The sequence below is a fragment of the Cellulomonas sp. P2_B4 genome, from assembly GCF_056404795.1.
On the sequence record NZ_JBFUDI010000006.1, the window covers coordinates 337745 to 392037 of the forward strand.

Consider the following 54293-nt stretch of genomic DNA (forward strand, 5'->3'; position numbering starts at 1 on the left):
TTGGTGTGAGACCTACTCGACCATGGTCGTGTGGCGTCGGTCACGGCTTTTTCCCGGCATGTCGCGGCTGGCGGGATCTGGACGGCCGACGACGGTCTGCCACGTGTCGTGTGTCGGCGGTCGACGCCAAGATCGTGCTGTGACCACCGAGACGCGACCGGCCGAGGTCCAGACCGGCCGCATCGGGCTGCTCCTGGGTTCCGCGCTGTATGTCGCGGCGGTGCTCGGCACGGGGATCCTGCTGCTCCCGTCGCTCGCGGTGCGCGCCGCCGGACCCGGGTCGCTGCTCGCGGTCGCGGGTGTGCTGGCCGTGTCCGTGCCCCTGGCCGCGACGTTCGCCGCGCTCGCGACCCGGCATCCCGACTCCGGTGGCGTCGCCACCTACGTCCGGCTCGCGCTCGGACCGACCTCGGCGCGCGCGACCGGCTACTGGTTCTTCTTCGGCGTGTGCGTGGGTGCGCCGGTCGTCGCGCTCGTCGGGGCGCAGTACGTCGTCGCGATGCTCGGCGGGTCGCAGACGCAGGTGTACGTCGTCGGCGCCCTGCTCCTGCTCCCGCCGCTGGTCACCAACGCGGTCGGACTGCGGCTGAGCGGACCCGTGCAGCTCGTGCTGACCGGCCTGCTCGTCGTGCTCGTCGTCCTGGTCGTGCTCGTGTCGCTGCCGGCGTCCGACCCGGCGGAGCTGCGGCCCTTCCTCCCGCACGGCTGGTCCGGTGTCGGTGCGGCCGCGAGCCTGTTCGTCTGGGCGTTCGCCGGCTGGGAGGCCGTGACGCACCTGGCGGGGGAGTTCCGCGACCCGCGGCGGACCATCCCGCGCGCCACCGCGATCGCCCTGGTCGTCGTCGGCGTGGCCTACCTGTCGTTGCAGTACGTCGCCGTGACGGCGCTCGGCGACTCCGTGTCGGACGTGCCGCTGATGGACCTGGTCGACGTCGGGCTGCCCGGTGCCGGGCGCGTCGCGGTGGCCCTCGTCGCGGGCATCGTCACGCTCGGGGTGCTCGGTGCCTACTTCGGCGCGTTCGCCAAGCTGGGCGCGTCGCTGGGCAGGGACGGGGACCTGCCGCGCTGGGTGGCCGACGGCGCGCAGCCCGGCGGGGTGCCGCGTCGCGCCCTGCTCGTCGTCGCGGTGCTCTCGTTCGCGTACTTCACGCTGGTCGTGGCCACCGGTGGCGACCTCGAGCCCTTCGTGCTCGTGCACACGAGCTGCATGGTCGCGGTCTACGCGCTCGGGTCGGCCGCCGCTGTCCGGCTGCTCGAGCGGGGGAGCGCCGGCTGGTGGTGCGGGGTGGTCGCGCTCGTCCTGGCGCTCGTCCTGGCCGCGCTCGCCGGGTGGCACCTCGTGGTGCCGGTGGCCCTCGGGCTCGTCGCGGTCGGGGTCGGCCGGGTCCGGCGCTCACGCGCGGTCGACCCGGTCAGAACCCGATCGCCTCGCGCAGCAGGAGCACCGTCCCGCGCCCCGGGATCAGCTCCGCGTTGAGGACCAGCAGCCGGCTGACCGCGCTCGGCTGCCCGTAGACCGCCATGGCGCGCTCGTTCTCCAGCGGCAGCGCGTGCTCGTGCACGCGCCGCAGGGCGACCTCGAGGGTCGGCACCACCTTCTGCGCGCCGACCACCCAGATGGCGTGCGCGGCGCCGCCGGCATAGGCGGGCAGCTGGCTCCCGGTGCCCGACGCGGCCACGAGCGAGCCAGTCTCGGTGACCGCGGCGACGCTCCCCACGACCACGTCCGGGGTCGACATCAGCCGCCGGATGTCGTCGGCACGCGTGCGGCGGTCCATGGCCAGGATCAGCGGCTTGACCGCCAGGTAGCGGCCGCTCGCGTTGAGGTCGGCGTCGATGCCGGACAGCCGCAGAGTCTCGCTCGCGCCCGTGAACACGCTCGATCCGTCGGGGACGAGCTCGGCGATGCGGACCCGCGCTGCCGCGACGTCGTCGAGGATCTCGACCGCGAAGCCGTGCGCGGTCAGCGCCTCGGCGGCCCGCTTGAGGCTGTGGTCGGAGGCCGGTTCGGTGAAGGGGCCTGCTGCGGTGCTCGTGGTCATCGTGTCTCCCGTGGGTCGGTGTCGCGAGTACGACCACGGAGCCGCGCAGAATGTGAGGCCTGACGTTTCGGGGGGCTGTCCGGTCGGAGGAGGGTGAGAGTGGACGACGTCATGCGCGAGCGGCGCCAGCTGATCAACGTCTCGTACCGCCTGCTCGGCTCGCTGGCCGACGCCGAGGACGTGGTCCAGGAGGCGTACGCCCGCTGGTTCGCGATGACGCCGCAGGAGCAGGACGCGATCGAGTCGCCCGGCGCCTGGCTCACCACCGTCGCGAGCCGCCTCTGCCTCACCCTGCTCGGCTCGGCCCGCGTGCGGCGCGAGACCTATGTGGGCGAGTGGATCCCGGAGCCGCTTCCCGACGGCACCGTCGCCGACCCGGCCGACCGCGTGACCCTCGACGAGTCGATCAGCATGGCGTTCCTCGTCGTGCTCGAGTCGATGACCCCCGCGGAGCGCGTCGCGTTCATCCTGCACGACGTGTTCGGCTACCCGTTCGCGGAGGTCGCCGAGATCGTCGGCCGCACGCCCGCGGCCTCCCGGCAGCTGGCCTCGTCGGCACGCCGTCGCCTGCGCTCCGCTCCCGCGACCCCAGCACCCGTCCAGGCCGGGATCGTCCGCGAGTTCAAGCAGGCATGGGAGGCCCGCGACGTCGCCGCGCTGATCGGGCTGCTCGACCCGTCCGCGACCTTCGTCGCCGACGGCGGCGGCCTGGCGCCGACGGTGGTCGAGCCGATCGTCGGCGCTGAGAACATCGCGCGCGCGCAGGTGCTGATCGCCGGCGTGGCTCCGTCCGTGCGGCTCGTCGAGCGGGTGGTCAACGGCCAGCCCGGCCTGATCGCGCAGGTCGACGGGGTCACGGTCACGGTGTTCGCGTTCCGGGTCTCGGGGGAGCGCATCACCAACATCTGGGCGGTCCGGAACCCGGACAAGCTCCGCCCGTGGGCGTGAGCCGCGTCAGTCGCGGACCCGTACGGTGCCGGCGAGCTCGACGTCGAGGGCCGATCGTCCGATGTAGACCTCGACCTGGCCGGTGGGCGTGACCCACGTGTCGGCGTCGGCGTCCCAGTAGGAGAAGTCGCGTCGGTCCAGCTCGATCCTCACCTGCTCGCGCTTCCCGGCGCCCAGCTCGATCTTGGCGAAGCCCGCGAGCTTGCGCGGCGGGGAGTCGACGCCCGGGAGCGGACCCAGGTACACCTGGACCACCTCGGTCCCGTCGCGGTCTCCGACGTTCCGCAGCCGGAGCCGCACGTCGATCGTGTCCTGGCCCCCGGTCGTGCGCAGGACGTTCCCGACACGGAACCGGTCCATGGCGAACTGGGTGTACGACATCCCCTGCCCGAAGACGAACCGGGGGTCCACCCCGGCCGCGAGGTAGCCGCGGTAGCCGATGTCCAGACCTTCGGTGAGCTCGACGTTCTCGTCGTCGAGCCACGGGTTCTGGACGCCCTCCGGCAGGGCGTCCTCGCTGCGCGGGTAGGAGACGGGCAGGCGGCCGGACGGATCCTCGTCGCCGAACAGGATCGCGGCCAGTGCGTGGCCCTCCTCCTGCCCGCCGAAGTAGTTCTGGACGAGTGCCGGCACGGCGTCGACCCACGGCATGGTCACGCCGGTGCCGGTCGAGACCACCACGACGGTCTTCGGGTTGGCGGCCGCGACGGCTCGGATGAGCTGCTCGGCGTTCTGCGGCAGCTTCAGCGAGACCATGTCCCGCTCCTCGCTCTCGTACGTGCGCACGTAGACGACGGCGACGTCGCTGGCGGCTGCTGCCGCTGCCGCCTCGGTCATCGACGGCGGGAGGGCGTCGGCGGGCGCGGACCACTGCAGGAGGAACGTGCCGGGCTGCAGGCCGACCAGTGGGTGGTCCTGGGAGTACTCGACCCGCAGGCCGTACTCCTGCCCCGCCTGGAGCTGGAGCGGCTGCGAGCGGACGTCGCGACGACCATCGGCGCCCGTCATGTCGACGACGAGCTGGTCGTCGAGGTAGACGCGCGCGTCGCCCCACCCGGTAGCACCGAGGACGTAGGCGCCCGTGCTGGGCGCGACGAGGCTGCCCGTGTACCGGACCGACTGGTCGCCACCGCCCGCGGGGCCGGCTCCGGCGAGGATCGGCGTCGGCTGCACCTGCGACCCGTACAGGCTCGCGAAGGCGGGTGACCCGCCGATGAACCCGACGTCGTACGCGACCTGCCGCTCCGTGCGCGTCAGGCCGGGGGCGCCGGACCAGTCCGCGTTCGGGTAGTAGCGGGCGGTGAGCCCGTCGCCGATCCCGCGCTCGGGTCGCAGCACGGACGACGGCACGGCGGTCATGTCGGCCGTCTCGATCATGTTCGCCCCGTTCACCGGGTCATTGCCCTGGGCGTAACGCACCTGCGCGCCGAGGTCCCGTCCGCGCTCGCGCATGGCGTCGAGCAGCGACACCTCGTACGTCGCCTGGACGTACGCGGACCCGCCGAGCGTCGACGGGATCGTCGCGTCGGCGCCCACGACGGCGATCGAGTCGATCGCGTCGCCGTCGATCGGCAGCGCGTCCGCGTCGTTCTTCAGCAGGGTGATGGCGTCCTCCTGCACCTCGCGGGCCACGGCGCCGTGCTCCGCGACGGGGATCGCCGTCGGCGTGTAGTCGTTGTCGAAGATGCCGATGGCGAACATCGTGCGCAGGATCCGCAGCACCGCCCGATCGACCAGCTCGACCGGGACGCGACCCTCGTCGACGGCGGCGAGCAGCGCGTCGCCGTAGAACGCCCGCGTGCCCGTCTCCATGTCCGTCCCGGCGACGACCGACGCCTCCGTGGAGTGGATCGCCCCGAAGTCCGTGAGCACGAAGCCCTGGAAGCCGAGCTGGTCGCGAAGGATCTGGTTGAGCGTGAACTCGTTCTCGCAGGAGTACACACCATTGATCTTGTTGAACGAGCACATCACCGAGCCGAGGTCGGCCTGGGTGATGGCGGCCTCGTACGCGGCCGTGTGCACCTCGCGCAGCGTCCGCTCGTCGACGACCGCGTTCTGCAGCCCGCCGCGGAACGTCTCCTGCGTGTAGGCGGTGTAGTGCTTGAGGTCGGCGATCACGTTGCGGGCCTGCACCTCCTGCACGAAGGGCACCACCATCGCGGCGTTGAGCTGCGGATCCTCGCTCGCCGACTCGGCCTGCCGGCCCCAGAACGGGTTGCGGGTCGGGTCGGAGTTGGGGCCGAGCAGCACCTCGTGACCGGTCTGCCGGGCCTCGTCGGCCACGACCCCCGCATAGTCGCGGGCCCTCGCCGGGTCCCAGGTCGCCGCGAGCGCCAGGTTGGTCGGCATGGCGGTCGCCCTGTCGGCGGTCGCGGGGAGCAGCCACCCGCGGGACGCGATGCCGGCGGTGGCGTCGGCCATGCTCAGCTCCGGGATGCCCAGACGTTCGATGGGCGCGCTGTAGAACGCCGCCGGACCGGCGCCCTGGTCGCCCGTCATGAGCTCGACCTTCTCCTCCAGCGTCATCGCCTGCAGCAGCAGCACGGCGCGCTGGTCGGGTGACAAGGCGGTGTTCATCCACGGGTCGCCGGGCGCCGCCGCGGCTGGCAGGCCCGTCTGGAGGGTGATGACCAGGGCGGTCGCGCTCGCTGCGGCGATCGCCAGTCGTGCCCTGCGCGCTCCCCGCGAGATCAGCTCCGGCGTCATGACAGGCCCTCCACGTCGAGGACGGTCCGCATTCCGGGGAAGGTCCCGGTCACGGTCTGGTCACTGCCGATGAGACCCCCGTCGCGGCGCGGGCGTCGACCCCCGAGAGGGGCCCAACCTTGGTCCCCCCTCGGGGGCGGCTCGCCTGGCGGGTACCGGTCGCCGGGGCCAGCATCGGGGGATGCGCAACGAAGCGCTGCGCCAGTTCCTCATGGTGCGTCGGGCACGCATCACCCCGGAGCGCGCCGGACTCTCCGCGCCCGGGGGCGCCCGCCGTGTCGCGGGCCTTCGGCGGGACGAGGTGGCGAGCCTCGCCGGGATCAGCACGGGGTACTACCGACGGCTGGAGCGAGGGGTCGTCGCGGGGGTCTCCGAGTCGGTCCTCGCGAACCTCGCCCAGGCGCTGCGGCTCGACGACGTCGAGCGCGACCATCTGGCCGACCTGCTGCGCTCCCCGCCGTCCACGAACCGGGCGGACTCTCGTGCGCCACGGACCAAGTCTGTGCGTCCCTTCGTGCAGCAGTGGCTCGATGCCACGGACCTGCCGTGCTGCGTCGTCGACGACAGGCTCGACGTGCTCGCCGCCAACGACCTCGGGCGCGCTCTCTACCTGCCCCTCTACGAGAGCCCGGCGCGACCCGTGAACCACGCGCGCTACATCTTCTGCGACCCGGGTGCGTGGACCTTCTGGAGCAACTGGGACGCCATGGCCGACCTCACGGCGTCCCTATTGCGCGGGAGCTCAGGGCGCGCGCCGTCGGACCTCGGGCTCTGTGCGCTCGTCGACGAGCTCACCGCGCGGAGCCCGGACTTCCGCCGTCGGTGGGCGGCGTACGACGTGGCAGCAGACACGTCGGGCGTGCGCGAGATCAACCATCCGACGGTCGGGCGCCTCACCCTCGAGGCACACTCCGTCCCGCTGCCCGAGGACCCCGGTCAGCGGATGGTCGTCCACGCGGCGGCTCCGCGGTCGCCATCCCAGCGGCGCTTGGCGCAGCTCGTAGCGGACCACGGGCTCGTTTCGAACGACGGGAGCGGCAGCCTGGTGCCGGAGCCCAGGCGTCGAGAGCTGACCGGTCGCCTCTCCGAGTGACGGGCACCCGGCCGCTCACCGTGCCGGTACGCGACGAACCGGGTAGAACCGATCCCCATGACCATCGTCGGACTGCACAACTCGCACGAGCAGGTCCATCCCGCTGCGCTCCTGGCGACCACCCAGCGCGCGGAGCAGGCGGGCTTCGACGCCGCTATGTGCTCCGACCACTGGGCGCCCTGGTCGGTCCGGCAGGGGCACTCCGGCTTCGCATGGACCTGGCTGGGGGCCGCGATGGCGACGACGCGGCTGCCGTTCGGCGTGGTGAACGCCCCCGGCCAGAGGTACCACCCGGCGATCATCGCGCAGGCGGTCGCGACCCTCGGGGCCATGTTCCCCGGACGTTTCTGGGTGGCGCTGGGCTCGGGGGAGAACGTCAACGAGCACATCACCGGCGGCCGGTGGCCGGCCAAGGCCGAGCGGGACGCGCGTCTGCGGGAGTGCGTCGACGTCATCCGCGCCCTGCTCGACGGCGAGGAGGTCACGCACACCGGCCTGGTCACCGTGGACCGCGCGAAGCTCTGGACGGTTCCCCACGAGACGCCGCTGCTCATCGGCCCCGCGGTCACGCCCGCGACCGCACGGGCCCACGCCGGCTGGGCTGACGGTCTGGTCACGGTGAACCAGAGCCCCGAGATCCTCGAGCGGGTGGTGCACGAGTACCGGGACGCGGGCGGTCGAGGCGAGATCGCGCTGCAGGTGCACGTCTCCTGGGCGCCCGACGAGCGCACGGCGTTCGAGGTGGCGCGTGAGCAGTGGCGCAACCAGGTGTTCGGACCGCCGGTCGCCTGGGACCTCGACACCCCGGAGGCGTTCGACTCAGCGGGCGAGCACGTCAGCGACGAGGCCGTGCGTCGCAGCGTGCTGGTCGACCACGACCCGGCGCGCCTCGCCGACCGCCTGAGCGAGCTGGTCGCGATCGGCTTCGACGCGGTCTACCTCCACCAGGTGGCGACGGACCCGCGTCCGAGCGACGACAAGCACGACGATGCCGCGCCGACGAGCACGCCGCGCAGCGCGGCCCTCGACGCGTTCGTCGACATGGCGGCCGAGCACCTCCTGCCCCAGCTGAAGCAGGTGGCTGCGTGAGCCGGAACGGTGTCGTCGCGGCCGTGCGGAGGCGCCCCCGGCAGGACTCGAACCTGCAACCTACGGATTAGAAGGCCGTTGCTCTATCCATTGAGCTACGGGGGCCGGGCGTGCGTGCACGCCTGGCACAGCCTAATCGGCGACGTGCAGGTCGCAGGCGCGGGGACGTCGGGCGGACGAACCGCCCGGATTCGGAACCGCGTGGCGTTTTGCCAGGTCAGATCGCACCGGGACAATGGTCGCGTGAGCGCGCAGCCCGGCACGGCTCCAGTGCAGCCCGCGCAGTACGCGCAGCCACTGGTCGGCTCCGCGCGCCATGTCGCGGACGACCCGCGCGACATCCTCGCCCGCCCGCTCGCGCAGACGTCCCTGCTCGACGCCGTCAAGGACCTTCGACGGGACGTCGAGAAGACCGGGTTCCCTCTGGAGATCGAGGGCATCGAGGTCGCCCGCGCGTCCCGGGACCGACTCGTCGACCAGCTCGGGGAGCACCTCGTGCCCCGGCTCACGGAGCTGTCGGCGCCTGCGGTCGTCGTCGTGTCGGGGTCGACGGGTGCGGGCAAGTCGACGCTCGTGAACTCCCTGGTCGGAGCCGAGGTCAGCACGGCCGGCGTGCTGCGACCGACCACCCGGCGCCCGGTCCTCGTGCACCACCCCCTCGACACCGAGCTGCTCTCGCACCACCCCGTGCTGGAGTCCGTGAGCGTCGTCGCCGACGAGCACATGGTCCGGGGGATCGCGCTGCTGGACGCTCCCGACCTCGACTCGGTGCTGGAGTCGAACCGCGAGTCGGCGCACCGGCTGCTCGAGGCCGCGGACCTGTGGCTGTTCGTCACGACGGCCGCCCGCTACGGCGACGCGCTGCCGTGGCGCGTGCTGCAGGGCGCGGTGGAGCGAGGCGCCTCGATCGCGATGGTGCTCAACCGGGTGCCCCCGGCGTCGCTGCCGACGGTCCGCGGCGACCTGCTCGGGCGCCTGCGGGAGAACGGGCTGCAGGGGTCGCCGCTGTTCGTGGTGCCGGACCTGGGACCGCACGAGGGTCTGCTGCCGGCGTCGTCCGTGTCGCCGATCCAGCGCTGGCTCGCGATGCTGGCCGGCCCGGACAAGGCGCGCACCGTCATCGGACGCACGCTGCGCGGCTCGCTCGCGGCGCTGCGGCCGTGGGTCGACGAGCTCGCGGACGCCGTGCAGGCCCAGGCCGACGCGGCCGCGGCGATCGGCTCGGTGCTCGACGACGTGCTCGCGCGGTCCGTCGCCCAGTCGGCCGAGTCGATCCGCGCAGGTGCCGTCGCGGACGGCGCCGTCCGCGCCCGGTGGTCGGCACTGACGTCGGCGGGCGCGCCGCTGGACAAGATCGTGAGCGGCAAGGGTCGTGTGCGCGGCTCGGCGCGCGACGGTCGCGCCCGGTCCGCACGGATCGCGCCGCTCGTCGAGGACCTCGAGAACTCGGCGACCGCGACGCTGTCCGCGGCGGGCGGGCAGGCCGAGCACGCCCTGCGTGCGGCGCTCGTGGCACCCGACGGTCCCGACGGTGGGCGGTCGGTCGACGCGTCCTGGGCGGCGGTGGGCAACCGGCGCTCCGCTGCGGACCAGGCCGCTCGCGCCTGGATCGCGCAGGGCGTCCGGGTGGTGCGTGCCGCCCTCGCGGTCGAGCCCGCCGTCGACGCGTCGCGGGCCGCACGTCGTCGGCGCAAGGCGGAACGAGCGCTCGGCGACGACGGGCTCGCCGCGATCGCGCTCACCGCCGCGGCCGGCGTGCAGGACGCGCGCGACCTGCTGGTGTCCCTGATCGACGAGGCCGGCGACCGGGCCGTCGACGAGCTGCGCACCGACCTCGTGGACCGGGCGGCCGCGCACGCCGCCCTCGAACGCGCCGCCGTCGGTGAGGTGCTCGCCGACCCGGACCTCGCCGACGACGCCGCCTCCCGGCTGCGGCTGAGGCTCGCCGTGCTCAAGGGACTGACGTGACGACCGACGAGACCGCCCTGCTCACCGCGCGCGTCGAGGCCCTCGACCGCGCCCTGGCCGTCGCCGACGGTCGCGTCTCGCCCAAGGCCTCGGCCCGGGTCTCGACGACGATCGACGGCGTGCGCGAACGGCTCGCGCTCGGCGTCGACCACACCGTCGTCGCGCTCGTCGGCGGCACCGGTTCCGGCAAGTCGAGCCTCTTCAACGCGATCAGCGGCCTGCAGTTCGCGGACGTCGGGGTGCGCCGGCCCACCACGTCGGAGATCACCGCGTGCGTCTGGGGCAACGGCGCGGACGCCCTGCTCGACTGGCTGGGCGTCGTGCCCGAGCGTCGGATCGCGCGCGAGAGCCTCCTCGACGGGGAGTCGGAGGCGTCCCTGCGGGGGCTCGTGCTCCTCGACCTGCCCGACCACGACTCGATCGCTCCCGAGCACCGCGAGGTCGTCGACCGGCTGATCCCGCAGGCGGACCTGCTCGCGTGGGTCGTCGACCCGCAGAAGTACGCCGACGACGCGCTGCACAGCGGCTACCTGCGTCAGCTCGTCGGCCACGAGTCGTCGATGGTCGTCGTGCTCAACCAGGTCGACACCGTCTCGCCCGACGTCCGGCCGTCCCTCGTCGCCGACCTCGAACGCCTGCTCGTCGACGACGGCCTGACGGGTGTCCCGGTGACGTCGGCCTCGGCGACGACCGGCGAGGGCGTCAGGGGCCTGCGGGAGGCGCTCGCGGGTGTCGTGGCCTCGCAGTCGCTCGCCGCGAGGCACGCGGGGGCCGAGCTGAACGATGCCGTCACCACCCTCCAGACGCAGGTCGCGACCCGGGAGCCCGCCACGCTGTCCCTCGGCGAGACGGTCGACACGCTCGCCCGCTCGGTGGGCCTGTCGTCGGTGGCGAGCTCGGTCGCGACCGCGGTCCGCGGTGGGACCGCCCCGGCCGAGGGCTTCGGGGCGGTGCAGGAGGATGCCGTCGCCCTGGCCCGCGGGATGTGGCTCGAGACGGTCACGAACGGGCTGCCCAAGCGGTGGGCGCAGGACATCGGCTCACGGGTCGCCTCGACGGCCGAGCTGCGGCTCGCGGTCGCGGACGCGATCTCCGAGCTGAGCGTCACCGCGCGCCGGTCGGGGCTGGCGCTCGGGCTCGGGGTGCTGGCGATCGTGCTCGCGGGTGCGGCGCTCGTGCTCGGGTCGGTGGCGGTCGGCTCGGCGATGGGTGACGGCGACGCCAACACCTGGGCGCCGGTGGCCGCCGTCGTCGCCCTCGTCGGAGCCGTCGTCGCCCTCTTCGCCGGCCGGGCCGCACGCTCGGCCGCGGCGCGACGACGCTCGGAGCAGGTCCTGCGCGACGGTCGAGCGGCGCTCGAGAGCGTCTCGCGCGCCCGGCTCGCCGTACCGACCGAGCAGGTGCTCGCCGAGCACCGCAAGGTCCGCGAGCTCCTCGCGTCCGCGCGCGGCTGACCCGTCCACAGCCCCCTGGCTCAGCCCTCGTCGCACGGATCCGGGATCCGGGTGCCCGTGCACCGTGTCGCGCGTCGAGGCTGGCCGGACGAGCCCCGCACCCGTCGGGGCGCCCGGCACTGGAGGCATCGATGAGCACACAGTCCCTGGACCTGACCGTGGTCGGCTGGATCGGCACGGAGGTGCGCAACTTCCACGAGAACGACGGCGGCACCCCGTTCAGCACGTTCCGGCTCGGCAGCACCCGCCGCTGGTTCGACAAGCAGACCGGCGCGTGGAAGGACGGCCAGACGGAGTGGTTCAACGTGAAGGTCTGGCGGACCACCGCGGTCAACGTCGCGCGCTCGCTGCGCAAGGGAGACCCCGTGATCGTGCAGGGTCGGCTCTCCACCGAGGAGTGGATCTCCGAGAACGGCCCCCGCACGTCCCTCGTCCTGGAGGCCACCTCGCTCGGCCACGACCTCGCGTTCGGCAGCAGCCACTTCGCGCGGACGACGAGCGGGTCGGCGGCCGGGTCCGACGAGGCGAAGGAGCCCGCCGACGTCAGCGGCCTCGAGGAGCTGGTCGACCAGGAGACCGACGCGAACCTCGTGCCGGCCGGCGACGTGGCCGACGAGGACACGCTCCCGGCACTGGCCGGGGTGCGGTGATCGCCTAGGCTGGGGCACCGGCAACCCGACGACGCAGGTCGGACCGCGCGGGTACTGCTCACGGCAGTCGCGCGGCCGATCGCGTCGCGGGGGCCGGTCAGCAGTGTCAGAGTCGTCGGCCCCCGGCCGAGGCGGGCACCTCCACGAGCACCCGAGGCGGACGAAGAGCCAGTGGCTGAGTTCATCTACTCCATGTACAAGACGCGCAAGGCGCACGGCGACAAGGTGATCCTCGACGACGTCACCCTGAACTTCCTGCCCGGCGCCAAGATCGGCGTCGTCGGACCGAACGGCGCGGGCAAGTCGACGATCCTGAAGATCATGGCCGGGCTGGACCAGCCGTCCAACGGCGAGGCGCGCCTCAGCCCGGGCTACACGGTCGGCATCCTGCAGCAGGAGCCGCCGCTGAACGAGGCCAAGACGGTCCTCGGCAACGTCGAGGAGGGCGTCGCCGAGATCAAGGGCAAGCTCGACCGCTACAACGAGATCTCCGTGCTGATGGGCGAGCCCGACGCCGACTTCGACGCGCTCCTCGCCGAGATGGGCGTGCTGCAGGAGGCCATCGACGCCGCCGACGCGTGGGACCTGGACGCTCAGCTCGAGCAGGCCATGGACGCGTTGCGCTGCCCGCCGCCGGACGCCGACGTCACCGTGCTCTCCGGTGGCGAGCGCCGCCGCGTGGCCCTGTGCAAGCTGCTCCTGGAGAAGCCCGACCTGCTGCTCCTCGACGAGCCCACCAACCACCTCGACGCGGAGAGCGTGCTCTGGCTCGAGGCGCACCTGAAGGACTACCCCGGCGCCATCCTCGCCGTCACCCACGACCGGTACTTCCTCGACCACGTCGCGGAGTGGATCTGCGAGGTCGACCGCGGCCGCCTGTACCCCTACGAGGGCAACTACTCCACCTACCTGGAGAAGAAGGGCGAGCGCCTGGCCATCCAGGGCAAGAAGGACGTCAAGCTCGCGAAGCGCCTCAAGGAGGAGCTGGAGTGGGTGCGGTCCAACGCCAAGGGCCGCCAGACCAAGTCGAAGTCGCGACTGGCCCGCTACGAGGAGATGGCCGCCGAGGCGGACCGCACCAGGAAGCTGGACTTCGAGGAGATCCAGATCCCGCCGGGTCCGCGACTGGGAGCGATCGTCCTGGAGGCCGCCAACCTGCAGAAGGGCTTCGACGGGCGCGTGCTCATCGACGGCCTGAGCTTCACGCTGCCCCGCAACGGCATCGTCGGCGTCATCGGCCCGAACGGCGTCGGCAAGACGACGCTCTTCAAGACGATCGTCGGCCTCGAGCCGCTGGACGGCGGCGACCTCAAGGTCGGCGAGACCGTCTCGATCAGCTACGTGGACCAGTCGCGCGGCGGGATCGACCCCAAGAAGACGCTCTTCGAGGTCGTCTCCGACGGGCTGGACTTCCTCAAGGTCGGCAACGTCGAGATGCCCTCGCGCGCCTACGTCGCCGCGTTCGGCTTCAAGGGCCCGGATCAGCAGAAGCCGGCAGGCGTGCTCTCGGGTGGTGAGCGCAACCGTCTCAACCTCGCGCTCACGCTCAAGCAGGGCGGCAACCTGCTGCTGCTCGACGAGCCCACCAACGACCTGGACGTCGAGACGCTCGGCTCCCTGGAGAACGCGCTGCTCGAGTTCCCGGGCTGCGCCGTCGTGGTCTCCCACGACCGGTGGTTCCTCGACCGGGTGGCGACGCACATCCTGGCCTACGAGGGCACGGAGGACGACCCGGCCAACTGGTACTGGTTCGAGGGCAACTTCGCCTCCTACGAGGAGAACAAGGTCGAGCGGCTCGGTGCGGACGCCGCCCGCCCGCACCGCGTGACCTACCGCAAGCTGCGCCGCGACTGACGGCCCACGACGGCCCGTCCGACCACGTGTCGGGCGGGCCGTCGTCGCACCCGCCGGGTAGCGCGCAGGGGCGCGGCACGACAGAGTCGGGGTCCCGACGACCGATCGGGGATCCTGACGCCGGCGCGGGTCGCGACGAGCTGGGCGTGTGGGGTCGACGACGAGGCAGGAGGCGGGGCGATGGCGCACGACGAGCTCGCCGACGCCCTGCTGACCCTGCGCGGGCGCGTCGCAGACGTCCGGCTGCCGCTGGAGACCGCCACGGCGGAGACCGGCCGGGCCGACCGCACCCGCGTGCTCGACCAGCTCGACGACTACCTCCTGCCGCGCCTGCGCGACCCCGACGCCCCGGTCCTGGTGGTCGTCGGCGGCTCGACCGGCGCGGGCAAGTCGACGATCGTGAACTCGCTGGTCGGTGCGCAGGTGAGCGCCCCGGGCGTGCTGCGGCCGACCACGCGCTCGCCGGTGCTCGTCCACCACCCCCTGGATGCCCGCTGGTTCAGCACGGACCGCGTGCTGCCGTCGTTGGCGCGGGTCGCCGGCAGGGAGGCGGGTGCCGGGCTCCGGCTCGTCGCGTCCGAGGTGCTGCCCGGTGGCCTGGCGCTGCTGGACGCCCCGGACGTCGACTCGGTCGAGGAGGCCAACCGCGTCCTGGCCGCCCAGCTGCTCGCGGCGGCCGACGTGTGGCTGTTCGTCACGACCGCCGCCCGGTACGCGGACGCGGTCCCGTGGGAGCTGCTGGCGGACGCGGCCCGCCGGGGGACGCACCTGGCGATCGTGCTCGACCGCGTGGACGAAGGCACCGAGCAGGCGGTCGGCGACGACCTGCGGCGCATGCTCGACGAGGCCGGGCTGGCCGCCGCGCAGGTGCTGCTCGTGCCCGAGACGTCGCTGGAGGACGGCCTGCTGCCCGAGGCGGCGGTCGGGCCGATCGCCGACTTCCTCACCGCGACGGCGACCGAGCCGGGCACGCGGTCCGCTGCGCTCGCGGCCACCTGGGACGGAGCCGTCGCGGACGTCGCCCGGCGCACGCTGGACCTCGCGACCGCGGCTGACGAGCAGCGAGCCGCGGACGAGCGCCTGCGGGCGGGCATCGAGCGTGCGTACGCCGGGGCCGCGGAGCAGGTGGCCCACGCGACCTCGGACGGGTCCCTGCTGCGCGGCGAGGTGCTGGCGCGCTGGCAGGACGTGGTCGGGACGAGCGAGCTGTTCCGGTCGCTCGAGCAGGGGGTCTCGCGGCTGCGCGACAAGGTCGTCGGCTTCGTGCGCGGTCGGCGGACGCCCGAGCCGGCCCTCGTCGAGGCGGTGGCGCACGGGCTCTCGGCGGTCATCCAGGACGCCGCGGAAGAGGCCGCCGAGTCCGCGCACGCCACCTGGCGCAACGACCCCGCCGGTGCAGCCCTGCTCGACGGCCTCGCCCTCAGCCGGGCCTCCGCGGACCTGCGCTCGCGGACGGCGGAGCAGGTGCGCGGCTGGCAGGGCGACGTGCTCGCCCTCGTCGAGAGCGAGGGCGCCGGCCGGCGGACCACGGCTCGCGCCCTGTCCTACGGCGTGAACGGGCTCGGCGCGGTGCTCATGGTCGCGGTGTTCTCGACCACCGGCGGACTGACCGGCGCGGAGGTCGGCATCGCCGCCGGTGCCGCGATCCTCGCGCAGCGGGTGCTCGAGGCGGTGTTCGGCGACGAGGCCGTCCGGCGCCTCACGCGTGAGGCGCACGAGCGGCTCGCGGCGCGCGCCCAGTCGCTGCTCGACGAGGAGGCGGCGCGGTTCACGCGGCAGCTCGACGCGACCGGGGCGGCGTCGCAGGACGGCTCCGACCTGCGCGCCTCGGTCGAGCGCGTGACGGAGGCGATGGCGGCGCGCGCGAGCTGGTCGGTCGTCGAGACCCGCGGCGGCCGGGGCAGCCTGCGCGGGGTCGGGGCGCGTCGGGCCGAGGCCCCTGTGCAGGACGTGACGCCGGTGCGCTGGTGGAACCGATGGCGGCGCGGGTGAGCGGGATCGATCCGCGGGCCCGGGTGGCCGCGCTGGACGAGGCCGTCGGTCTCGCGCGCGGCCGCCTGCCCGACGACGCGCTCGCGCGGGCGCAGGAGGTCGTCGACCGCGCGGGGCGACGGCTCGCCCTGTCCGGCGAGCACACGGTGGTCGCGCTCGCCGGTGCGACGGGGTCGGGCAAGTCGTCGCTGCTCAACGCCCTGGCCGACGCGCCGATCGCGGTCCCAGGCGTCACGCGCCCGACCACCGGGGAGCCGGTCGCGCTCGTCGTTCCGGCACGGTCCGAGCCGTCCGCGGACGGCGTCGACGAGCTGCTCGACTGGCTCGACGTCGGGCAGCGACACGTCGCCGCGAGCCCAGCCCTGCGGGACTCGGCCACGGGTCTGGTGCTGCTCGACCTGCCCGACCACGACTCGGTGGTCACGGAGCACCGCGCCGTCGCGGAACGCCTCTACGACCGGGTCGACCTGCTGGTCTGGGTGGTCGACCCGCAGAAGTACGCGGACGCGGCGCTGCACACGCGGTACCTGCGCGGGTTGCGCGAGCACGCGAGCGTCGTCGTCCTGGTGCTGAACCAGGCGGACCGGCTGACCCCGGACGAGCAACGCGCGATGCTCGCGGACCTGCGCCGGCTGGCGGTCGAGGACGGGCTCGGCGGCGCGACGGTGCTGGCCGCCAGCGCGGCGACGGGCGACGGCATCGCCGAGCTGCGTGAGCTGCTGGCGGAGGCCGCACGTCGACGGCTCGCGGCGACCCAGCGCCTGACGGCGGACGCGCGGGCCGCCGCGCAGACGCTCGTGACCGCGTGCGGTGCGCCGCCGAACCCGCGCCGGGAGGCGGCCGCGCGCGACGCCCTCGTGCAGGCGTGGGGGACGGCCGCGGGTATCGACGAGGTCACCGACGCGGTCCGTCGGTCGACGCGCCGGTCGGCCCAGGCGGCGACCGGATGGCCCGTCACGCGCTGGGTGGCGCAGCTGCGGCCCGACCCGCTGCGCCGGCTCGGGCTCGGTCGAGCCAGCGCTCCCGACGATCTCGTCCGGTCGTCGCGCCAGCCGCCCGCGGCCGGCGCCCGGGCCGCCGCCGTGATCGCGCTGCGCGGCTACGTCGACGCCGCGACCGCGGGCGCCCCGGACGCCTGGGTGCTCGCCGCACGGTCGCGCGCCGCCTCCGTCGACCTCGACGACGTCCTCGACCGCACGGTGGTCCGTGTCCCCGTCACCAGGTCCCGGACGCCGTGGTCGTGGCGCGCGCTGGCGTTCCTGCAGTGGATCCTTCTGGTCGTCGCCGGTGCCGGGCTCGTGTGGCTCCTGCTGCTCGCCGGGATGGGGCTGCTGAAGCTGCCGCAGCCCGAGACGCCGATGCGCTGGGGCATCCCGGTGCCGACGCTCCTGCTGGTCGGCGGCGTGCTGGCCGGTCTGCTCGTCGCGGGGCTCGGCCGCCTCGTCGGTCGGCTGGCCGGTCGTCGTCGCGCGGCCGGCGTGCGCCGTCGCCTGGAGAGGTCCGTCGTCGCGGMGGTCGACGAGCACGTGGTCGGGCCCGTCGCCGCCGAGCTGGACGCGCTGGCCCGGTGCCGTGCCGCCGCGCTCAGGGCGGCCTCCTAGGATCGGGGGATGGCGCGCCTCGAGATCCCCGTCCTGCTGCGTTGGTCCGACCTCGACGCGTACCAGCACGTGAACAACGCCGCGATGCTCACGCTCCTCGAAGAGGCGCGCATCACGGCCTTCTGGCGGGCACCCGCCGGCGACCTGGCCCCCTGGCCGACCGCCGTGCTCGACGCGGGACCGGCCGCGCAGATGTCGACCCTGGTCGCCCGGCAGGAGATCGAGTACCTGCGCCCCCTGAGCTACCGCCGCACGCCGGTCGTCGTCGAGATGTGGCTGGGCCACCTCGGCGGGGCGAGCCTGGACGTGTGCTACGAGATGCGCGACCCGCTGGTCGACGGCGAGGCGCCCGTCGTCTACGCACGCGCCGCGACCACGGTCGTGCTCGTCAGCACCGCGACAGGCAAGCCGATGCGGATCGGGCCCGACGAGCGCGCCGCCTGGGAGCCGTACGTCGAGGAGCCCGTGGCGATCCGCCGTCGCGGCTAGTCCTTGATCCGAGAGCGCTCCGCGGCCTCGGCGGCGCGCGCGATGTTGCGCTGCATCCCCCCGAACACGATCCCGTGGAACGGGTAGACCGACCACCAGTAGAGCTGCCCGAGCAACCCCTTGGGATGGAACAGCGCCCGCTGCGCGAACACGGTGGGCCGGCTCGACTCCACGCGGAGCTCCAACCAGGCCAGCCCGGGCACGCGCATCTCGGCGCGCAGGCGCAGGAGCACGCCCTCCTCGATGGCCTCGACCCGCCAGAAGTCGACGGCGTCGTCGACGAGCAGGCTCATGGGGTCGCGACGACCGCGCCGCAGACCCGGGCCGCCGACGAGCCGGTCGGCCAGGCCGCGGATGCGCCACGCGAGCCCCCACGAGTACCAGCCGCGCTCGCCGCCGACGGCCTCGAGCACCCGCCACAGCGCCTCCGGTGAGGCGTCGACCTCGATCCGTCGCTCGTCGACGTACAGGGAGCCGCCTGCCCAGTCCGGGTCGCTGGGCAGCGGGTCGCTCGGGGCGCCCGGGACGGCCGCCGACGACCACCGTGTGCTGACCGCCGCGTCGTGCACGCGGCGCAGCGCGAGCCGGACCGCGCGGTCGAAGCCGATGAGGCCGCCCGGCGGGTCGGGCACGTGCTCGGCGATGTCGTGCTCGTCGCACACCACCTCGTGCACGAGCGACTCCACCAGGGGCCGGGCGAGCCCGGACGGCACCGGCGTCACGAGCGAGACCCACAGGCTCGACAGCCGGGGCGTGAGGACCTTGACCCCGACGATGATGCGCGGCCGCAGTCCGGCGGCCGACGCGTAGCGCTGCATCATCTGGCGGTAGGTCAGGACATCGGGTCCGCCGATGTCGAAGCCGCGGCTGACGTCGGCAGGCATCGCTGCCGAGCCGACCAGGTAGCGCAGGACGTCGCGGATCGCGATCGGCTGGATCCGGTTGTCCACCCAGCGCGGCACCGTCATCGCCGGGAGCCGTTCGGTGAGGTAGCGCATCATCTCGAACGACGCCGAGCCCGACCCGAGGATGACGGCGGCGCGCAGCACGGTCGTCGGCACGCCGGACGCGAGCAGGATCTCGCCGACCTCGGTGCGGGACGCGAGGTGCGGCGAGAGGTCCTCGCCCTCGGGGTAGAGCCCGCCGAGGTAGACGAGCCGACGGACCCCGCCCTCGCGGGCCGCCTGCGCGAACGTCAGCGCGGTGCGGCGGTCCGTCGACTCGAAGCTGCGGCCCGAGCCGAGCGAGTGGATCAGGTAGTACGCGACATCGGTGCCGGCCAGCGCCTCGCGGATCTGCGCGAGGTCGGACGCGTCGGCGCGCGCGAGCTCCACCTGGTCGTACCAGGGCCGGCCCCGCAACCGGTCGGGGTTCCGCGCGATCGCCCGCACCCGGTAGCCCGCCGCCAGGAGCTCGGGCACCAGCCGGCCGCCGACGTACCCCGTGACGCCGGTGACGGCGACCAGCGGCGCGTCCGGGCGTGCCTGCCCGGACGCGTCGAGGCCGGGCACGAGGTCCCCGAGCGTGTCCGCGACGGGCGCGGGAAGGAGGTCGTCCGGGGCAGTCGTCACCTGGGCAGTGTGCGTTCGGACGGGCGGGACCGCACCCGGGCAGCCTGAGAGACGCTCAGGACAGCAGCGCGAGGGTCTCGCGCTCGGCCACCACCTGCGAACGCGTCGGCGTGATCGCCTGGCCGTGCTCCCAGAGGTCGATGACCCGCGGGTCGATGTACGAGGCGCGGCACACGGCCGGGGTGTTGCCGAGCTCGTCGGCCACGTCCCGCACCACCTGCGTGACCACCCGCCGGCGGGCGCGCTCCGACGAGGGGGCTGGCCCCGCGTCGGCGAGGCCTCGCGCGGCGAGCACCGTCGCGTGCCACGTCCGGAAGTCCTTGGGCGTCGCATCGGGCCCGAGCAGCTCCTTGATGTAGGCGCCGACGTCGACGCTCGTGACGTCGTGCCAGGTGTCGCCCTCGCGCCACGCCAGCAGCTCGTCACCGTCGTCGGAGCGCCGCTTGAGCGAGCGGATCACGGTCGCGACGTCGTCGTCCTCGACGTCCGTGTCCCTGATCTGGCCCGACTTGGCGGGGAAGCGCAGATGCACGCGGTCATCGCTGGCCGAGACGTGCGAGCGCAGCAGCGTCGCGAGCCCGTACGACCCGTGCCGTGCCGCGTAGCCCTCGCCGCCGACGCGCAGGTAGGCGAGGTCGAGCAGCCGGAAGGCGAGCGCCAGGACCTTCTCCCGCGGCATCCCCTCGAGCTGCAGGTCCCGGCGGACCCGACGACGCGCGGCGGGCAGCCGGGCGGCGATCTCCAGCACCCGGTCGTGCTTGAGGCGGTCGCGACGAACCCGCCACTGCTGGTGGTAGACGTACTGGCGTCGCGCGGCGTCGTCCAGGCCGGCCGCCTGGATGTGGCCGTTCGGCCAGGGGCTGATCCACACCTCGCGCCAGGCCGGCGGGATCGCGAGCGAGACGATCCGCTCGAGCTCGTCCTCGTCGGCGATCCGCTCCCGCGAGACATCGAGGTAGACGAATCCTCGACCGGCGCGGCGTCGCGACCAGCCGGGGGAGTCGATGCGGACACGACGCAGGCGGACCATGCGAGGCAGTGTCGCCCGACCCGGGCGGTCGCGCTCGCCGAGCGTGGCGATGGCTATCAGTCCGGGAAGCGGACCATGCCCTCCTGGGCGACGGACGCGACGAGGGTGCCGTCGCGGGTGAACACGCGGGCCGCGCCCAGCCCGCGACCGCCCTGCGCGCTCGGCGACGACTGCACGTACAACAGCCAGTCGTCGACTCGTACATCGCGGTGCCACCACATGGCGTGGTCGAGCGACGCGATCGACAGGCCGGGCGTGACCCAGGACTTTCCCGAGCGCCGCAGGATCGGCTCGAGCATCACCTGGTCGCACGCGTACGCGAGCAGCGCGCGGTGCAGGAGCTGGTCGTCCGGCAGCGGGCCGCGCGACCGGAACCACACCGACTGCTGCCCGGTCACGTCCGCCGCGGGGCCCAGGTAGATCTGCCCGTTCACGTGCCGCACGTCGAAGGCGGCCTCCTGCGTCCAGAACTTGGCGACCGGGTGGTCGATCGCGCCGAGCACGTCCAGCGCGGAGGGTACGTCCTCGGGCGCGGGGATCCCCTCGGGCATCGGGTCGGAGTAGTCGATGCCCGGCTGCGACTCCTGGAACGAGGTGATCATCGACAGGATCGCCGATCCGTCCTGCAGCGCGTGGGTCCGGCGGGCGGTGAACGACCGGCCGTCGCGCAGCCGTTCGACCGCGAACGTGATGGGCTCGGCGACGTCGCCCGCGCGCAGGAAGTACCCGTGCAGCGAGTGCGGGAGCCGGCCGTCGGGGACCGTCGCGCCCGCGGCGAGCAGCGCCTGCGCGAGCACCTGGCCGCCGAACACGCGACCGCTCGGCTGGGGGAGCGACGACCCGGTGAAGACGTCGGTCTCGGTCGCCTCGAGCCGCAGGATGTCGAGCACGGGCCTCATGGGGTCTGTCGTCATCAGTCCTCGAAGGTGTTGAGCATCGAGTGCGCGGCACGCTCGAGGTAGTCCCAGAGCTCGGCCTTGTGCAGGGGGGCCAGGTCGAGGGTGTCCACGGCGGCGCGCATGTGCAGGAGCCAGCGGTCGCGGGCGTCCGGGTTCACCTTGAACGGCGCGTGCCGCATCCGCAGCCGGGGATGCCCGCGCTGGTCGGAGTAGGTGGTCGGTCCGCCCCAGTACTGCTCGAGGAACATCGTCAGCCGCTCGGCAGCCGGCCCCAGGTCCTCCTCGGGGTACATCGGCCGCAGCACCGGGTCGTCGGCCACGCCCCGGTAGAACTCGTCGACCAGCCGGACGAACGTCTCGTGCCCGCCCACCGCGGCATAGAAGGAGTCGGGTCTCACGGGCCCCATCCTCACATGCTGGGTTACAGGCCCAGGTCCTCCAGGACGGGCAGCTGCGCACGCACGACGGCTCGCGCGTCGGCCGCGGTCGAGGCGGAGAGTGCGAGCTGTGCGAGTCGTCGGCACTCGTCGAGCGACGTGGCGGCGAGCAGCGCGGCGACGTCGGGCAGGGCGCGCGGTGTCATCGACAGCGACGACACCCCGAGCCCGACGAGCACCGCGGCGAGCGCCGGGCTGGCCGCCGCCTCGCCGCAGACGCCGACCGGGCGACCCTGCTGCGCGCCACCGGCACAGGCCGTCGCGACGAGGTGCAGCACGGCGGGCTGCCACGGGTCGGAGAGCTCGGCGACCGCGCCCAGGAGCCGGTCGGCCGCCATCGTGTACTGCGTGAGGTCGTTGGTGCCGATGCTCGCGAACGCCGCGTGGGCCAGGATCGGCCCGGACAGCAGGGCCGCGCTCGGGACCTCGATCATCACGCCGGCCACGTCGAGCCCGTGCTTGGCGCAGGACGCGACGAACTGCTCGGCCTCGTCGACCGTCGACACCATCGGGGCCATGACCCAGACGTCGGCCTGCTCGGACTCGGCTGCGCGGGCGATCGCCGTGAGCTGGTCCTCGAGCACCTCGGGGTGCCGCACCGCGGTGCGCAGGCCGCGCACGCCGAGCGCGGGGTTGACCTCCGGCTCGTCGGTGAGGAACGGCAGCGGCTTGTCGGCACCCGCGTCGAGCGTGCGGACGACGACCTTGCGGCCGGGGAACGCGGCCAGGACGCGACGGTAGGCGGTGACCTGCTCCTCGATCGTCGGGGCCTCGGTGCGACCGAGGAACCCGAACTCGGTGCGGAACAGTCCCACGCCCTCGGCGCCCGCGGCCGCGGCCGGCTCGGCGTCGGACGGGTCGCCCACGTTGGCCAGCAGCGCCACGGCGTGCCCGTCGGACGTCCGGCCGTGGCCGTCGAACGTGCGGACCTGCGTGCCGAGCGCTCGCGCGGCGCGGACCTGCTCGTCGGTGGGGTCGACGGTGACGGTGCCCGCGGACCCGTCGACGAGCACGAGGCCCTCGGCGTGCACCACGGCCTCGGCGCCCCTGGCGGCGACGACCGTCGGGATGCCGCGGGCGCGGGCCAGGATCGCGGTGTGCGACGTGGGACCGCCCGTCCCGGTCACGATCGCCAGCACGCGCGCGGTGTCCAGGGTCGCGACGATCGCCGGGGCGAGGTCGGCCGCGACGAGCACGAATGGCTCCTCGTGCGCGGGCACACCGGGCGCCGGACGCCCGGTCAGGTGTGCGACGAGCCGGTCGCGGACGTCGGCGATGTCCTGCGTCCGCTCGGCGAAGTAGCCACCGAGCGCCTCGAACTGCTCGGCGACCGCCTCGGCGGCCTCCCACACGGCACGCTCCGGCACCAGCCGGTCGTTGACGACGCGCTGCTCGGCGTCCTCGACGAGGCTCGGGTCGGCCGCGATGGCCGCGGTCGCGTGCAGCAGGTCGGCGCTCTCGCCCTCGGCGAGGTCGGCGGCGGCGTCGAGCGCGGCGCGCACCACCTCGGACGCGGCGCTGATGCGGGTCGCCTCGGCCGCGTAGTCGGTGCCGGGCGGAAGGCGCCGACCCGACGGTGGCTCGGCGACCGGGTCCGGCATCAGGACGGCGGGCGCGACCACGCGCCCGGGGCTCACCCCGATGCCGGTGATGACCGTGGGGTGTTCAGCGTGCACGGCACTCACCGGCGTGACCTCCTCGTCGTCCTGACGCAGTGTGCGGCTTCCACGACCCTGAACGCCAGCGGGCCGCGCCGTCCAGGGCCCTTCGGCCGTGGTCGCGCGTGGGCGGGGTTAGTCTTGGCGTCGCGCGCGTAATGGCACGCGCCCGCGAGCTGAGGAGTTCCATGAGCAAGGCAGAGCAGATCCTCGCAGCGCTGGGTGGTAACTCGAACGTCCTGGACCTCGAGCCCTGCATCACCCGCCTGCGCGTCGAGGTCACTGACGCGCACCTCGTCGACGAGGGCGCGCTCAAGGCCAGCGGCGCGTTCGGTGTCGTGCGCTCGGGCCGCATCGTCCAGGTGATCGTCGGCCCGGAGGCCGACAACCTCGCCGCCGAGCTCGACTCCCTGCGCTGACCCACGGTCGGGTATCCCCGACGATGGCTACGCTGCGGCTCGTCAGCCCCCTGACCGGCGTCGTGCTGCCGGTCACCGCCGTGCCCGACCCGGTGTTCGCGGAGGGCATGGTCGGTCCCGGTCTGGCGATCGAGCCGCTGCGCACCCAGACCCAGACCGTCGTCGCCCCGGCCGACGGCGTGATCGGCGCGCTGCACCCGCACGCGTTCGCGCTCGAGCTGGACGAGGGGCGCACCGTCCTGGTCCACCTCGGCATCGACACGGTCGGCCTCGCCGGCTCCGGGTTCACGCTGCACGTCGAGGGCGGCCAGACCGTGCGCGCGGGCGACCACCTGATCACGTGGTCGCCGGTCGACGTGCACGCCGCCGAGCTGGCCACCATCTGCCCGGTCGTCGCCCTGCAGGCCGACCCGGACCTGCTGACCGTCCTGGTGCCCGAGGGCGGCACCGTGCGCGCCGGGGACCCGCTGCTCGACTGGGCCTGAGCCCTCAGTCCTCCGACGGGGCCGACGAGGCCGCCCTGCGAGCGTCGCGCTCGTTGACCATGTCGTCCAGCGGCGTGTCGTGGGGATCGGGGACGTCGTCGCGCTCGGCCACGAGCGCCCGGTGCGTCGCCATCAGGTCCCGCTGGCCGGCCAGCGGCACGTCCGCCTGCTCCAGCACCTGGCGGGCCGCGATCCGCAGCTCGCGGGCGACCTCCCACTGCTGCGCGGGCGACGTCTTGACCTTGAGGCGCAGCGTGACGGCGTCGGCGCTGAGCTTCTCGATCCCGGTGATCGTCGGCTCGCCGAGGATGTGCGAGCCGGTCACGGGGTCGGCCGCGACGCGAGCCGCGGCCTCCGCCAGCAGGGACCGGACCTGGTCGAGGTCGGCGAAGTAGTCGACGTCGATCTCGACGACCGCCGTCGCCCAGCCCTGCGTCTTGTTGCCCACCCGCAGCATCGTGCCGTTCGGGACGTACCAGAGGGTGCCGTCGGCGTCGCGGATCTTGGTGATGCGCAGCGTGACGGCCTCGACGGTGCCGTTGGCCGGTCCCACGTCGATGACGTCGCCGACGCCGTACTGGTCCTCGAGGAGCATGAACAGGCCGGTGAGGAAGTCCTTCACCAGGCTCTGCGCGCCGAAGCCGAGCGCAACCCCGATGACGCCGACCGAGGCGATGAACGGCGCGAGGCTGATGCCCAGCGCGTCCAGGATCATGAAGAACGCGGTGCCGCCGACGACGATCGTGGCGGTCGAGCGCAGCACCGAGCCGATCGTGCGGGCGCGCTGGGCCCGCCGCGCATTGGCCAGCGGGTTGGCCTTGTCGAGCACGGCGCCGACCGCGCTGTCGCCGAGCGGCTTGAGCATGCCCCGCTCCAGCCACGGCGTGCCGTCGGCTACGCGGTTGGTGATCCCACGGATCGAGCGGCGGATCAGCCACAGCGCGATCGAGCTGATGCCGACGATGAGGATGATGCGCAGGGGGATGCCGACGAACCACTCCTGCCAGGTCTGCGGTGCCTTGCTGGAGTCGATCAGCGAGGTGGGGCTCGGGGACGGGTCCGCGGTGATCACGCGCGGACCCACAGGCCCGTGCGGTCTGCGGCGAACTGCAGCTGCTCCACCGACAGCCCGATGCTGCGGGACAACGACCGGCCGCCGTGCCCGACGCCGGTCTCGCGGCGCAGCAGGATTGGCCGGGTCGTCGCGTCGCCGCTGGTCGCCGCCTGGAGCGCCGCCGCCAGCTTGCGCGCGTGCAGCGGGTCGACGCGCGTGTCGCCCTCGAACACGGTGAACAGCGTGGCCGGGTAGTCGGTGCCGTCGACCACCCGGTGGTACGGCGAGTACCCGAGCAGCCAGCCGAGCTCGGTCGGGTCGTCGGCGTCGCCGTACTCCTCGGTCCACGTGACGCCCAGGCCGAACAGCTGGTAGCGGACCATGTCGAGCAGGGGGGCCGAGCACACCGCCGCGGCGAAGAGATCGGGTCGCTGGGTCACCGCGGCGCCGACCAGCAGGCCGCCGTTCGACCCGCCCCAGCACGCGAGCTGCTCGGGCGTCGTCCAACCGTTAGCGACGAGGTGCTCACCGACGGCGTGGAAGTCGTCGTACACGTTCTGCTTGTTGCCCCGCATGCCGTCGCGGTGCCACTGCTCACCCTCCTCGCCACCGCCGCGCAGGTTGGCGACGACGTAGACGCCGCCGGCCTCGACCCACGCGAGCGTCGACGCGGAGTAGGCGGGGTCGAGCGAGATCTGGAAGCCGCCGTAGCCGTACAGGATCGTGGGGGCGGGCTTCGTCGGCACACCGGTCGCGTCGAGGGAGTCCTCGAGGGCGACGACGAACGCGCGCACGACCGTGCCGTCCTTGCTGACCACGTCGATCTGCTGCGCGACGACGTCCGGCAGGTCGGCGACGAGCCCGGGAGGAGCCGCCCACAGGGTCGTGCGCCGCGTGGCGGCATCGAGCACGTGGACGCTCGACGGGGAGGTGTGGTCCGCGTAGGAGAACCAGACGTCCTGACCGCCCTCGGGCCGCGTGACCAGGCCCGAGATCGACCCGAGCCCCGGCAGCGGGACGGTGTCCAGCAGCTCGCCGCTGGCCGGGTCGTGCACGGACACCTCGGAGACGGCGTGCCGGCGCCACGAGGCGAGCAGGGCGGTCGGTGTCCGGTCGTCCCCGCCGCCGTCCGCGAACGCGACGTCCTCCAGGACCGCGGTCGGGTCCTCGGCGAGCAGCGTCGTCCAGTGCTCGACCCCGGGCCTCGTCGGGTCGGTGACCGCGAGACGTCCGCGCGGTGCGTCGAGGTTGGTGTGCACGTAGAGCCGGCCGTCTCGGGCCACCCAGGCACCGGTCTCCGCGTCCAGGCCGACCGCGACGTCGACGAACGCCGGCGCGTCCAGGGGCGACGTCGACAGGTCCGCGATCCACACGTCGGTGCGCGGGGCGGTGCCCGCGGACGCCGAGACGATCAGCCAGCGGCCGTCGCGCGACACCGAGGCGCCGTAGTAGTTGGTGTGGTCGAGGCCGTCGCCGAACACCTCGACGTCCTGCTCCGCCGGCGTGCCCACCCGGTGCAGCCAGACCCGGCGGTGGTACTGGGCCTCGTCGGCCGGGAGCAGCTCGGGAGCCAGGCGGCGCACGTAGAAGAACGCCTCGCCGCCCGGCAGCCAGGCCACCGGGGAGTAGCGGGCACGGTCGATCGGGCCGTCGACGACGTCGCCGGTCGCCACGTCGAGGACGCGCAGGACGCTCTCCTCGGTGCCGCCGGTCGACATCTGGTAGGCCACCAGGTGGCCCTCCTTCGACGGCTGCCACGAGTCCAGGGTGGTCGTGCCCTCGGGGTCGACCAGCATCGGGTCCAGCAGGACGCGCTCGTCGTCACCCTCCGCGACGACCACCACGGCGTGCTCCTGGTCGCCCGAGCGCCGCGAGAAGAACCGCCGGTCGCCGCGCCACGCGGGCGGGCTGACGAACCCCGCGCCGAGCAGCTCGCGCAGGCGGGCCCCGAGCGCGTCGGCGGACAGGGGGCCGTCGGTGGGCAGCCCGGCGCGGTAGCCCTGGTAGAGCTCGTCCTGCGCCGCCGACCACGCCTGCGTCTCGTCGGAGGTCTCGTCCTCGAGCCACCGGTACGGGTCGGCCACCGGGTGGCCGTGCAGGTCGTCGACCAGATCGAGCCTCGTGGCCGGCGGGTAGGGACGCAAAGCAGGTGCCGTCATGGTCCGCAAGGTTACGACGGCTGCTGGTGAACGGGTCCTTTGTGACGCACCCGGCTGCATACGTCCTGCGTGTGCGCGTAGGGCTCTGGCAGGATCGGTCCGTGGCCGACGACCCGGTACCTGCGTCCGACGCCCTGCTACGCCTGGCCGCGGCCTACGGGGTGGTGCCCGACCACTGGGACTTCCACGGCCAGAACCGTCGTGCCAGCACCGCGACGCTGCAGGGCGTGCTCGGCGCCCTCGGGGTCGACGCGTCGTCGCCCGAGCGGATCGACCTGGCTATCGCGCACGTCGAGGACATGCCGTGGCGCCGCGTCCTGCCGCCCGTGCTCGTGGTCCGGGAGGGCCGGCACGCCCACGTCCCCGTGCACGTCAACCATGGTGACCCGGTCGAGGTGTGGGTCGAGCTGGACCCCGAGGTCGGCGGCGGCCGCCGCGAGGTCGCGCAGGCCGACGTGTCCGTCGCACCGCGGACGGTCGACGGCCGCCTGGTCGGGCGCGCCACGTTCACGCTTCCCGACGACCTGCCGCTGGGCTGGCACGAGATCGTCGCGACCGGGCCGTCGGCCGAGGCGCACAGCCCGCTGGTGGTGACGCCCACGCACCTCGACGTGCCCGACTCGATCCGCCGGCACCGGTCCTGGGGCCTGATGGCCCAGCTCTACTCGGTCCGCTCGAACGCCTCCTGGGGCGTCGGGGACCTGGCCGACCTCGCCGAGATCGGCTGGCTGGCCGGGCGTGAGCTCGGCGCGGACTTCCTCCTCATCAACCCGCTGCACGCGGCCGAGCCGACCGTGCCGATGACGCCGTCGCCGTACCTGCCGACCACGCGCCGGTTCGTGAACCCGCTCTACATCCGGGTCGAGGACGTGCGGGAGGCGGGCTACCTCTCGGCGGCGGACCGCACGCTCGTCGAATGGGCCGCCGAGCCCGTCCTGGCGACCGACCGCGACGCCGGCCCCATCGACCGGGACGCCGCCTGGACCGCCAAGCGCGCCGCCCTCGAGGTGGTGTTCGCCCAGCCGCGCTCCGCCGCGCGGCAGGCGGCGTTCGACAGCTACGTCGAGCAGGAGGGCGCCGGGCTGGAGAGCTTCGCGCTCTGGTGCGCGCTGGCCGAGCGGTACGAGGGCCATGAGTGGCCTGTCGGGGCGCGCGACCCGTCGTCGGTGTTCGTCGCGGAGGCGCGCACAGAGCTCGCCGACCGCGTCGAGTTCCACATGTGGCTGCAGTGGCAGGCCGACGAGCAGCTCGCCGACGCCCAGCGCGCGGCGCTCGACGGGGGCATGGCGCTCGGGATCATGCACGACCTCGCGGTCGGCGTGCACCCCGAGGGCGCCGACGTGTGGGCGCTGGGCGACGTGCTCGCCCGCGGAGCGACCGTGGGCGCACCGCCCGACATGTACAACCAGCAGGGCCAGAACTGGTCGCAGCCACCGTGGCGCCCGGACGCGCTCGCCCGCGCGGCGTACCGGCCGTACCGGGACATGCTCCGCACGGTCCTGCGGCACGCCGGTGCCATCCGCATCGACCACGTGATCGGTCTCTTCCGGCTGTGGTGGATCCCCGAGGGCGCCGACTCCGGAGACGGTGCCTACGTCCGGTACGACCACGAGGCGCTCGTCGGGATCCTGGCCCTCGAGGCGCACCGCGCGGGCGCGGTCGTGATCGGCGAGGACCTGGGAGTCGTCGAGCCGTGGGTCCGCGACTACCTCTCCGACCGCGGGATCCTGGGCACCAGCGTGCTGTGGTTCGAGCGGGACATGCACGGCGCCCCGCTGCCGCCCGAGCACTACCGTCCGCTCGTCCTGGCGACCGTGACCACCCACGACCTGCCGCCGAGCGCGGGCTACCTGGCCGGCGAGCACGTCGCGATCCGGGAGCGGCTCGGGCTGCTCACCGAGCCGGTCGCGGTGGTCCGGGCGGCAGCGATCGCCGAGCGCGACCAGATGCTCGGCGTGCTCCGCGAGCGCGGCCTGCTGGGCGACGACCCCTCCGAGCGGGAGATCATCGAGGCCCTGCACATGTACGTGCTGGCCACGCCGTCCGTGCTGGTCGGGGTCTCGCTGGCCGACGCCGTGGGGGAGCGCCGCGCGCAGAACCAGCCCGGGACGGACCAGGAGTACCCGAACTGGAAGGTGCCGCTCGCGGACAGCTCGGGCCAGGTCGTGCTGGTCGACGACCTGTTCACGAACGCCCGGCTGCGCTCGCTGGCGGCCGTCCTCAACGGCTGAGCCGGTGCGCCGGATCCGTGTCGTCGGCACGTCCGGCTCGGGCAAGACGACGTTCGCGCGGCGGCTCGCCGCGGCGCTCGACGTCCCGCACCTCGAGCTGGACGAGGTCTTCTGGGACGCCGGCTGGACCTTCCGCGACCTCGACGAGGCGCACGCCCTCATCCGGGCGTTCGTCGCCGGGTCGCACGGCTGGGTGGCCGACGGGAACTGGGCCACGCGGCTCGACGGCCTGCTCGACGACGACGCCGACGCGATCGTCTGGCTCGACTATCCGCGCCGGGTCGTGATGAGCCGGGTCGTGCGTCGCACGCTGTCGCGGGGGCTGCGCCGCACCGAGCTGTGGCACGGCAACCGCGAGAACCTGGCCAACCTGGTCCGGGCGGACCGCGAGCAGAACATCGTGCTCTGGGCGTGGACGTCGCACGCGGGCAACCGGGCACGCTACGAGGCCGTGCAGCGCGAGTCCGCTGTCCCGGTGGTCCGTCTGCGCTCCCCGCGCGAGGCGGACCGCTGGCTGGCCGCCACCGGCCGCTGATCTCGGCACCCGGCAGCACCGCCGACGGAGCGTCGGAACCACCGGCGGAGGCCGTTGCACCACGCTCCGTGGGCGTTCGGACCCTCCGTCGGCGGCTGGCCACTCAGACGCGAACGGCCCCGCACGCACGGTGTGCGGGGCCGCTCGTACGCGGGTCAGCCGCGGCGGTCGGTGTCCTGGGCCAGGAGGGCACGACGGACGCCGTCGCGGGACTCCAGGACCAGCCGGCGCAGGGCCGGCGGGGCGTCCGGGTGCGCGTCGAGCCACTCGTCGGTCAGGCCGAGGACGTCCACGCGGGTGTCGCCGGCCAGGTCGGTCGGGTAGAGGCCGACGACGATGTTCTGCGCCATCTCGCTCGTCTTGGCCTCCCAGACCTGCTCGAGACCCTCGAAGTACGGCGCGACGAAGGGCAGCAGCCGGCCGATGTCGTGCACGCGGCCGAAGCCGGCGATCGTCGCGGCCTGGATGGCGTTCGGCAGGTCCCCGTCGAACACCGAGGCCCAGGCGCTCTGCTTCGCCTCCGCGGTCGGCACGGCTGCCCGGGCGGCGGCGGCGGCGCGCTGTCCGGTGGCGGTGGGGTCGGCCGCGAGCTGTGCGGCGATGTCCGGCTCGCCGGCACGTCCACCGGCGACCAGCGAGGTCAGCAGCTCCCAGCGCAGGTCGGTGTCGATCGAGAGACCCTCGAGCGTCGTGTGCCCGTCCAGCAGGTCGCGCACGGCGTCCAGCTGACCGGCGGTGGCGGCACGACCCGCGAACGCCTTGACCAGCTGCAGCTGGGTGTCCGACCCAGCCGTGGCCGCCCGCGCCAGGCCGAGCAGGGCGTCGGCGGCGGCGGGGTCGGACGTCTGCCGGTGCTCGGGCGCGACGAACAGGTCGAGCGTCGTCGACAGCTGGCGCAGCAGGACCAGGAGGACCGACGAGTCCGTCTCGGCCGCCAGGTTGCCCAGGACCAGGTGCACGAACTCGCGCGCGGGGGTCTCGCCGTCTCGCGTGGCGTCCCAGGCGGCGGTCCACACGAGCGTGCGGGGCAGCGAGTCGTCGAACTTGCCCAGGTGCTCGATCGCGGCGGCCAGCGACTGCGGGTCCAGGCGGATCTTGGCGTAGGCGAGGTCGTCGTCGTTCACCAGGATCAGCGCCGGGCGCGGCACGCCGACGAGCGCGGGCACCTCGGTCCGCGCGCCGTCGACGTCGAGCTCGACGTGCGCCGTGCGGACGAGCCGGCCGGTGGCGGCGTCGACGTCGTACCCGCCGACGGCCAGACGGTGCGGGCGCTGCACCGGGTACGCGTCGGGAACCTCCTGCAGGACCGCGAAGGATGTGATGACGCCGGCGTCGTCGACCGTGATCTCCGGGCGCAGCAGCGTGACGCCGGCCTTCTCGAGCCACAGCGACGACCAGGCGGACAGGTCGCGACCGCTGGTCGTCTCGAGCTCGGCGAGCAGGTCCTTGAGCTCGGTGTTGCCCCACGCATGCTTGGCGAAGTAGGCGCGCACGCCGGCGAAGAACTCGTCCTGGCCCACCCAGGAGACCAGCTGCTTGAGCACGCTCGCGCCCTTGGCGTAGGTGATGCCGTCGAAGTTGACCTCGACGTCCTCGAGGTCACGCATGTCGGCGACGATCGGGTGCGTCGAGGGGAGCTGGTCCTGGCGGTAGGCCCAGTTCTTCTCGAGCGACGAGAACGTGGTCCAGGCGCTGGTCCACTGCGTGGCGTCCGCGGCGGCGAGCGTGGACGCGTACTCGGCGAACGACTCGTTGAGCCACAGGTCGTCCCACCAGCGCATGGTCACCAGGTCGCCGAACCACATGTGCGCCAGCTCGTGCAGGATCGTCACCGCGCGGCGCTCGATGGTCGCCTCGGGGACCTTGGAGCGGAACACGTACGACTCGAGGAACGTCACCGCGCCCGCGTTCTCCATGGCACCCGCGTTGAACTCCGGGACGAAGAGCTGGTCGTACTTGGCGAACGGGTACGGGACGCCGAACGTGCGCTCGTAGAACTCGAACCCGCGGCGCGTGACGTCGAGGATGTTGTCGGTGTCGAGGTGCTCGGCCAGCGACCCGCGGCAGTAGACGCCGAGCGGGACGGTGCGGCCGTCGGAGCTCGTCAGCTCCTGGTGCTCGCCGTGGTACGGCCCGGCGATGATCGCGGTGATGTAGGACGCGATCCGGGGTGTCGGCTCGAAGGTCCAGGTCGCGGTGCCCTCGTCGACGCCGCCGTTCTTGTTGGTGCCGTCCGCGACGGCGACGGGCGCGCCGACCTGCGGGTAGTTGGACACCACGGTCCAGTGCGCCGGCGCGGTCACGGTGAACGCGAACGTCGCCTTGAGGTCGGGCTGCTCGAACACGGCGAACACGCGCCGCGAGTCGGCCACCTCGAACTGGGAGTAGAGGTAGACCTCGTCGTCCACCGGGTCGACGAAGCGGTGCAGGCCCTCGCCGGTGTTCATGTACGCGGCGTCCGCGACGACGACGAGCTCGTTGCTCTCGGCGAGGTCGGTCAACGCGATCCGGGAGTCGGCGACGACGGCGTCGACGTCGAGCGCGCGCCCGTTGAGCGTGACCTCGTGCACGGTGGGCGCGATCAGGTCGATGAACGTGCTCGCCCCAGGGGTGGCGGCGAACCGGGCCACGGTGCGGGAGGTGAAGGTCGTCGGACCTGTCGTGAGGTCGAGCGCGACCTCGTACGACTCGGTCCGCACGACGGCTGCACGCTCGCGCGCCTCGGCTCGGGTGAGGTTCTCTCCAGGCACGCAGACTCTCCTTGGGTCGTGGATCAGCAGCTGTCGGCGCCGCAGGTGTGTGCGGGCCAGACGGTCGAAAGGCCGCTCGATCATCGCACGCACGGGCGAGCCTGGCCGTGCCTCCTGGACGCTCGGCCTACTGTCGTCGCGTGGACGGCACCTACGACGCGATCGTGGTCGGCGGTGGCCACAACGGGCTCACCGCCGCCGCGTACCTGGCCCGCGTGGGCCTCACTGTCCTCGTGCTCGAGCGCGGCGAGCACCTCGGCGGCGCCACCCGGTCCGAGCGGGTGTTCCCCGGGGTCGATGCTCGGGTGTCGCGCTACTCCTACCTCGTCTCGCTCCTGCCGCACCGGGTGCTGACCGAGCTCGGGCTGTCCGTCGAGCTGCGCAGACGTCGGTACTCCTCGTACACGCCCGTCCCGGACGACCCGACCCGAGGGCTGCTCGTGGACACCGGCGACGCCTCGTCCACCGCCGCCTCGTTCGCGTCCGTCGGCGCGGCAGGGGACCTCGACGCGTGGCGGGCGTTCGGAGAGCGGACCGGGGCCCTCGCCGCCCGGCTCTTCCCGACGATGACCGAGCCCCTGCTGTCGAGCGCCGACGCGCGCTCGCTGCTCGGGGAGGCCGACTGGCGCGACCTCGTCGAGAACCCGATCGGCGACGTCGTCGACGCGACGTTCCGCGACGACCTCGTGCGCGGCGTGGTGCTCACCGACGCGCTGATCGGCACGTTCGCCTCGACCCGGCAGGCCGGTCCCGCGAACCGGTGCTTCCTGTACCACGTGGTCGGCGGCGGGACCGGGGACTGGGACGTGCCCGTCGGCGGCATGGGCGCGGTCGAGGCGGCGCTCGAGGAGGCGGCGCGGTCGTGGCGCGCCGACCTGCGCACCCGCGCCACCGTGACGCACGTCGACCCCGGCAGCAGCAACCAGCCCGCCGAGGTCACGTGGACCGACGACGACGGGTACGAGCACCACGCCGGCGCCCGGTTCGTGCTCGCCGCGTGCGCTCCCCGCGTGCTCGACCGGCTGCTGGGCGACGACCCCACCGAACCCGCGCCGGAGGGGTCGCAGCTCAAGGTCAACATGGTGCTGAGCCGGCTGCCGCGCCTGCGCTCCGGCATGGACCCCGCGCTGGCGTTCGCGGGCACGTTCCACGTCAACGAGACCGCGACCCAGCTCGAGCGGGCGCACGCGGAGGCAACTGCCGGACGCATCCCCACCCTCCCGCCCGTCGAGACCTACTGCCACTCCCTGACCGACGGCTCGATCCTCGGCCCGGAGCTGCGCGCGAGCGGCGCCCACACCCTCACCGCCTTCGGCCTGCACATGCCGGCCCGCCTGTTCGTGGACGACCCCGACGCGGCCCGGGCGGCGGCGCTCGCGGCCACGCTCGCGTCGATGAACAGCGTGCTCGCCGACCCGATCGAGGACTGCCTCCTGCCCGACGCCGACGGCAACCCGTGCCTCGAGGTCCGCAGCCCCGTCGACCTGGAGGCGGACGTCGCGCTGCCCGGCGGGCACATCTTCCATCGCGACCTGTCGTGGCCGTGGGCCGAGCGAGACGACGAGGTGGGCGGCTGGGGCGTCGAGACGCAGCACCCGCGGGTGCTGCTGGCCGGGGCCGGCGCTCGCCGCGGTGGGGGAGTCAGCGCGATCCCCGGGCGGGCCGCCGCGCTGGTCGTGGTCTCGCGCACCTGATCGGGAAGTTTCCCGGGGCATCGGTCGTTGTCGACGAACGGCACCGTCCGTCAACCCTCTGGAGAACCCCTGTGAGCAGCTCGCGCCCGGTCGTCGACTTCTGGTTCGACCCCCTCTGCCCCTGGGCGTGGATGACCTCACGATGGATGGACGAGGTGAGCGCGATCCGTGACGTCGAGGTCCGCTGGCACGTCATGAGCCTCTCCGTGCTCAACGAGAAGAAGCCGGACCTGCCGCAGCGCTACCGCGAGCTCCTGGACGAGGGCTGGGGACCGGTGCGCGTGATCATCGCCGCGGCCCGCGACCACGGCGACGAGGTCATCAAGCCGCTGTACGACGCCATGGGCACCCGTCGCCACCCGGGCGGTCGCGACGACTGGGACGGCATCATCACCGAGTCGCTCGCCGAGGTCGGTCTGCCTGCGTCGCTGGCCGACGTCGCCGGCACCGACGAGGTCGACGCCCTGCTGCGCGAGTCCCACAACGAGGGCATCTCGCTCGTCGGCGAGGACGTCGGCACGCCCGTCGTGGCCATCGACGGCATCGGGTTCTTCGGACCCGTCGTCACGCCCGCGCCCACGGGCGACGCGGCCGGCCGGCTCTTCGACGGGCTCGCCCTCATGACCAGCGTGCCCGGCTTCTACGAGCTCAAGCGCTCGCGGACCGCCAGCCCCTCGTTCTGACCTCCGGCGGGGAGGGCACCCACCCGTGGTGCCCTCCTGCCGTGACCCCCGAGTTCGCCTGTCCGGTTGCTCCCGTGTGATCCTGGACGCCGGTCTTGCAGTCGATCGGGTCGCTCGCGGCCCGCGGAGGTGACATGTCCCGGCGCACGCTGATCATCGTCTTCGTCGTCGTGGACGTCCTGCTCGTGGTGCTGCTGGTCGGCATCGCGCTCAGCCGGGGCGACGGCGGCGGAGGAGCCGACGACACCGCGGGCACCCCGGCCGCGACGAGCGCGTCGACGAAGCCGTCCGGCAGCGCGTCCGCACCCTCGACCGAGGTCACGCAGTTCGCGATGCCGAGCGGCAACATCGCCTGCACCATGTCGGTCGACGGGGTGACCTGCACGATCGCGAGCTACACGTACGCGCCGCCGGTCGTCGCGGGGTGCACCGAGGTGACGGGCCACGTGCTGGTGCTCAACGCCGACGGCGTCGCCTTCTCGTGCGTGAGCGGCCCGCCGCCCGCGGCCGCCGGCGACGACGTGCCCGTGCTCGCGTACGGGCAGTCCACCACCGTCGGCGACTACACCTGCGCGAGCGGCGAGGACGGTGTCCAGTGCGTCGACGGCGACGACGTCGGCTTCAAGCTGGCGCGCGCCAGCTGGAGCGAGATCCCCTGAGCCGTCGGTCGACGACCCAGGGGACCGACGCTCACCAGATCCGCACGCGGTCCTCAGGAGCGAGGTACAGGGCGTCGCCCGGCTGGACGTCGAACGCGTCGTAGAACTCGTCGACGTTGCTGACCACGCCGTTGCAGCGGAACTCGTTCGGGGAGTGCGGGTCCATCGCGAGGCGGCGGATGATCTCCTCGTCGCGACCCTTGGCCTGCCAGACCTGCGCCCAGCCGAGCAGCACGCGCTGCACCCCCGTCAGCCCGTCGATCACGGGCGCCTCCGACAGCGGCGTGCCGAGGGCGATCCGGTAGGCCTTCAGGGCGATGGACAGGCCGCCCAGGTCGCCGATGTTCTCCCCGATCGTGAGCTCACCGTTGACGTGGTGGCTCCCGCCGAGCTGCTGGGGCGAGAACGCGGAGTACTGGTCGATGAGCGCCTTGGTGCGGGTCTCGAACTCGGCCCGGTCGTCGGCGGTCCACCAGTCCTCGAGGAGGCCGTCGCCGTCGAACTTGGAGCCCTGGTCGTCGAACCCGTGACCGATCTCGTGGCCGATGACCGCCCCGATGCCGCCGTAGTTGACCGCGGGGTCGGCGTCGGCGTCGAAGAAGGGCGGCTGCAGGATCGCGGCCGGGAAGACGATCTCGTTCATTCCGGGGTTGTAGTAGGCGTTCACGGTCTGCGGCGTCATGAACCACTCGTCGCGGTCGATCGGCTTGCCGATCTTGGCCAGCTCACGATCCTGCTCGGCTGCGTGCGCTCGCTTGATGTTGCCGACGAGGTCGTCCGGCTCCACCACGAGCGCGCTGTAGTCGCGCCAGCGGACGGGGTAGCCGATCTTGGGGGTGAAGGAGTCGAGCTTGGCCAGCGCCTTGGCGCGGGTGTCCTCGCCCATCCAGTCCAGCTCGGTGATCGACTCGCGGTACGCCTCGACGAGGTGGCCGACGAGCTCCTCCATGCGCGCCTTGTGGCTGGGCGGGAAGTGCCGCTCGACGTAGACCTTGCCGACCGCCTCGCCGAGCACGCCCTGGACCACGGAGACCCCGCGCTTCCACCGGTCCCGCAGCTCCTGCGCGCCGGTCAGGGTCCGGCCGTAGAAGTCGAAGTTCGCGTCGACGAGGTCGTCCGTCAGGTACGACGCACGGCTGCTGACCAGGTGGAACGAGAGCCAGGCCTGCCAGTCCTCGAGCGGCTCGGACTGCCACAGCTGGGCGAACGCCTCGGCGAACGAGGGCTCGCGCACGACGAGCCGGTCGAACGCGCCGGCGGGGGCACCCAGTGCGAGCACCCAGGAGCTCCAGTCGAAGCCGGGCGCCCGCTCGACCAGCTCGGTGAGCGTCATCGCGTTGTAGGTGAGGTCCGCGTCGCGGTCCTTGACCACGTCCCAGTGCGCGGCGGCGAGCTTCGTCTCGAGCCCGACGACGCGGCCGGCGAGCTCGTCCGCGGCGTCCTCGTCGGTCGCGACCCCGCCGAGCCGGAGCATCGTCGCGACGTGCGGGCGGTAGGCAGCGAGCACGCTCGCGTACTGCTCGTCGCGGTAGTACGACTCGTCGGGGAGCCCGAGCCCGCCCTGGGCCAGGAGCACGACGTATCGCGTCGGCTCCTTGGAGTCGTTGTCGACGCCGAACTCCACGCCGCCGGCGCCGCCCGTGCGCTGCAGCGCGCCGAGGACGCCGGTCAGCTCGGCCTGGGACGTCGCGCCCTCGATGAGCGCGAGGTCCACGCGCAGCGGGTCCAGCCCGCGCGCGGCGATCGTGTCGGTGTCCATGAAGCTGGCGTACAGGCCGCCCACCTTGGCCTCGACCGGGTCGGTCGAGGTCCCGTCGGCGGCAGCCGCCCCGGCGTCGGTGATGATGTCCCGGACCTGCTCTTCGGCCTGGTCGTGCAGGGCGCGGAACGAGCCGTCCATCGCGCGGTCCGCGGGGATCTCGTGGCTCGCGGCCCACAGGCCGTTCACGTGGGCGTAGAGGTCGTCCTGGGGACGGACGTCGGGGTCGAGTGCGGTCAGGTCGATGCCACTGCGCGTCATGAAGACAGCGTACGGACCGGCGCCGACGCCGCCAGGCTGGACGCGGACTTCGCGATCTGCTGAACGCGAACGCGGTCACCCGGCCGGGTACGGCAGGATGTGGCCATGCGGATCCATGTCGCCTCCGACCACGCCGGCTACGAGCTGCGGGTGGCGGTGGCCGAGCACCTGCGAGCCGCCGGCCACGACGTGGTGGACCACGGGGCGCACACCTACGACGAGCTCGACGACTACCCGCCGTTCTGCATCGAGGCGGGCGAGGCGGTCGTCGCGGATGCCGGCTCGCTCGGCGTCGTCATCGGCGGCTCCGGCAACGGCGAGCAGATCGCCGCGAACAAGGTGAACGGCGTGCGCGCGGCGCTGGCGTGGAACCTGGACACGGCCAGGCTGGCGCGTCAGCACAACGACGCGAACGTCGTCTCCGTCGGTGCGCGTCAGCACACCGTCGAGGAGGCGCTCTCGTTCGTGGACGCGTTCGTCGCCGAGCCGTTCAGCCAGGGCGAGCGGCACCAGCGCCGCATCGACCTGCTGACGGCCTACGAGCAGACCCGCTAGAACACCCAGCTGCACACCGCCGCGACGGGCCACGCGAACGCCGCGCCGGTCGTCTGCAGCGCACCGGCCGTCCGCTCCACGACGAGGCCCGCCCCCGCCTGGGCCACGACCGAGCGCCCGCCGAGGTAGGCGGCACCCAGCTCGCGCACGTCGAGCGCCAGGTCGGCGTCGTCGTCGGTCCTGGTCACCGTGGCCGACCACGTGCCGTCCGCCCCGCGCTCGCCGGTGGTCAGTCGCCACCGACCGGCGTTCGCGGGCAGGCGCGTGTCCGTGACCTCGAGGACCACGTCCAGGGGAGCGCTGTAGCGGCGGCCCGCGAGCGCGACCGGCAGGTCGAGCAGCCGGACCCAGACGTTGTCGGTCAGCCGGGGCCGGGCACCGCGCTGGTCGACGAGCAGCAGCAGCAGCGGGTCGTCGGCGGGCAGCATCGGGCTCTCGACGTTCGCCATGAGGTCGAGGTCGAGCAGGAACGACCACAGGCGATGGGCCGCGGCGGCGTCGACGGCGGCCGCCTCGCGGATCCGGACGGTGCCGGCCGGACCGCCGTCCGTCCAGTTCTCCTTGCGGCGGAAGGTGGCGTACGCGCGGGCCGCCCCGTCCTCGTCGAGCACGGTGACGATGCGCAGCGGCTCGCCGCCCTCGCGCCAGGCCGGCGGGTCGGCCAGCGCGCGCTTCTGGTGCTCGGGGGTGTCGCGCGTGATCCAGCCCGGTCGTCCGGTGCCGGCGGCCCGATGGACGGCGTCGACGACCGGGGTGTGCCGGTCGACGTCGACCGTGTCGAACCGGACGGTCAGCGCCTCCGAGCCCGGCACGTCGCGCAGCGCGGCGCCGCGGGGCACCTTGAGGCGCACGTCGTCGCACGCCGACCCGTACCCGAACCGGCCGTAGATCGCGTGCTCGGCGGCGAAGAGCGCGGAGACGGGCTCGCCCCGACCCAGGGAGCGCTCGAAGTGGGTGTCGATCATCGCGTGAAGAAGGCCGCGCCGGCGCTGGTCCGGACGGGCGCCCACCCACGTCAGGCCGGAGCACGCGATCGTCGTGCCGGGCACGGGGAGCTGGAACTCGAACGACGCGTGCACCGAGGCGAGCGCGCCGTCGGGCGACTCGACCCCGACCGTGCGGTCCCAGGTGAGCGTGACCGGCACGAGCGCGTCGGTTTCGGGCGTGCTGTCGAACGCGAAGGCGAGCTTGTCCACCTCGAGGAACTCGTCCTTGCGAGACTCGGCGACGTCGACGATCCGGTAACCGGCAGGTAGTGGGCTCATGGACCCATCGTGCCCAGGTCGAGGCCCTCGTGGCACCTCCATATCCGAGCGCTCGAGTCGCCGGATACGCTCATGACGTGGGGATACTCGCGTGGGAACCGGAGCGGGGGCTGCTCACGCGTGCCACGCTCGTCCTGCGCCGGTGGGGCCTGCGGTCCCAGACCTCGCTGACGGCGGCGATGGTCGGGATCGGCGCGCTGATCCTCGCGGGCGTGCGCCTGTTCCCCGCCTGGGTCCCGCCGTCAGCGTTCCTGCTCCTCGAGCTGGTCGCGGTGTTCCTCCTGCTCGTCCCCGGCCTCGTCGTCCTGGGCGCGTTCGTCCTCGCCGCGACATGGTGGCTGTGGTGGGTGGACTCGCCGACCGCCATCCCGGGGATCGTCGTCGTGATCTCCGTGTTCGTCGTCGCGACCATCGCGTTCGCGCGCGAGCGCGAGCGCCTGGGCCTGCAGGGTGCTCCCGGGGACCTCATGCTCGTCGACCTGCGCGACCGCCTCGCGGCTCACGGCCGGGTGCCACGGCTGCCCGAGGGCTGGCAGGTCGACAGCGTGATCCGGTCTGCGCACGCGGACGGGTTCTCCGGCGACTTCATGGTCGCGGGCAGCCGGGACGGCGGGAAGTACCTCGAGCTCGTCCTGGTCGACGTGTCCGGCAAGGGCCTGGGCGCGGGCGTCCGGTCCCTCCAGCTGTCCGGCGCGTTCGGCGGCCTGCTCGGCGCGCTCCCGCGCGAGGAGTTCCTCGGTGCCGCCAACGGGTACCTGCTCGACCAGGACTGGGAGGAGGGCTTCGCCACCGCGATCCACGTCGCCGTGGACCTGCCGAGCGGCGACTACTGGGTCTCGTCGGCCGGCCACCCGCCCGCCGTCCAGCGGCACGCGGGCTCGGGGCGGCTCGAGCTCGTCGACACGATCGGCAGCCCCGCGCTCGGCGTCGTCGCGGACTTCGTCTGCGAGGCGCGGGCGGGCCGACTGGAACGCGGCGACGTCCTCATGCTCTACACGGACGGCGTGATCGAGGGCGGTGCCGCAGGGGACCTCGACCAGGGCATCGACCGCCTCATGGGCGTCGCGGACCGGGTGCTCTCGCCGGGCGGTGGACGGGCCTCTCAGGTCCTGGCGGGGGTCCGAGCGCGCGACGACGACGACCGCGCCGTGGTGCTGATCCGCCGGGACTGATCCCGACCGGGCCAGGAAGGGCCGGACGGGCCCGGCCGGCTAGGGCTGGATCGACGCCAGGACCCAGTCGGCGTACCCGTCGCGTCCGCTGCCGGGCCGCAGGTGGATGTCGTCGGTGTAGAGCCAGGGGCGGTTCGCCGCGGCGACGGCCGCCCAGTCGAGGACGTGGACGTTCGGGTACTCGGCGCCCACCCGGCTGAGCAGGTCGTCGTTGAACCCCTCCCAGGTGCGCGGGACGTGGACGTTGAGCAGGTACACGCGGCGGTCGCGCGTGCTGTCGAGCAGGCGCCGCAACGCCGCCTCGTCGATCGGGCCGTTCGTCCCCCCGTGCACGATCACCGTGTGCCCGAGCGTCCCGGCGGCCGCGGACGCGAGCACCAGGTCCACCATGACCCCGAACTGCCGCGACTCGGCCGCGTCGACGGCGATGCCCCGCGCGTTGAGCTCTGCGGCGGCGCCGAGCATCACGGAGTCCCCGAACGCGGAGGCGCCGCCGATCGGGTCGGGCGGCGGGGCCGGGGGTGCGGGCGCCGGGGGCGGCGGCATCGTGGCGGTCATGTGCGGCCGCGGGTCGACCAGGGGCGACGAGGAGTCGGTGGAGGCGCTCGGGGTCGGGCTCGGCGTCAGGTTGAGGGCCGCCGGGACGCCGGGCTGCACGGTCCGGCCCGCGGCCGTCGCGCTGGGCACCTGCGCGAGGGCGACACCGACGGTCACCGCGACGACGACGAACGCCGTGGACGCCGCACCGACCGCGAACGTGGACCGGCGCCGCCCGCTGCCCCGCCGCGCGGCGACCCAGGCGCGGCTCAGTGCCCCGCGGCGGATCGGCATCTCGACGTACCGGTAGGACACCTCGGCGAGCAGCAGCACGAGTGCGATCCGGGCCGGGGTCGCGAGCCACGGCGACGTCTCGACGTCGATGCCCGGCCGGCTGAGCACGAACACCGGCCAGTGCCACAGATAGATCCCGTAGGACCGCTCACCGACCCAGCGCAGCGGCTGGCGGCCCAGCTGTCGCCCGAGGAGCCCGGCCGGGTCCGCGACCGCACCGACGAGGATCGCCGCGAGCACCGAGAACGCGAGGAACCCGCCGCGGTACAGCGCCGCGCTGTACTCGTCGACCCAGACGAACGCGGCGACCACCGCGAGCAGGGCGAGCACGCCCAGGACGTCGGTGACGCCGGCCTCGAACCGCCGCACCGCCTGTCCGCGCTCGTGCGCCCACGAGCCGGCCCGCTGCCACGTGCGCCAGGGCATCCAGACCGACGCCATCGCCGCGCCCACGAGCAGCCCCATCGAGTGGGTGTCCGTGCCGAAGTAGACGCGGCTCGGGTCGTGGGGGACCGGGCTCGACGTGCGGATCGCGAGGACCGCCATCGCGACGGTCGACGCGACCGCGAGCAGCGCGGCCAGCTGGCCCACACGGGCGCGGCCCCACCGGATCGCGAGCAGCGCGACCAGCGGGAACACCAGGTAGAACTGCTCCTCGATGGCCAGCGACCACAGGTGCTGCAAGAGGGGCGGTCGGCTGACGAGCTCGAAGTACGAGCGGTCGGCGGCGATCTGCCACCAGTTCGAGACGTAGCCCGCGGCGGCGACGATGTCCCCCCGCAGCTCGCCCGCCTCGCTGTGCAGGACGAGCCCGATGCCACCCATGGCCAGCAGCAGCAGCCCCAGGGCGGGCAGCAGCCGTCGGGCGCGTCGCGCGTAGAAGTGCCGGAACGAGAAGCGACCGGTGCGCTCGACCTCGTCGAGGACCAGCGTGGTGATCAGGAAGCCCGACAGGACGAAGAAGACGTCGACGCCCAGGAAGCCGCCGCGCATCCACGGCGCACCGAGGTGATAGATCACCACCCCCGTGACGGCCAGGGCGCGGATCCCGTCGAGACCCCTCAGGTGCGGCATCCGCGTGGGGGTCTGGACAGCGACGGGGGCGGGACGTTCGAGCGTCGCGCTCTGCCCGGTCATTGCCATGGATCTCCCAGCTGTACCTGCACGGGCCGGGTCACGGCCGTTCGCGCGGAGCCAGGCTACGTCGGGTTCCGGGGTCCTCCCGACGTGACACGCTCAGTCGTCGGGAAACCAGATCGCGGCTCGCAGGGCGACGCGCGTGCCGTCCGCGGACAGCGGCGTCCGCTCGGCGCGGAGCTCGTCGAGCGCGCGCTGCAGAAGCCGCTCGGGCGGCCGGCCGACCGTGTTGACCACCCGCCACCACGGCACGTCCGAGCCGGTGTGCGCGAGCACGTTGCCCACCTGCCGGGGCCCGCCGCGGCGCTGGCCCTCGACCGCCTCGAACCGGTCCCCGACGATCTCGGCGATCAGCCCGTACGTCATCGCGCGGCCCGGCGGGATCTGGGCGACGAGGTCGAGCACGGCCTCCGCGTAGTCGTCGTCCACCGGGTCCGTCTCAGGCCTGCGGCGCCAGCACGGCGGCGACCGCGGGCAGCGTGCGCGGGTCGGCCTGGACGAGCATCGTCGTGATCGCCGTCGCCTCCCAGGCAGGCAGCTGTGCACGGATGTCGTCGGCAGTGCCCACCAGGGCGATGTCGCGGACCAGCTCGATCGGCACGGCGGCCGTCGCGCGGGCGCGGTCACCGGCCAGGTAGTGCGCCTGGATCTCGTCGCACGCCTCGGCGTACCCGAGTCGGTCGAGCACGTCGCGGTGGAAGTTGGCCCCCTTGGCGCCCATGCCGCCCGCGTACAGCGCGATGAACGGTCGCACCGAGTCGGCCGCGGACTCGACGTCGTCGCCGAGCACGACGGGCACGGTCGCGACGACCTCGAAACCCTCCGCCGGCCGCTCGCGCTTGCCGAACCCCTCGTCGAGCAGGTCGCGGTACGAACCGTCCATGCGCGGGGAGTAGAACAGCGGCAGCCAGCCGTCGGCGATCTCGGCGGTCATCGCGATGTTGCGGGGACCCTCGGCGGCCAGGTGGATCGGCAGGTCGGCCCGCAGCGGGTGCACCGTCGAGCGCAGCGCCTTGCCCAGGCCGGCGCCCTCGTCGGCCGGGAGGGGGAGGCGGTAGAACTGGCCGTCGAATGTCACGGGCGCCTCGCGCGCGAGGACCTGCCGCACGATCGCCACGAACTCGCGCGTGCGCGCCAGCGGCTTCGGGTAGGGCTGGCCGTACCAGCCCTCGACCACCTGCGGGCCGGACGCCCCGAGGCCGAGCACGAAGCGGCCGCCCGAGAGGTGGTCGAGCGTCAGGGCGGCCATCGCCGTCGCGGTCGGGGTGCGGGCCGAGATCTGGGCGATCGCGGTGCCCAGGCGGATGCGCGACGTGCGCGAGCCCCACCAGGCCAGCGGCGTGAAGGCGTCCGACCCGTACGCCTCGGCGGTCCAGACGGAGTCGAAGCCGAGCTGCTCTGCCCCGAGCACCGCCTCCTGCGCCCCGGGTGGGGGACCGGCCGACCAGTAGCCCGTGTGGTAGCCCAGCCGCATCGCAGATCCTCCGTGTCCTGGCGTCGTCGTCGACGCTGCGAGCGCCAGGTTACTCGTCAGTACGTTTTAGCGCGGCGAGGCTCAGATGTAGATCGCCGGGTCGTCGATCTCGGCGTCGAACGGGGCGGCGGCGGGCCGCTGGCGGATCTGCGCCGGCACCCCGACGGCGATCGCACCTGCGGGGACGTCGTGGATGACGACCGCGTTGGCGCCGATCTGCGCACCGGCCCCGATCCAGACCGGACCGAGGATCTTGGCGCCCGCGCCGACGACAACCCCGTCGCCCACGGTGGGGTGACGCTTGCCGTGGCGCATGGACTTGCCGCCCAGCGTCGACCCGTGGAAGAGCACCACGTCGTCGCCGACCTCGGCGGTCTCACCGATGACGACGCCCATGCCGTGGTCGATGAACAGGCGGCGGCCCAGACGGGCGCCCGGGTGGATCTCGATGCCCGTGAACGCCCGGGCGAGCTGGGAGATCAGCCGTGCCGGCAGCTGCAGGCCGGGGCGCTGCCACATCCGGTGCGCCAGGCGGTACACCCACACGGCGTGCACACCCGGGTAGCCCAGGGCCACCTCGGCGAGGGAACGTGCCGCGGGGTCGCGGTTGCGGGCGGCGTCCAGGTCTTCCTGGAGCGTCGCGAGGAAGTGCAGCGGTGCGGACATCGGGAGGCTTCGTCCTGTGGTGTGGGAGGGGGACGGTCGGGGCGGAGCGCCGGTGCAGGCGCCGACCAGCAGGCCCTCCTCGGCGGCGGCGCGGCGGGCGACCTTGACGGCCGTCTCGGCGTCGACGTCGATGATCTCGTCGTAGATGCTCGTGTCGAGGATCTCCGGGACGAAGTTGGCGCCGATGCCCTGGATCTTGTGCGGGCCGGGGGCGCCGCCGTTGAGGATCGGCGACTCGGCCGGCTCGACGCCGACGATCTTGATGTTGGGGTTGCGCTCCTTGAGCACCTGGCCGACGCCCGTGATCGTGCCGCCCGTGCCGATGCCGGCGACGAAGATGTCGATCTTGCCGTCCGTGTCGGCCCAGATCTCCTCGGCCGTGGTCTTGCGGTGGATCGCGGGGTTGGCCTCGTTGGCGAACTGGCGGGCCAGGATGGCACCCTCCCGCTCGGCGACGATCTCGTCGGCGCGGTTGACCGCGCCCTTCATGCCCTCGGAGCCCGGCGTGAGGATGAGCTCGGCGCCGAACGCGCGCAGCAGGGCGCGACGCTCCTTGGACATCGTCTCCGGCATCGTCAGGACGACGTTGTAGCCGCGGGCGGCGCCGACGAACGCGAGCGCGATGCCCGTGTTGCCCGACGTGGCCTCGACGATGGTGCCGCCGGGCAGGAGGTCTCCGGACGCCTCGGCCGCGTCGATGATCGCGACGCCGATGCGGTCCTTGACCGAGTTGGCGGGGTTGTAGAACTCGAGCTTGCCGACGACGGTCGCGGGGGCACCGTCGGTGATCTTGTTGATGCGGACCAGCGGGGTGTTGCCGATGAGCGCCGTCGCGTCGTCGTAGATGCGTGCCATGGTTCCTCTTCGGTCGAGCCGCCGCAGACGCGACGGGTGGGGGACAGACGAACTGCGCCGGGACACCGGGTGTCCCGGGTCGTGCAAGGAGCGTGAACGGCGGGCGTCCGTCGCTGACCCTGGGGCGAGCGCTGGCGCGTGAGGCACGCCCTGGTCAGGGCATCCTCGCGCGAAGGACCGGCCAGCGCTCTACAGACAGCGACAACAGGTGGGCGCGCAGGCGCGCGGGAGGGAGGCGGGAGCGGCAGTGTGCACGCGCATCGCATCCTCCTGTACCGGACCGGTCGGGACCGGTCGGTGGGCGGCCGCCGGAAGACCGGGACCGCAGTCGGGTTGACGCTAGCGCCAACGTCCCAGCCAGCGCAAAGGTGCCCCACCAGGCGGACGGTCATCCCGCCGCGGGCGCGCCGGCGTGGCGTGCGGGACCCGTCGGGCGGCCCGGACTGTGCAGCACCAGCCAGAAGAGCACGGCTGCCAGGAGCCAGACCAGGAGGCCCACGCGCAGGTCCGTGCCGAACACCGCGAGCAGGGCCGGCACCACGACGCTGGGCAGTCCCCAGGCGAGCAGCCAGCGCCAGGTCGTCCCGACGAGCAGGGCGGTGACGACCCCGATGGCGCAGTAGACGGCCACGGCCGAGCAGATCAGGACGCGGGTGCTCGCGGGCAGCGTCTCGCCGTGGTGCTCGACCGCGAGGCCGAGCCCGGCAGCGAGCGCCGCGAGGGTGCCGGTCAGCAGGGCGTGCAGCAGCAGGACGAAGCGTGGGGCGATCGCCCCCGGCCGCAGGTTCGGGATCCCGGCGGTCCCGTACTGCAGGCCGACCGCCCACACCAGGGCCAGCACCGCGAACGAGCCCAGGGCGGTCAGGGCGGTGCTGCGGTCCCACACCTCCTGGTCCGCGGCGGCGTCGATGATCTGGATGACTCCCTCGCCGAGCACGATGATGACGAACAGTCCGAGCCGCTCGCCCAGGTGAGCGTCGTCCGTGCGGGCGCTCTCGAGGACGAGGTCGGACTCCCCACGACGGCCGCGCCCCGACCGCCGCATGTGCTCGAGCCGCTCCTGCGCCTCGCGCAGCGTTCGTTCGGCCGAGTTGGCCAGGAGGGCGACGAGGTCGATCGCGATCCCGAGCGCCCAGAGCCAGTACCTGCCGGGCGCGGCCACCCACAGCGACACGATCCACGGGACCGCGCCGAACCCTTGCTGGGCCAGCGGCCAGTCGAGCACGACCTTGCCCCGCTGCCAGACGCTCGCCGCGAACCAGCGCAGCACGACGTAGGAGACGACGAACGCGTTGGCGTGCGTCCCGCGGATCTCGCCCACGGAAGCGGCCATGACCGCCAGGCCGACCATCGCGACGAGCAGGACCGGGAGGCGGGCGTCGTCGCCGGCGATGTCGCCGTAGACCGCGAAGCCCGCCCACGTGATCCAGAACGCGAGGAAGAGGACCGCGTACAGGCCGAGGTTGTGGCTCCCGGAGTCCGCGTGGACGAGGTGCGCCAGCTGGCCGATGCCCGCGACGACGACCAGGTCGAAGAACAGCTCCTTCCAGGTCGCGTGCCGCTCGGAGGCGTGCTCCGCGACGTCCGACGGCGCCTCGGTCGCTGACATGTCGCCAGTATGGCGAGGGGTCGGGGGCGATGCCCGGAACGTGGTCGTGGAGGGCGGGGTTCGCACACCTGTTCTGGACAGTTAACTTGTTGTCGTGTACTCTTCTGGAAGGCCGATCTTCGGTCTGCAGTTTCGGTCTGCACGGCGGTGTCAGCATCCCGCCGCGAACGACCGGCCCGGACGTGGAACGCGTCGCTACGAGAGCGACTGACGGGCACGATCCGGGTGGCTGGTCATCGACAGCCCCCAATGGCGCCGGGGGCGGTTCAAGCCGCGCGCAACAAGGACAAGCGGGCGCGGTGGGCGATGGCTCATAGGTGCTGACCAGACATGCGGCCCCGGACCGGGTTCGCGACGAGAGTCGCGGAGCCGGACCGGGGCCGTTGTCGTCTCTCAGGCGGTGGGTCCGGTGATGTTGACCAGCCAGCTCACACCGAACTTGTCGACGAGCATGCCGAACGTGTCGCCCCACGGAGCCTTCTCGAGCGGGACCGTGATCGTGGCGCCGTCGGACAGCTTCTCCCAGAACCCCGTGAGCTCGGCCGCGTCCTCGCCGCTGAGGGAGACCGAGATGTTGCTGGTGTCCGCGACCTCCATGTGGCTCGGGGTGTCCGCTGCCATGAGCACCAGGCCGCCGGGGGACGTGAGCTGGCCGTGCATGACGAGGTCGGCGTCCGCGGGGTCCTGGCTCATGCCGAACTCCCCGAACGTGCTGAAGGTCGGCTCGGCACCGAGCACCGATCCGTAGAACTCGAGCGCAGCGCGGGCCGTGCTCCGGAAGTTGAGGTAGGGGTTCAGCGTGGACACGGCAGCGTCTCCTTCGTCGGCGGTCTGCGGGTAATTCGAACGGGTGAATGGTGCGATCCGCGTACTTCACCCTGCCACGCACCCCCGACATCGCGACACGGGTCGCGGACGGCGTATCAGGGGACGAGGTGGTAACCCCTTCCCAACGGAGGAAAACGGTAGCAACCTGGCAGATGCGGCAATCCGGGCCAGGCCCGGGATGCAGCATCGCGGCCCGCTCCACCGGCGGACAGGGTCCGCCGACGAGCGCGACCACAGGAGCTGTCATCGGCGGCTCCGGGGGGTGAAGTGCGCGAGCTCAAGGTCCTGCTCATGGGGTCGTTCGCCTTGGTGGACGACCCGCCGGGAGTGCCCGCGGCCGCACTGCTGCGCAAGGCCCAGGACTTGATCGCCCTGGTGCTCGTCGCACCCCAGAACAACGTGCTCCGCGAGACCGCGGCCGAGGCCCTGTGGCCGGACGCGGAGGGCGAGGCGTCCAAGAAGGCCATGCGGCAGACGCTCTGGCAGATCCATCACGCGATCGACCCGGACGTCGAGGAGAGCTCCCGGCTGCTGGTGACCGACGGGGAGACCCTGCACCTGAACCCGGACCGGCAGGTCTGGGTGGACACGGCCGAGCTCACCGACGCGGCCCGCACCGCGCAGACGCTGGGGGTGGACGGGCTGGCGGACCCGCAGCTCGCCGACCTCGCGGTCACCGCCGAGCTGTACCGCGGGCCGCTGCTCGCCCGATGCTACGACGAGTGGTGCCTCGCGCCGCGTGCCCGCCTCGAGGACCGGTCCCTGACGCTGATGGACACGCTGAGCCGCGCCTACGACCGCCGTGGCGACCTGCGGGCGGCGATCGGCTGGGCGGAGCGCCTGCTCGGGGTCGAGCCTGCCCACGAGCGCAGCCACCGCCGGCTCATGCGCCTCTACTACCGCACGGGCGACCGGACGCGGGCGCTGCGCCAGCTGAACCAGTGCCGGTGGGTGCTCGAGCACGAGCTCGGAGTGCGGCCGTCGGTGCAGACCGAGGAGCTGGCCGCTGCGATCGTCGACGACCGGGTGCCCGGTGTCGAGGCGTTGCGCGACCCGCCCTCCGACGCGCGGGAGCGGATCGAGCTCACCACGCACGCTGCGCCGAAGGAGCAGGCGGTGCTCGTCGTGCCGGCTACGGTGAGCCCGTCGTCGATCTCGGTCCTCACCGACTCGGCCGACGACCGGGCCCGGAGGTTCGCCCCGGGTGCGGGGACCGCGGTCGTCGACGCCGTCGCGGGCCGGCTCGCGGCCCTCGCCGACTCGACCGTCCTGGCCCTGCCGGTCGGGCCCGAGGCCCCTCCGGCGATCGGGGCCGGCCGTCTCGACGCAGCGAGCCTCGCGGCGTTCCAGGCCGAGCTCGCGGCGCTGCGCTCGAGCATCGACGCGATGAGCGAACAGCTGCGCCAGCACCGCGCCTGACGTTCACCCTCTCCTGCCCCAGGTCGCTGACCTGGGGTTTCGCATGTCCAGAGGCGTGTCGACGAGTTCGGAGACGTCGCCGAGACGCGGGGGAGACGCGGTCGAGACAACGCCGTCCGAGGGTGACGCACAGACCACCACGAAGGGGGCACTCGTGACATGGCGGACGCCACGATCGACGACGACCGGTCCGACCGCGTCGTCGCACGCTCGTTCGTCGTGCGGGCCCTGCTCGAGCGGGAGGACACCCCCCGGCACACGCAGTGGCACGGGTACGTCACCGACGCCGAGAGCGGTGAGCGGCAGGTCTGGGACCGTCCGGCCGACGTCGCGTCCTTCATCCAGGACCGGCTCGTCGCGTCGCCCGGCGCGGGCGTCCGCGTGGCGGGGCTGAGCATGGCCGCCCCCGCGCTCACCGACGTGGTCACCGACATGCTCGCGGTGCTGGGCCTGCGGCTGCCTGCGTCGGTGGCGCCCCTGCCGCCCAACAACGTGACGCTCGAACGCGTCAAGGAGAAGCTCGTCGGGCTGGGCAACCACCGGGGCAGCGAGTCGACGGGCCCGCTCGGTGACCGCACCCTACGCGGGGGACGGCTCGACGCGAGCGTGCGGTTCCAGGTCTGGTCGTCGACGCCGCAGGGCGTCGACGACGCGATGCTCGACGTGCAGACGGCGGTGCTCGACGACACGACCGAGCTGCGCCAGGAGGGCTTCCTCAAGCTCGCGGCCACGGGCACGACGCTGGCCGAGCGGGTCGACGCGGTGCCGGGCTGGCGCAAGACGGGCAGCTTCGACGTGCTCTACGAGTACCAGTACGTCGACACCGACGACGCCGCGAGCCTGATCGCGCGGATCCCGGTGACCGCGGACCTCAACGAGGTCGGCGGCGCCCGCGAGCTCGAGACGATCGTCGACGAGATGGCCCGGTGGGACGACGAGCTGGCGCCGCCGCTCGCGGTCCGCGGCCCGGCGGCCGTGAGCCGGCTGGCGGCGCTCGCATTCGTCCCCGTCCCCCTCGGCGGCACGGTGACGTTGGCGCGCTCGTCCGGCTCGGGCGGACCCGTCACCCACCTGCCCGACCTCGACGCGTTCCTGGCGGCCACGTCCGGCGCCAGCCCCACCGACACCGACGCCGACGTGACGCTCGCCCCTGCGGCCGCGTTCGCCGCCCTCGGGACCCCCACGCCCGCGCTCGAGATGGGCGACTGGGACACGGACTCGACGGTCGACGCCTACACGGCGTTCGACCGCCGACTCGACGAGCCGGTCCTGCTGCCGACCGCGGCAGACCGCTTCACGGTGAGCTACACCCCGCCGCCGGGCCCCAGCACGGGGCTCGACCAGACCGCAGTCGTCTATCTCAGGGTCAACCCGCACTAGCAGGCAACTGGTGACGGGCCCCGCTGTGCACGACCCGTCGGAGGAGAGGAAGACATGACCGAATCAGTCCTTCCCGGCGTACTCATCGAGGTACGCCCGGAGGCGCTCATCATCCCCGGCGCCATCACCGTGGGGAACGTGGGGGTCGTCGGCACCGCAGGCAAGGGTCCCGTCGGCACCCCGCAGCTGCTCGGCAGCTACTCCGAGGCGCTCGGCAAGTTCGGCGCGTACGACCGCTGGGTCGACGGCGCCTCGGGCGAGCTGACCCTGACACGAGCGCTCGAGCAGGCGTACAAGTTCGGCGCGACCACCGTCTGGGCGGTGCGCGTGGCCGACAACAACGCCGCGGCGGCGACCGTCGACCTCGCGTCGGCGGGCGGCCCCAACGTGACGGTGTCCGCCAAGTCGCCCGGCACGTGGGGCAACGACCTGACCGTCGCGGTGACCACGGCGGACGCCAACGCGGTCGTCTCGGGCGAGGAGGTCGACTCCGCCACGCTCACGCTGGCGCACGGCCCGATCGTGATCAGCGCCGTCAACCGGATCCTCGTGCGGCCGTCCGCGGGCGGTGCGGACAAGGTGCCGGGGATCGTCTACGACGCCGCACCCGGACCCACGCAGGTGGGGGTGGACACCACCTCCGGTCTCCTGACGTTCGGCACCGCACCCGGCGCCACCGACGTCGTGCTGGCCACCTACACGGTCGCCAAGTCGGCGGCGGTCAAGGTCACCGTCAAGCTCGGCATCACCGCCGCGGAGGAGTACAGCGTCGTGTCCGGCGACGACCTGGTCGCCGACCTGAGCGGCTCCCAGCTGGTCTCGGCGACGGCGCTGGCGAGCTCGGCCGAGGTGCTGTCGCCCGTGGCGGCCACACCGCTCGGCGGGGGCGCGAACGGCGCCGCCGGGGCCGACTACCAGACCGGGCTCGACGCCCTGCTCGAGGTGGACGCGCACATCGTCGTCGCCGCGGGGCAGGACCAGTCGTTCGGGGACGACCTCGCCGCGCACGCGGCCGTCGCGTCCGGCGACGAGATCAAGCGCGAGCGGATCGCCATCGTCGGGACGGCCCTGCAGCCGGATCGCACCCAGTTCGTGCAGGACGCGTCGGCGCACACGCTCAACAGCGACCGGCTGGTGCTCGTCGGACCCGGCATCAAGGCGGCCGACCGCTCGCAGCAGCCGCCCGCCACGGTGACCCTGCCGGGCGCGTACGCCGCGGCGGCCGTCGCCGGGCTCCTGTCCGCGCAGCCCGCGCACATCAGCCTGACCAACAAGGTCCTGTCGGTCGACGGGCTCGAGCACGACCTGACGAACGCCGAGCTCAAGCAGCTCGTGCTCAGCCGGCTGCTCGCGATCGAGAACCGGCAGGGGTTCCGGCTGGTCAAGGGCATCACGACGTCGACCAACACCGCGTGGGTCCAGATCACGACCCGCCGGATCGTCGACTACGCGAAGTTCGGCGTCCGCAGCGCGGCCACGCCGTACATCGGGCTGCTCAACAACGAGCGGGTGCGCAACAACCTGCGGGCGACCATCAACAACTTCCTGGCCGGGATGGTCCTCGACGAGATGCTCATCAGCTACGACCTGACGGTCTACGCGTCACGGGACGACGAGATCCGCGGCATCGCCCGGGTCGACCTCGTCATCCGGCCCACGTTCAGCATCGACTTCATCAAGGTGACGATGTTCCTCGAGTAAAGGACGCACCATGGCTCTGACAGAGGTTTACACGGGCGCCTACGGGACGCTCGGCATCGCCGCCGTCGACACCCCCGAGGGTGCGGACGCGAAGGCGGTGCTCGACGGGTACGCGATCCAGACGGTCGGTCGGCTGACCGACGTGCAGGTCTCGGTGACGACGGCGCTCAAGGAGTTCTACGAGGTCGGCCGGCGGCACCCGGTCTCGCTCAGTCCGGGGGACATCGCGATCCACGGCAGCATCGGGCGGGCCTACATCAACGGCGCGCTGCTCTTCCTGCTGCTCGGGCGGGGCGCGTCCGCGACCGCGGTCGCCGAGCCGTACGTGCAGCCGACGTTCGCGCTCTCCCTGGCGTTCACGGACCCCGCGCGCCCCGACGAGGCGCTGACCCTCGAGATCGGCGGCGTGAAGTTCGAGAACTGGAAGTTCGTGCTGCCCGAGGACGAGTTCGTCATGGAGAACCTGTGCTTCCGCGGGCTGACCATCGGCGTGCTCGACGTCGGCGCCGACAACGCCGGCGCGGTCACGTTCCCGGCTGCGCAGTAGGCGGTCGACCATGACGCTGACCGCCGAGGACCTGCTGGCCGGGAGCTCGTTGACGCACGAGGTCAGCGTGCCGGGGCTGCCTGGTTCAGCTACGGGCACGGTCACGATCCGGCCGCTCACCGTGCGCGACGTCCAGCTCGTCGCGCACGCCGCGAAGGACGACCGCGAGCTCGCGGCCGGCCTGATGATCGCGCGCGCCCTCGTCGAGCCGTCGCTCACCGCGGACCAGGCCGGCCGCCTGCCCGCGGGGACGGCCCGGTTCCTGGTGGACACGATCAACGAGCTCAGCGGCATCGACACCCCGCGCGACCGGCTGGCCGAGCTGGTGCAGGCGCCGCTGGCCAAGGCGTGCTTCGTGCTCGCCGACGAGTTCGGCTGGACGGCCGAGGACGTCACGGGGATGACCATCGGTCAGATCCTCATGTACCTCGAGATGGCCGGACGGGCGTCGGAGGTCGCATGAGCCAGGGCCGGGACACGACGAGGAGGCTCGACGCCGGCGGCGGGCCCGCCTCGTGGTGCCGCGACGTGGTGACCGCCACGCGGTCGGTGCACCACGTCACGGAGTCCGTCGGCGCGACCTGCGCGACCGCGCGCAAGGAGCCGTCGGTGGTGCGCGGGCCGCTGTTCGGGAGCTGCCTGGCCGACGTGCTCGACCGGCCCGCGCCGCCCGCGGTGCAGCAG

At 73.3% G+C, this 54293-nt stretch carries 44 protein-coding genes, 1 tRNA gene and 1 pseudogene; 26 read left to right on the top strand and 20 right to left on the bottom strand.

What is annotated here, in order from left to right:
- Window positions 1-139: 139 nt before the first annotated feature.
- A complete protein-coding gene (locus tag AC1DZC_RS13060; protein WP_477043573.1) occupies window positions 140-1477 on the top strand; it encodes an APC family permease in 1338 nt (445 codons plus the stop codon).
- Here AC1DZC_RS13060 and AC1DZC_RS13065 read toward each other — a convergent pair.
- Window positions 1413-2042: an LUD domain-containing protein gene (locus AC1DZC_RS13065; protein WP_477043574.1), complete on the bottom strand. Its 630-nt coding sequence runs from the start codon at window positions 2040-2042 to the stop codon at window positions 1413-1415. The two genes, AC1DZC_RS13060 and AC1DZC_RS13065, sit on opposite strands and share 65 nt — an antisense overlap.
- A 99-nt stretch (window positions 2043-2141) precedes the next feature.
- Here AC1DZC_RS13065 and sigJ point away from each other — a divergent pair, with 99 nt between their 5' ends.
- Window positions 2142-2990: an RNA polymerase sigma factor SigJ gene (sigJ, locus tag AC1DZC_RS13070; protein ID WP_477043575.1), complete on the top strand. Its 849-nt coding sequence runs from the start codon at window positions 2142-2144 to the stop codon at window positions 2988-2990.
- A gap of 6 nt (window positions 2991-2996) precedes the next feature.
- Here sigJ and AC1DZC_RS13075 read toward each other — a convergent pair whose 3' ends face one another.
- Window positions 2997-5696, bottom strand: coding sequence for a glycoside hydrolase family 3 protein (locus AC1DZC_RS13075; protein WP_477043576.1), 2700 nt, complete (start codon window positions 5694-5696; stop codon window positions 2997-2999).
- Window positions 5697-5877: 181 nt separating this feature from the next.
- On the opposite strand from AC1DZC_RS13075, the gene AC1DZC_RS13080 reads away from it, so the two are divergent.
- Together AC1DZC_RS13080 and AC1DZC_RS13085 are read left to right on the top strand one after the other, a co-directional pair.
- Window positions 5878-6789, top strand: a complete 912-nt coding sequence (locus AC1DZC_RS13080; protein ID WP_477043577.1) for a helix-turn-helix transcriptional regulator — start codon at window positions 5878-5880, stop codon at window positions 6787-6789.
- A 57-nt stretch (window positions 6790-6846) separates the two neighbouring features.
- Window positions 6847-7878 carry a TIGR03885 family FMN-dependent LLM class oxidoreductase gene (locus AC1DZC_RS13085; RefSeq protein ID WP_477038870.1) on the top strand — a complete coding sequence of 344 codons (1032 nt, stop codon included), beginning with the start codon at window positions 6847-6849 and terminating at the stop codon, window positions 7876-7878.
- Between the two features lie 32 nt (window positions 7879-7910).
- Here AC1DZC_RS13085 and AC1DZC_RS13090 read toward each other — a convergent pair.
- Window positions 7911-7983, bottom strand: a tRNA-Arg gene (locus AC1DZC_RS13090).
- Between the two features lie 138 nt (window positions 7984-8121).
- On the opposite strand from AC1DZC_RS13090, the gene AC1DZC_RS13095 reads away from it, so the two are divergent.
- From AC1DZC_RS13095 to AC1DZC_RS13125, 7 genes are all read left to right on the top strand, one after another.
- Window positions 8122-9846 (top strand): dynamin family protein, encoded by a 1725-nt coding sequence (locus tag AC1DZC_RS13095; RefSeq protein ID WP_477043578.1) that lies wholly within the window; start codon window positions 8122-8124, stop codon window positions 9844-9846.
- Window positions 9843-11300, top strand: a complete 1458-nt coding sequence (locus AC1DZC_RS13100) for a GTPase (RefSeq protein WP_477038871.1) — start codon at window positions 9843-9845, stop codon at window positions 11298-11300. The genes AC1DZC_RS13095 and AC1DZC_RS13100 overlap by 4 nt, the downstream gene beginning before the upstream one ends.
- Before the next feature lie 131 nt (window positions 11301-11431).
- Entirely contained in the window at window positions 11432-11950 is a 519-nt protein-coding gene (locus tag AC1DZC_RS13105; RefSeq protein ID WP_477038872.1) for a single-stranded DNA-binding protein, read from the top strand.
- Window positions 11951-12121: 171 nt separating this feature from the next.
- Complete coding sequence (gene ettA, locus AC1DZC_RS13110) at window positions 12122-13804, top strand: energy-dependent translational throttle protein EttA (RefSeq protein WP_477043579.1); 1683 nt, start codon at window positions 12122-12124, stop codon at window positions 13802-13804.
- 180 nt (window positions 13805-13984) lie between these two features.
- On the top strand, window positions 13985-15796 hold the full coding sequence (locus AC1DZC_RS13115) for a GTPase family protein (RefSeq protein ID WP_477043580.1): 1812 nt from the start codon (window positions 13985-13987) through the stop codon (window positions 15794-15796).
- Entirely contained in the window at window positions 15793-17397 is a 1605-nt protein-coding gene (locus tag AC1DZC_RS13120) for a GTPase (protein WP_477043581.1), read from the top strand. The genes AC1DZC_RS13115 and AC1DZC_RS13120 overlap by 4 nt, the downstream gene beginning before the upstream one ends.
- Before the next feature lie 9 nt (window positions 17398-17406).
- A complete protein-coding gene (locus tag AC1DZC_RS13125) occupies window positions 17407-17886 on the top strand; it encodes an acyl-CoA thioesterase (protein ID WP_477043582.1) in 480 nt (159 codons plus the stop codon).
- Here the strand turns inward: AC1DZC_RS13125 and AC1DZC_RS13130 are convergent.
- From AC1DZC_RS13130 to ptsP, 5 genes are read right to left on the bottom strand one after another with little or no spacing between them, the layout of a single operon-like run.
- Window positions 17883-19457 (bottom strand): SDR family oxidoreductase, encoded by a 1575-nt coding sequence (locus tag AC1DZC_RS13130; protein ID WP_477043583.1) that lies wholly within the window; start codon window positions 19455-19457, stop codon window positions 17883-17885. The genes AC1DZC_RS13125 and AC1DZC_RS13130 overlap by 4 nt on opposite strands.
- A gap of 55 nt (window positions 19458-19512) precedes the next feature.
- Complete coding sequence (locus AC1DZC_RS13135) at window positions 19513-20487, bottom strand: DNA topoisomerase IB (protein ID WP_477043584.1); 975 nt, start codon at window positions 20485-20487, stop codon at window positions 19513-19515.
- A gap of 56 nt (window positions 20488-20543) precedes the next feature.
- Window positions 20544-21401 (bottom strand): acyl-CoA thioesterase, encoded by an 858-nt coding sequence (locus AC1DZC_RS13140; protein WP_477043585.1) that lies wholly within the window; start codon window positions 21399-21401, stop codon window positions 20544-20546.
- Window positions 21401-21784 carry a globin gene (locus AC1DZC_RS13145; protein ID WP_477038878.1) on the bottom strand — a complete coding sequence of 128 codons (384 nt, stop codon included), beginning with the start codon at window positions 21782-21784 and terminating at the stop codon, window positions 21401-21403. The genes AC1DZC_RS13140 and AC1DZC_RS13145 overlap by 1 nt, the downstream gene beginning before the upstream one ends.
- A gap of 23 nt (window positions 21785-21807) precedes the next feature.
- Entirely contained in the window at window positions 21808-23499 is a 1692-nt protein-coding gene (ptsP, locus tag AC1DZC_RS13150) for a phosphoenolpyruvate--protein phosphotransferase (RefSeq protein WP_477043606.1), read from the bottom strand.
- 170 nt (window positions 23500-23669) lie between these two features.
- Between ptsP and AC1DZC_RS13155 the strand changes: the two genes are divergently transcribed.
- Window positions 23670-23900, top strand: a complete 231-nt coding sequence (locus tag AC1DZC_RS13155; protein WP_477038879.1) for a PTS sugar transporter subunit IIB — start codon at window positions 23670-23672, stop codon at window positions 23898-23900.
- A 23-nt stretch (window positions 23901-23923) separates the two neighbouring features.
- Window positions 23924-24385 (top strand): PTS sugar transporter subunit IIA, encoded by a 462-nt coding sequence (locus AC1DZC_RS13160; protein WP_477038880.1) that lies wholly within the window; start codon window positions 23924-23926, stop codon window positions 24383-24385.
- Between the two features lie 4 nt (window positions 24386-24389).
- Here AC1DZC_RS13160 and AC1DZC_RS13165 read toward each other — a convergent pair whose 3' ends face one another.
- Both AC1DZC_RS13165 and AC1DZC_RS13170 read right to left on the bottom strand, forming a co-directional pair.
- Window positions 24390-25457 carry a mechanosensitive ion channel family protein gene (locus tag AC1DZC_RS13165; protein WP_477043586.1) on the bottom strand — a complete coding sequence of 356 codons (1068 nt, stop codon included), beginning with the start codon at window positions 25455-25457 and terminating at the stop codon, window positions 24390-24392.
- On the bottom strand, window positions 25454-27598 hold the full coding sequence (locus AC1DZC_RS13170) for a prolyl oligopeptidase family serine peptidase (RefSeq protein WP_477043587.1): 2145 nt from the start codon (window positions 27596-27598) through the stop codon (window positions 25454-25456). The genes AC1DZC_RS13165 and AC1DZC_RS13170 overlap by 4 nt, the downstream gene beginning before the upstream one ends.
- 101 nt (window positions 27599-27699) lie before the next feature.
- Between AC1DZC_RS13170 and malQ the strand changes: the two genes are divergently transcribed.
- Entirely contained in the window at window positions 27700-29829 is a 2130-nt protein-coding gene (gene malQ, locus AC1DZC_RS13175; protein WP_477038883.1) for a 4-alpha-glucanotransferase, read from the top strand.
- Window positions 29830-29833: 4 nt separating this feature from the next.
- Window positions 29834-30364 (top strand): AAA family ATPase, encoded by a 531-nt coding sequence (locus AC1DZC_RS13180; RefSeq protein ID WP_477043588.1) that lies wholly within the window; start codon window positions 29834-29836, stop codon window positions 30362-30364.
- 155 nt (window positions 30365-30519) lie between these two features.
- Here AC1DZC_RS13180 and pepN read toward each other — a convergent pair whose 3' ends face one another.
- On the bottom strand, window positions 30520-33114 hold the full coding sequence (pepN, locus tag AC1DZC_RS13185; RefSeq protein ID WP_477043589.1) for an aminopeptidase N: 2595 nt from the start codon (window positions 33112-33114) through the stop codon (window positions 30520-30522).
- Between the two features lie 140 nt (window positions 33115-33254).
- Between pepN and AC1DZC_RS13190 the strand changes: the two genes are divergently transcribed.
- The 3 genes from AC1DZC_RS13190 (at window position 33255) to AC1DZC_RS13200 (ending at window position 36150) form a co-directional block, all read left to right on the top strand.
- Complete coding sequence (locus tag AC1DZC_RS13190) at window positions 33255-34808, top strand: phytoene desaturase family protein (RefSeq protein WP_477043590.1); 1554 nt, start codon at window positions 33255-33257, stop codon at window positions 34806-34808.
- 71 nt (window positions 34809-34879) lie between these two features.
- On the top strand, window positions 34880-35491 hold the full coding sequence (locus AC1DZC_RS13195) for a DsbA family oxidoreductase (protein WP_477038887.1): 612 nt from the start codon (window positions 34880-34882) through the stop codon (window positions 35489-35491).
- Between the two features lie 134 nt (window positions 35492-35625).
- Window positions 35626-36150 (top strand): hypothetical protein, encoded by a 525-nt coding sequence (locus tag AC1DZC_RS13200; RefSeq protein ID WP_477038888.1) that lies wholly within the window; start codon window positions 35626-35628, stop codon window positions 36148-36150.
- Between the two features lie 31 nt (window positions 36151-36181).
- Here AC1DZC_RS13200 and AC1DZC_RS13205 read toward each other — a convergent pair whose 3' ends face one another.
- Complete coding sequence (locus tag AC1DZC_RS13205) at window positions 36182-38170, bottom strand: M13 family metallopeptidase (protein WP_477043591.1); 1989 nt, start codon at window positions 38168-38170, stop codon at window positions 36182-36184.
- A 105-nt stretch (window positions 38171-38275) separates the two neighbouring features.
- On the opposite strand from AC1DZC_RS13205, the gene AC1DZC_RS13210 reads away from it, so the two are divergent.
- A complete protein-coding gene (locus tag AC1DZC_RS13210; protein WP_477043592.1) occupies window positions 38276-38725 on the top strand; it encodes a ribose-5-phosphate isomerase in 450 nt (149 codons plus the stop codon).
- Here the strand turns inward: AC1DZC_RS13210 and AC1DZC_RS13215 are convergent.
- Window positions 38722-39990 (bottom strand): GNAT family N-acetyltransferase, encoded by a 1269-nt coding sequence (locus tag AC1DZC_RS13215; protein ID WP_477043593.1) that lies wholly within the window; start codon window positions 39988-39990, stop codon window positions 38722-38724. The two genes, AC1DZC_RS13210 and AC1DZC_RS13215, sit on opposite strands and share 4 nt — an antisense overlap.
- Before the next feature lie 77 nt (window positions 39991-40067).
- Here AC1DZC_RS13215 and AC1DZC_RS13220 point away from each other — a divergent pair, with 77 nt between their 5' ends.
- Window positions 40068-41162: a PP2C family protein-serine/threonine phosphatase gene (locus AC1DZC_RS13220; RefSeq protein WP_477043594.1), complete on the top strand. Its 1095-nt coding sequence runs from the start codon at window positions 40068-40070 to the stop codon at window positions 41160-41162.
- Window positions 41163-41201: 39 nt separating this feature from the next.
- On the opposite strand, the gene AC1DZC_RS13225 is transcribed toward AC1DZC_RS13220, so the two are convergent.
- The 7 genes and pseudogenes from AC1DZC_RS13225 to AC1DZC_RS13255 all read right to left on the bottom strand — a co-directional run bounded on the left by AC1DZC_RS13225 (window position 41202) and on the right by AC1DZC_RS13255 (window position 48541).
- The gene (locus tag AC1DZC_RS13225) at window positions 41202-43130 is read right to left on the bottom strand and encodes an acyltransferase family protein (RefSeq protein ID WP_477038893.1); all 1929 of its coding nucleotides are present in this window, start codon (window positions 43128-43130) and stop codon (window positions 41202-41204) included.
- Between the two features lie 99 nt (window positions 43131-43229).
- Window positions 43230-43559 carry an MGMT family protein gene (locus tag AC1DZC_RS13230; protein ID WP_477043595.1) on the bottom strand — a complete coding sequence of 110 codons (330 nt, stop codon included), beginning with the start codon at window positions 43557-43559 and terminating at the stop codon, window positions 43230-43232.
- Window positions 43560-43569: 10 nt separating this feature from the next.
- Entirely contained in the window at window positions 43570-44604 is a 1035-nt protein-coding gene (locus tag AC1DZC_RS13235) for an LLM class F420-dependent oxidoreductase (RefSeq protein ID WP_477038895.1), read from the bottom strand.
- Window positions 44605-44685: 81 nt separating this feature from the next.
- Window positions 44686-45270 carry a serine O-acetyltransferase EpsC gene (gene epsC / locus AC1DZC_RS13240; RefSeq protein WP_477038896.1) on the bottom strand — a complete coding sequence of 195 codons (585 nt, stop codon included), beginning with the start codon at window positions 45268-45270 and terminating at the stop codon, window positions 44686-44688.
- Between the two features lie 45 nt (window positions 45271-45315).
- Window positions 45316-46125: pseudogene (gene cysK / locus AC1DZC_RS13245) on the bottom strand (cysteine synthase A); the annotation flags it as partial.
- A gap of 388 nt (window positions 46126-46513) precedes the next feature.
- A complete protein-coding gene (locus tag AC1DZC_RS13250) occupies window positions 46514-47734 on the bottom strand; it encodes a low temperature requirement protein A (RefSeq protein ID WP_477038898.1) in 1221 nt (406 codons plus the stop codon).
- Between the two features lie 393 nt (window positions 47735-48127).
- Window positions 48128-48541, bottom strand: a complete 414-nt coding sequence (locus AC1DZC_RS13255; protein WP_477038899.1) for a VOC family protein — start codon at window positions 48539-48541, stop codon at window positions 48128-48130.
- A 288-nt stretch (window positions 48542-48829) separates the two neighbouring features.
- On the opposite strand from AC1DZC_RS13255, the gene AC1DZC_RS13260 reads away from it, so the two are divergent.
- The 6 genes from AC1DZC_RS13260 to AC1DZC_RS13285 all read left to right on the top strand — a co-directional run.
- Entirely contained in the window at window positions 48830-49981 is a 1152-nt protein-coding gene (locus AC1DZC_RS13260) for an AfsR/SARP family transcriptional regulator (protein WP_477043596.1), read from the top strand.
- 159 nt (window positions 49982-50140) lie between these two features.
- The gene (locus tag AC1DZC_RS13265) at window positions 50141-51361 is read left to right on the top strand and encodes a hypothetical protein (RefSeq protein ID WP_477043597.1); all 1221 of its coding nucleotides are present in this window, start codon (window positions 50141-50143) and stop codon (window positions 51359-51361) included.
- Window positions 51362-51415: 54 nt separating this feature from the next.
- Window positions 51416-53062 (top strand): phage tail sheath subtilisin-like domain-containing protein, encoded by a 1647-nt coding sequence (locus AC1DZC_RS13270; RefSeq protein ID WP_477038902.1) that lies wholly within the window; start codon window positions 51416-51418, stop codon window positions 53060-53062.
- Between the two features lie 10 nt (window positions 53063-53072).
- Complete coding sequence (locus AC1DZC_RS13275) at window positions 53073-53609, top strand: hypothetical protein (protein WP_477043598.1); 537 nt, start codon at window positions 53073-53075, stop codon at window positions 53607-53609.
- 10 nt (window positions 53610-53619) lie between these two features.
- A complete protein-coding gene (locus tag AC1DZC_RS13280; RefSeq protein ID WP_477038904.1) occupies window positions 53620-54072 on the top strand; it encodes a hypothetical protein in 453 nt (150 codons plus the stop codon).
- The coding region (locus AC1DZC_RS13285) for a hypothetical protein (RefSeq protein ID WP_477043599.1) at window positions 54069-54293 on the top strand (225 nt) is incomplete at its 3' end. The genes AC1DZC_RS13280 and AC1DZC_RS13285, both read left to right, overlap by 4 nt.

Coding starts and splice junctions, on each gene's coding strand:
- AC1DZC_RS13065 (WP_477043574.1), bottom strand. CDS start 2,042: ATGACCACGAGCACCGCAGCAGGCCCCTTCACCGAACCGGCCTCCGAC.
- AC1DZC_RS13075 (WP_477043576.1), bottom strand. CDS start 5,696: ATGACGCCGGAGCTGATCTCGCGGGGAGCGCGCAGGGCACGACTGGCG.
- AC1DZC_RS13080 (WP_477043577.1), top strand. CDS start 5,878: ATGCGCAACGAAGCGCTGCGCCAGTTCCTCATGGTGCGTCGGGCACGC.
- AC1DZC_RS13085 (WP_477038870.1), top strand. CDS start 6,847: ATGACCATCGTCGGACTGCACAACTCGCACGAGCAGGTCCATCCCGCT.
- AC1DZC_RS13105 (WP_477038872.1), top strand. CDS start 11,432: ATGAGCACACAGTCCCTGGACCTGACCGTGGTCGGCTGGATCGGCACG.
- AC1DZC_RS13115 (WP_477043580.1), top strand. CDS start 13,985: ATGGCGCACGACGAGCTCGCCGACGCCCTGCTGACCCTGCGCGGGCGC.
- AC1DZC_RS13125 (WP_477043582.1), top strand. CDS start 17,407: ATGGCGCGCCTCGAGATCCCCGTCCTGCTGCGTTGGTCCGACCTCGAC.
- AC1DZC_RS13135 (WP_477043584.1), bottom strand. CDS start 20,487: ATGGTCCGCCTGCGTCGTGTCCGCATCGACTCCCCCGGCTGGTCGCGA.
- AC1DZC_RS13140 (WP_477043585.1), bottom strand. CDS start 21,401: ATGACGACAGACCCCATGAGGCCCGTGCTCGACATCCTGCGGCTCGAG.
- AC1DZC_RS13155 (WP_477038879.1), top strand. CDS start 23,670: ATGAGCAAGGCAGAGCAGATCCTCGCAGCGCTGGGTGGTAACTCGAAC.
- AC1DZC_RS13160 (WP_477038880.1), top strand. CDS start 23,924: ATGGCTACGCTGCGGCTCGTCAGCCCCCTGACCGGCGTCGTGCTGCCG.
- AC1DZC_RS13170 (WP_477043587.1), bottom strand. CDS start 27,598: ATGACGGCACCTGCTTTGCGTCCCTACCCGCCGGCCACGAGGCTCGAT.
- AC1DZC_RS13200 (WP_477038888.1), top strand. CDS start 35,626: ATGTCCCGGCGCACGCTGATCATCGTCTTCGTCGTCGTGGACGTCCTG.
- AC1DZC_RS13205 (WP_477043591.1), bottom strand. CDS start 38,170: ATGACGCGCAGTGGCATCGACCTGACCGCACTCGACCCCGACGTCCGT.
- AC1DZC_RS13210 (WP_477043592.1), top strand. CDS start 38,276: ATGCGGATCCATGTCGCCTCCGACCACGCCGGCTACGAGCTGCGGGTG.
- AC1DZC_RS13215 (WP_477043593.1), bottom strand. CDS start 39,990: ATGAGCCCACTACCTGCCGGTTACCGGATCGTCGACGTCGCCGAGTCT.
- AC1DZC_RS13225 (WP_477038893.1), bottom strand. CDS start 43,130: ATGACCGGGCAGAGCGCGACGCTCGAACGTCCCGCCCCCGTCGCTGTC.
- AC1DZC_RS13235 (WP_477038895.1), bottom strand. CDS start 44,604: ATGCGGCTGGGCTACCACACGGGCTACTGGTCGGCCGGTCCCCCACCC.
- epsC (WP_477038896.1), bottom strand. CDS start 45,270: ATGTCCGCACCGCTGCACTTCCTCGCGACGCTCCAGGAAGACCTGGAC.
- AC1DZC_RS13250 (WP_477038898.1), bottom strand. CDS start 47,734: ATGTCAGCGACCGAGGCGCCGTCGGACGTCGCGGAGCACGCCTCCGAG.
- AC1DZC_RS13265 (WP_477043597.1), top strand. CDS start 50,141: ATGGCGGACGCCACGATCGACGACGACCGGTCCGACCGCGTCGTCGCA.
- AC1DZC_RS13270 (WP_477038902.1), top strand. CDS start 51,416: ATGACCGAATCAGTCCTTCCCGGCGTACTCATCGAGGTACGCCCGGAG.
- AC1DZC_RS13275 (WP_477043598.1), top strand. CDS start 53,073: ATGGCTCTGACAGAGGTTTACACGGGCGCCTACGGGACGCTCGGCATC.
- AC1DZC_RS13280 (WP_477038904.1), top strand. CDS start 53,620: ATGACGCTGACCGCCGAGGACCTGCTGGCCGGGAGCTCGTTGACGCAC.